At 44.2% G+C, this 57,671-nt stretch carries 55 protein-coding genes (1 of these 55 running past the window's edge); 37 read left to right on the forward strand and 18 right to left on the reverse strand.

Translation table 11 applies throughout. The features are described 5' to 3' along the window. Nucleotides 1-170 precede the first annotated feature (170 nt). The 5 genes from MD536_RS16430 to MD536_RS16445 all read right to left on the reverse strand — a co-directional run bounded on the left by MD536_RS16430 (nt 171) and on the right by MD536_RS16445 (nt 4,239). Nucleotides 171-608, reverse strand: a complete 438-nt coding sequence (locus tag MD536_RS16430; RefSeq protein WP_234868775.1) for a hypothetical protein — start codon at nt 606-608, stop codon at nt 171-173. A gap of 239 nt (nt 609-847) precedes the next feature. After that, the gene (locus MD536_RS16435) at nt 848-1,387 is read right to left on the reverse strand and encodes a hypothetical protein (RefSeq protein ID WP_239602135.1); all 540 of its coding nucleotides are present in this window, start codon (nt 1,385-1,387) and stop codon (nt 848-850) included. Nucleotides 1,388-1,607: 220 nt separating this feature from the next. Then, the gene (locus MD536_RS22185) at nt 1,608-2,078 is read right to left on the reverse strand and encodes a cbb3-type cytochrome c oxidase subunit I (RefSeq protein ID WP_369075810.1); all 471 of its coding nucleotides are present in this window, start codon (nt 2,076-2,078) and stop codon (nt 1,608-1,610) included. Between the two features lie 232 nt (nt 2,079-2,310). Continuing rightward, the gene (locus tag MD536_RS16440) at nt 2,311-2,850 is read right to left on the reverse strand and encodes a hypothetical protein (RefSeq protein ID WP_239602137.1); all 540 of its coding nucleotides are present in this window, start codon (nt 2,848-2,850) and stop codon (nt 2,311-2,313) included. A 924-nt stretch (nt 2,851-3,774) separates the two neighbouring features. Beyond that, complete coding sequence (locus MD536_RS16445) at nt 3,775-4,239, reverse strand: hypothetical protein (protein ID WP_239602138.1); 465 nt, start codon at nt 4,237-4,239, stop codon at nt 3,775-3,777. A 1,321-nt stretch (nt 4,240-5,560) separates the two neighbouring features. Between MD536_RS16445 and MD536_RS16450 the strand changes: the two genes are divergently transcribed. The 21 genes from MD536_RS16450 (at nt 5,561) to MD536_RS16550 (ending at nt 24,886) form a co-directional block, all read left to right on the forward strand. Continuing rightward, complete coding sequence (locus MD536_RS16450) at nt 5,561-6,043, forward strand: hypothetical protein (protein WP_239602140.1); 483 nt, start codon at nt 5,561-5,563, stop codon at nt 6,041-6,043. A gap of 56 nt (nt 6,044-6,099) precedes the next feature. Then, nucleotides 6,100-6,972: an FAD binding domain-containing protein gene (locus MD536_RS16455; RefSeq protein WP_239602142.1), complete on the forward strand. Its 873-nt coding sequence runs from the start codon at nt 6,100-6,102 to the stop codon at nt 6,970-6,972. Nucleotides 6,973-6,993: 21 nt separating this feature from the next. Then, on the forward strand, nt 6,994-7,497 hold the full coding sequence (locus MD536_RS16460; protein ID WP_239602144.1) for a (2Fe-2S)-binding protein: 504 nt from the start codon (nt 6,994-6,996) through the stop codon (nt 7,495-7,497). 29 nt (nt 7,498-7,526) lie between these two features. After that, complete coding sequence (locus MD536_RS16465) at nt 7,527-9,893, forward strand: aerobic carbon-monoxide dehydrogenase large subunit (protein WP_234867698.1); 2,367 nt, start codon at nt 7,527-7,529, stop codon at nt 9,891-9,893. 48 nt (nt 9,894-9,941) lie between these two features. Then, nucleotides 9,942-10,469, forward strand: coding sequence for an SRPBCC family protein (locus tag MD536_RS16470; RefSeq protein ID WP_239602146.1), 528 nt, complete (start codon nt 9,942-9,944; stop codon nt 10,467-10,469). Between the two features lie 4 nt (nt 10,470-10,473). Next, nucleotides 10,474-11,337 (forward strand): AAA family ATPase, encoded by an 864-nt coding sequence (locus tag MD536_RS16475; protein WP_239602148.1) that lies wholly within the window; start codon nt 10,474-10,476, stop codon nt 11,335-11,337. Continuing rightward, nucleotides 11,334-12,473 (forward strand): vWA domain-containing protein, encoded by a 1,140-nt coding sequence (locus MD536_RS16480; protein WP_239602150.1) that lies wholly within the window; start codon nt 11,334-11,336, stop codon nt 12,471-12,473. Before MD536_RS16475 ends, MD536_RS16480 begins: the two co-directional genes overlap by 4 nt. Continuing rightward, on the forward strand, nt 12,466-13,449 hold the full coding sequence (locus MD536_RS16485; protein WP_239602152.1) for an XdhC family protein: 984 nt from the start codon (nt 12,466-12,468) through the stop codon (nt 13,447-13,449). The genes MD536_RS16480 and MD536_RS16485 overlap by 8 nt, the downstream gene beginning before the upstream one ends. Then, nucleotides 13,446-14,603, forward strand: a complete 1,158-nt coding sequence (locus MD536_RS16490; protein ID WP_239602154.1) for an XdhC family protein — start codon at nt 13,446-13,448, stop codon at nt 14,601-14,603. The genes MD536_RS16485 and MD536_RS16490 overlap by 4 nt, the downstream gene beginning before the upstream one ends. Then, nucleotides 14,600-15,214 (forward strand): nucleotidyltransferase family protein, encoded by a 615-nt coding sequence (locus MD536_RS16495; protein WP_239602156.1) that lies wholly within the window; start codon nt 14,600-14,602, stop codon nt 15,212-15,214. Before MD536_RS16490 ends, MD536_RS16495 begins: the two co-directional genes overlap by 4 nt. Further along, nucleotides 15,215-16,204 (forward strand): GTP 3',8-cyclase MoaA, encoded by a 990-nt coding sequence (gene moaA / locus MD536_RS16500; protein WP_239602157.1) that lies wholly within the window; start codon nt 15,215-15,217, stop codon nt 16,202-16,204. It abuts the gene before it with no gap. Continuing rightward, nucleotides 16,201-18,774: a TonB-dependent receptor gene (locus MD536_RS16505; protein WP_239602159.1), complete on the forward strand. Its 2,574-nt coding sequence runs from the start codon at nt 16,201-16,203 to the stop codon at nt 18,772-18,774. Before moaA ends, MD536_RS16505 begins: the two co-directional genes overlap by 4 nt. 5 nt (nt 18,775-18,779) lie before the next feature. Then, complete coding sequence (locus MD536_RS16510) at nt 18,780-19,964, forward strand: molybdopterin molybdotransferase MoeA (RefSeq protein ID WP_239602161.1); 1,185 nt, start codon at nt 18,780-18,782, stop codon at nt 19,962-19,964. A gap of 8 nt (nt 19,965-19,972) precedes the next feature. Further along, complete coding sequence (locus tag MD536_RS16515) at nt 19,973-20,710, forward strand: sulfite exporter TauE/SafE family protein (protein WP_239602164.1); 738 nt, start codon at nt 19,973-19,975, stop codon at nt 20,708-20,710. Nucleotides 20,711-20,714: 4 nt separating this feature from the next. Continuing rightward, nucleotides 20,715-20,948 carry a MoaD/ThiS family protein gene (locus tag MD536_RS16520; RefSeq protein ID WP_239602166.1) on the forward strand — a complete coding sequence of 78 codons (234 nt, stop codon included), beginning with the start codon at nt 20,715-20,717 and terminating at the stop codon, nt 20,946-20,948. A 2-nt stretch (nt 20,949-20,950) separates the two neighbouring features. Continuing rightward, complete coding sequence (moeB, locus tag MD536_RS16525; RefSeq protein WP_239602167.1) at nt 20,951-22,057, forward strand: HesA/MoeB/ThiF family protein; 1,107 nt, start codon at nt 20,951-20,953, stop codon at nt 22,055-22,057. 2 nt (nt 22,058-22,059) lie between these two features. After that, entirely contained in the window at nt 22,060-22,503 is a 444-nt protein-coding gene (locus tag MD536_RS16530) for a molybdenum cofactor biosynthesis protein MoaE (RefSeq protein ID WP_234867724.1), read from the forward strand. A gap of 9 nt (nt 22,504-22,512) precedes the next feature. Further along, on the forward strand, nt 22,513-23,424 hold the full coding sequence (gene moaCB / locus MD536_RS16535) for a bifunctional molybdenum cofactor biosynthesis protein MoaC/MoaB (protein ID WP_239602169.1): 912 nt from the start codon (nt 22,513-22,515) through the stop codon (nt 23,422-23,424). 115 nt (nt 23,425-23,539) lie between these two features. After that, nucleotides 23,540-23,998, forward strand: coding sequence for a mobile mystery protein A (locus MD536_RS16540; RefSeq protein WP_239602171.1), 459 nt, complete (start codon nt 23,540-23,542; stop codon nt 23,996-23,998). Then, complete coding sequence (locus MD536_RS16545; RefSeq protein ID WP_239602173.1) at nt 23,989-24,585, forward strand: mobile mystery protein B; 597 nt, start codon at nt 23,989-23,991, stop codon at nt 24,583-24,585. The genes MD536_RS16540 and MD536_RS16545 overlap by 10 nt, the downstream gene beginning before the upstream one ends. Nucleotides 24,586-24,619: 34 nt before the next feature. Then, nucleotides 24,620-24,886 (forward strand): CBU_0592 family membrane protein, encoded by a 267-nt coding sequence (locus MD536_RS16550; protein ID WP_239602175.1) that lies wholly within the window; start codon nt 24,620-24,622, stop codon nt 24,884-24,886. Here MD536_RS16550 and MD536_RS16555 read toward each other — a convergent pair. Continuing rightward, nucleotides 24,852-25,469: a TetR/AcrR family transcriptional regulator C-terminal domain-containing protein gene (locus tag MD536_RS16555; protein WP_239602176.1), complete on the reverse strand. Its 618-nt coding sequence runs from the start codon at nt 25,467-25,469 to the stop codon at nt 24,852-24,854. The genes MD536_RS16550 and MD536_RS16555 overlap by 35 nt on opposite strands. 222 nt (nt 25,470-25,691) lie before the next feature. On the opposite strand from MD536_RS16555, the gene MD536_RS16560 reads away from it, so the two are divergent. From MD536_RS16560 to MD536_RS16580, 5 genes are read left to right on the forward strand one after another with little or no spacing between them, the layout of a single operon-like run. After that, complete coding sequence (locus MD536_RS16560) at nt 25,692-28,793, forward strand: SusC/RagA family TonB-linked outer membrane protein (RefSeq protein ID WP_239602177.1); 3,102 nt, start codon at nt 25,692-25,694, stop codon at nt 28,791-28,793. A 29-nt stretch (nt 28,794-28,822) separates the two neighbouring features. Continuing rightward, nucleotides 28,823-30,304 carry a SusD/RagB family nutrient-binding outer membrane lipoprotein gene (locus MD536_RS16565; RefSeq protein WP_239602178.1) on the forward strand — a complete coding sequence of 494 codons (1,482 nt, stop codon included), beginning with the start codon at nt 28,823-28,825 and terminating at the stop codon, nt 30,302-30,304. 1 nt (nt 30,305) lies between these two features. Beyond that, entirely contained in the window at nt 30,306-31,541 is a 1,236-nt protein-coding gene (locus tag MD536_RS16570) for an alkaline phosphatase family protein (protein ID WP_239602179.1), read from the forward strand. Nucleotides 31,542-31,588: 47 nt separating this feature from the next. Next, nucleotides 31,589-33,130 (forward strand): M20/M25/M40 family metallo-hydrolase, encoded by a 1,542-nt coding sequence (locus tag MD536_RS16575; protein WP_239602180.1) that lies wholly within the window; start codon nt 31,589-31,591, stop codon nt 33,128-33,130. Between the two features lie 3 nt (nt 33,131-33,133). Beyond that, on the forward strand, nt 33,134-33,649 hold the full coding sequence (locus MD536_RS16580) for a hypothetical protein (RefSeq protein WP_239602181.1): 516 nt from the start codon (nt 33,134-33,136) through the stop codon (nt 33,647-33,649). Between the two features lie 3 nt (nt 33,650-33,652). On the opposite strand, the gene hemL is transcribed toward MD536_RS16580, so the two are convergent. The 8 genes from hemL to hemA are packed head-to-tail and all read right to left on the reverse strand — an operon-like array spanning nt 33,653 to nt 41,107. Further along, the gene (gene hemL / locus MD536_RS16585) at nt 33,653-34,942 is read right to left on the reverse strand and encodes a glutamate-1-semialdehyde 2,1-aminomutase (protein WP_239602182.1); all 1,290 of its coding nucleotides are present in this window, start codon (nt 34,940-34,942) and stop codon (nt 33,653-33,655) included. Between the two features lie 12 nt (nt 34,943-34,954). Beyond that, nucleotides 34,955-35,248: a YciI family protein gene (locus MD536_RS16590; protein WP_239602183.1), complete on the reverse strand. Its 294-nt coding sequence runs from the start codon at nt 35,246-35,248 to the stop codon at nt 34,955-34,957. 30 nt (nt 35,249-35,278) lie between these two features. Further along, nucleotides 35,279-36,253 (reverse strand): porphobilinogen synthase, encoded by a 975-nt coding sequence (hemB, locus tag MD536_RS16595; RefSeq protein ID WP_239602185.1) that lies wholly within the window; start codon nt 36,251-36,253, stop codon nt 35,279-35,281. Nucleotides 36,254-36,269: 16 nt separating this feature from the next. Further along, the gene (gene hemF, locus MD536_RS16600; protein ID WP_239602187.1) at nt 36,270-37,178 is read right to left on the reverse strand and encodes an oxygen-dependent coproporphyrinogen oxidase; all 909 of its coding nucleotides are present in this window, start codon (nt 37,176-37,178) and stop codon (nt 36,270-36,272) included. Beyond that, entirely contained in the window at nt 37,171-38,205 is a 1,035-nt protein-coding gene (gene hemE, locus MD536_RS16605; protein ID WP_239602189.1) for a uroporphyrinogen decarboxylase, read from the reverse strand. Before hemE ends, hemF begins: the two co-directional genes overlap by 8 nt. A 17-nt stretch (nt 38,206-38,222) precedes the next feature. After that, on the reverse strand, nt 38,223-38,942 hold the full coding sequence (locus MD536_RS16610; protein WP_239602191.1) for a uroporphyrinogen-III synthase: 720 nt from the start codon (nt 38,940-38,942) through the stop codon (nt 38,223-38,225). Beyond that, on the reverse strand, nt 38,932-39,852 hold the full coding sequence (gene hemC / locus MD536_RS16615) for a hydroxymethylbilane synthase (protein WP_239602193.1): 921 nt from the start codon (nt 39,850-39,852) through the stop codon (nt 38,932-38,934). The genes MD536_RS16610 and hemC overlap by 11 nt, the downstream gene beginning before the upstream one ends. A 1-nt stretch (nt 39,853) precedes the next feature. Continuing rightward, nucleotides 39,854-41,107: a glutamyl-tRNA reductase gene (gene hemA / locus MD536_RS16620; protein WP_239602194.1), complete on the reverse strand. Its 1,254-nt coding sequence runs from the start codon at nt 41,105-41,107 to the stop codon at nt 39,854-39,856. A gap of 219 nt (nt 41,108-41,326) precedes the next feature. Here hemA and hemH point away from each other — a divergent pair, with 219 nt between their 5' ends. Next, nucleotides 41,327-42,346: a ferrochelatase gene (hemH, locus tag MD536_RS16625; RefSeq protein WP_239602196.1), complete on the forward strand. Its 1,020-nt coding sequence runs from the start codon at nt 41,327-41,329 to the stop codon at nt 42,344-42,346. A gap of 112 nt (nt 42,347-42,458) precedes the next feature. After that, entirely contained in the window at nt 42,459-43,010 is a 552-nt protein-coding gene (locus MD536_RS16630) for a CopD family protein (protein WP_239602197.1), read from the forward strand. Here MD536_RS16630 and hemN read toward each other — a convergent pair whose 3' ends face one another. Next, a complete protein-coding gene (gene hemN / locus MD536_RS16635) occupies nt 43,011-44,429 on the reverse strand; it encodes an oxygen-independent coproporphyrinogen III oxidase (protein WP_239602199.1) in 1,419 nt (472 codons plus the stop codon). It abuts the gene before it with no gap. Nucleotides 44,430-44,625: 196 nt separating this feature from the next. On the opposite strand from hemN, the gene MD536_RS16640 reads away from it, so the two are divergent. From MD536_RS16640 to MD536_RS16660, 5 genes are all read left to right on the forward strand, one after another. Further along, complete coding sequence (locus MD536_RS16640; RefSeq protein ID WP_239602200.1) at nt 44,626-46,815, forward strand: TonB-dependent receptor family protein; 2,190 nt, start codon at nt 44,626-44,628, stop codon at nt 46,813-46,815. A gap of 91 nt (nt 46,816-46,906) precedes the next feature. Next, the gene (locus tag MD536_RS16645; protein WP_239602201.1) at nt 46,907-47,281 is read left to right on the forward strand and encodes a DoxX-like family protein; all 375 of its coding nucleotides are present in this window, start codon (nt 46,907-46,909) and stop codon (nt 47,279-47,281) included. A 1-nt stretch (nt 47,282) separates the two neighbouring features. Then, a complete protein-coding gene (locus MD536_RS16650; protein ID WP_239602202.1) occupies nt 47,283-48,020 on the forward strand; it encodes a DUF2071 domain-containing protein in 738 nt (245 codons plus the stop codon). Continuing rightward, nucleotides 48,011-48,763, forward strand: a complete 753-nt coding sequence (locus MD536_RS16655; protein ID WP_239602203.1) for a class I SAM-dependent methyltransferase — start codon at nt 48,011-48,013, stop codon at nt 48,761-48,763. The genes MD536_RS16650 and MD536_RS16655 overlap by 10 nt, the downstream gene beginning before the upstream one ends. After that, nucleotides 48,760-49,155, forward strand: coding sequence for a hypothetical protein (locus tag MD536_RS16660; RefSeq protein ID WP_239602204.1), 396 nt, complete (start codon nt 48,760-48,762; stop codon nt 49,153-49,155). Before MD536_RS16655 ends, MD536_RS16660 begins: the two co-directional genes overlap by 4 nt. Nucleotides 49,156-49,164: 9 nt before the next feature. On the opposite strand, the gene MD536_RS16665 is transcribed toward MD536_RS16660, so the two are convergent. Then, entirely contained in the window at nt 49,165-49,863 is a 699-nt protein-coding gene (locus MD536_RS16665; RefSeq protein WP_239602206.1) for a LytR/AlgR family response regulator transcription factor, read from the reverse strand. Beyond that, a complete protein-coding gene (locus tag MD536_RS16670) occupies nt 49,856-50,791 on the reverse strand; it encodes a sensor histidine kinase (protein WP_239602208.1) in 936 nt (311 codons plus the stop codon). The genes MD536_RS16665 and MD536_RS16670 overlap by 8 nt, the downstream gene beginning before the upstream one ends. Nucleotides 50,792-51,081: 290 nt before the next feature. On the opposite strand from MD536_RS16670, the gene MD536_RS16675 reads away from it, so the two are divergent. Both MD536_RS16675 and MD536_RS16680 read left to right on the forward strand, forming a co-directional pair. Then, nucleotides 51,082-52,392 carry a phosphatase PAP2 family protein gene (locus tag MD536_RS16675; RefSeq protein WP_239602211.1) on the forward strand — a complete coding sequence of 437 codons (1,311 nt, stop codon included), beginning with the start codon at nt 51,082-51,084 and terminating at the stop codon, nt 52,390-52,392. 711 nt (nt 52,393-53,103) lie between these two features. Further along, nucleotides 53,104-53,709 carry an FMN-binding negative transcriptional regulator gene (locus MD536_RS16680; protein WP_239602213.1) on the forward strand — a complete coding sequence of 202 codons (606 nt, stop codon included), beginning with the start codon at nt 53,104-53,106 and terminating at the stop codon, nt 53,707-53,709. On the opposite strand, the gene MD536_RS16685 is transcribed toward MD536_RS16680, so the two are convergent. Then, entirely contained in the window at nt 53,706-55,700 is a 1,995-nt protein-coding gene (locus tag MD536_RS16685) for a tetratricopeptide repeat protein (protein WP_239602216.1), read from the reverse strand. The genes MD536_RS16680 and MD536_RS16685 overlap by 4 nt on opposite strands. Before the next feature lie 202 nt (nt 55,701-55,902). Between MD536_RS16685 and MD536_RS16690 the strand changes: the two genes are divergently transcribed. Further along, nucleotides 55,903-57,180 carry an OmpA family protein gene (locus tag MD536_RS16690; RefSeq protein WP_239602218.1) on the forward strand — a complete coding sequence of 426 codons (1,278 nt, stop codon included), beginning with the start codon at nt 55,903-55,905 and terminating at the stop codon, nt 57,178-57,180. Nucleotides 57,181-57,220: 40 nt separating this feature from the next. Then, nucleotides 57,221-57,671 carry the 5' portion of a hypothetical protein gene (locus MD536_RS16695; RefSeq protein ID WP_239602220.1) on the forward strand. The gene runs 368 nt beyond the window's last position, so 451 of the gene's 819 nt are visible here — the first part of the coding sequence; its start codon is at nt 57,221-57,223; the stop codon falls past the right edge of the window.

A 57,671-nucleotide genomic window follows, 5' to 3' on the forward strand; every position in this document is an offset into this window, starting at 1 on the left:
GTAGTAAGGAAAAAAACACACTTCTGAAGGCGAAGGGTGGTTGGAATTTCCCTTCTGGCTATCCTTTGCTTTCAAAAGAAAAAAGTTGATATTTTTTCACTCCCTCTAAAGGCCTATATACATAGGAACCGACTGTTGCATGCAGTTTCTAGAATCCTTACGGATAGGGCTTACCAAAATTTCCACCATGATTTTTTGTCTATTCGATTTGTCGCGTCAGATGTAAACTTGTTAGACCTATTCAGGAAGTAATTTATGTCGTAAAATTCATCATCGTCGCCTTGGACTTTGGCATTTAATTTTTCTGCTATTGCTATCATTTTCTTGATAGTTTCGTCATCTGGGTATTTAGTACTTATCATTCCGTTTCCATAGTCGAACCAAGGGATGTTATCTGTTGCTTTCGTTGTATGTCCTGTCCAGTTACAAAAGCCAGGCACGTTTTGGAATGAATTCTCTGTTCCAGGAATTTTGACTTCATAGCCATTAGTTAAATCTAGTTCATCGTCAGAGCGAACATAAGTCAACCATTCCTCAAGCGATATGTTACTTTCTTCTTCAAAGTCGTCCCAGTCATTACGTCTTACAATATGTAGGTTATATCCCATGTCTGATTGAAAATTTGGGTGTCAAATATAATTGCATGCAACGATTACGGCTTGGCGATAAGGCGGTTGTTGAAATTCTACAGCCGAAACCGCTGCTAAAGTTATAAATAAAAGATTTTTACATTTTTTTGACCGGCTTTTTTCATTGGCTTGAACTGATGCTCCATAACAACTCAAATGTTGAATTTAAGTGCGTCCCGCCGCCATTATTGCCAAACCGACTGTTGGCTGCTGTACTGTCAAAATAATTTAAGTCCAACACCTAAACTTACTGAACCGAAGTCCTCTTTTGTTGTCTTTTCGCGATCAAAAATATTGATGTACGAAATTTTACCTGTCCACTTTTGTGATTTTGAAAAGTAGAAACCAAATGATGGTTTTATCCCTAGCATTGTCTGTCCACTTATAAAACTTGGCCCAGCTATAAACGACAAGTAAACACTTTGTGTCGGGTTAAAAGATGTCCCTATAAAAAGATTTACCATTCCACGAACATCGTTGTAATTCGTTGGTGTCGACCCGTCAGGATTTAGTCTTAAAACCTTATCGTCTTCCAAGTAAATGTCACCTGTTAGTTCAATTGTTGGTTTAAATTTTGATTTGCTGTTAAGAATACTTTGAAGTCCAAAACCCACTCCCCAAGGATTGTTACCAATTGTCCTGTCATAAAGAGTTTTGTTGTATTGTGTCAACAAATAAGTTGATAACATTTTTTGGTGTTGTGCAAAAGTTTGTGTCACAATGAAGAAAAGTATAAATGTCGTAATCACCTTTTGCATAGTTAGGTCGTTGTGTATAGCAGCCAACGGGCAGGTATTGCTGCAGGTGGGATATTTTATAACGTCCAGCCCGGAACCGCCGCCCAATTGAAATATAAAATTGAAGTTAACAACAAAAAGCCAAATTGATATTCGTCTGCCCGAACCAAAGTACAGCGATGCAAACAGCCGAAGTTTCAACGTCCAGCCCCACTTGCAGCAATACCAATGTTGGCTGCTGTTAAGTCTTACGTTTGGTCAGTCTTTTGAACAGTCCCGCAATTAAGTTTATAACAAAAATAAATTGTCCCAACAGCAATACAAATATTGTTATACCAATAGCTTTTGTAAATGTCGTGTAATTATCAAATGAATTCCAAATGCTATAATCATAATACCGTCGTGGTGTTGGGTTCATAAAACTGTCACCGAAAAAAAGTGTCAATGCAAAAAGTAGAAGTGTCAAGATTGTTACAATAACATGTGTCCACGTAAGAGCTTTTGAATACAATATTCTATTTGTCAATAAATAAAGTGTCCATACAAATAAAGCTAACATTGCTAACAACCAAAAAACATGAGTATGAGCAATTACAAAATAAGTGTCGTGAAGATGTATGTCAACTGAATTGTTTTGTTTCAAAATAAAAAATGAGGTCAAAATCAAAATAAGTCCTGTCCACAAAAGTAAATTATAAGGTTTCTGTTTCATGTGCAGGGTGTGTCCAAATTTAATAGCAGCCAACGTTTACGGCTTGGCGATATGGCGGTAGTTGAAATTCTAAAGCCGAAACCGCTGCTAAATTTATAATAAAAAGCTTTTATTTATTCTATTGCCCGGCCTTTTTCATTGGCATGAACTGATGATCGATAGCGAATCAAATGTTGAATTTATAAGCGTCCCGCCGGCATTATTGCCAAACCGACTGTTGGCTGCTGTACTGTCAAAATAATTTAAGTCCAACCCCTAAACTTACTGAACCGAAGTCCTCCTTTGTTGTCTTTTCGCGATCAAAAATATTAATGTACGAAATTTTACCTGTCCACTTTTGTGATTTTGAAAAGTAGAAACCAAATGATGGTTTTATCCCTAGCATTGTCTGCCCACTTATAAAACTTGGTCCAGCTACAAACGACAAGTAAACACTTTGTATCGGGTTAAAAGATGTCCCTATAAAAAGATTTACCATTCCAAGAACATCGTTGTAATTCGTTGGTGTCGACCCGTCAGTATTTAGTCTTAAAACCTTATCGTCTTCCAAGTAAATGTCACCTGTCAGTTCAATTGTTGGTTTAAATTTTGATTTGCTGTTAATAATGCTTTGAAGTCCAAAACCCACTCCCCAAGGATTGTTTCCAATTGTCCTGTCATAAAGTGTTTTGTTGTATTGTGTCAACAAATAAGTTGATAACATTTTTTGGTGTTGTGCAAAAGTTTGTGTCACAATGAATATAAGTATAAATGTCGTAATCACCTTTTGCATAGTGAGGTCGTTTTGTATAGCAGCCAACGGCCGGGTATTGCTGAAGTGCGGCCCCGCAGCATGCCCAATTATTTAGTTTGTTAAAAGGTGTTTTGGTCTTTCAAGTTTTATGGTCGTCCCGCCCGCATTTACAGCAATACCATTGTTGCACGCCGCGTACTAATCCTGATGCAATGATTTTCGTTGTACTTTTCCTCCGGATGTTACGATTACGATTAGTTTAAATATCCGGTTGTCGTGTCGCGATTACTGCACAGCTTTTGCTTTGCATTTTATTTGCACCCTACTTACCGCTTCATTATGAGTCTTGATAATAGGGCTGTGGTATTCGTAATCACTGGATCCTGCACCTAGTCAAGCACCCCGCGTTCCCAACTTTGAACCCTTCAAATTATTGGGGTGTGGTGTTACACTGATAGCGGAATTCCACAGTCGCGGCTGGTGGTGTTGCTATTCTACAGAAAATGTCGCGTCGCAACCTGCCCACCTTACTATTTTGTTTGCTACCATGAACCTGGGGTACCTTGCCCACAGGAAATGATTCAAAGCAATAATGAAATGCACAATTCAGATACCACACTTGGCTATTCATTGTCACGATTACTTTCTGATATGCTTGAGTCCTCGGTATGTTAATCAAAAGTCGCCCCGAAACTTAAGCCGCCCGAATTTTTGTCCGGGTAGCTGCACTTTAGGGCCAGGATAAGTGGCGTGCAACGAACAGGTATTGCTGCAGGTGGGATATTTGGAAATCGTCCCGCCCGGAACTGCTGCCCGGTTTTATTTTGAATTTGAAGATAAGAACTAAAAGCCTGGCTTTATTCGTCCAGCCGATAACTGCTGCCGAGTAGCGAACCAAAGTCGATTGCTCCAACGTCGAGCCCCACTTGCAGCAATACCCTTGTTGGCTGCAGGGCTTCCTAATTATTGAGCAGTATATTCCCGTTGAATTAATAAATTTATTGTTCCGCCACTATAACCAACGTTTTCGTTTCTCTGGACGACAAGCTTTGTTGAATTCAAACTAACGATGATATAAGTAAAGGAGGCAAAAGGACTTCCACTTATATTTATTTCTTTATTTCCGTTTGCTAAGGTCCACTTGCTGTTGTAAACACCGGAACTTCCTGAGGGAACACAAGTAGGTGCATCTTTGATTACTAAATCTCCGTTTGGTTGATACGTCCAAAGCATTTCTGAGTAACACCCACATGGTGAATACCAATTCGGCGATTGTCCTGCAAGAGGCGTCCCTTGTAGAGGCGTAATTACATCCCATGCTGTCATTTTCCAACTTTTCGTAAGAAGCTCAGGTGTTCTGTCAACAACTTCGTCTTTCCTACAACTAAAGCATGTCAACATTGTCAGCAGTATGAATAATTGTTTCATGTTTACGATTTTAATATTTGTCAAAATGAAAAGTACAAAAGGTTTATAAATTAATGTTGTCAAGCAGTGGCGGTCGGTCGCCTTGCAGCCAACGCGTTTATTTACGCAATTAGACGAAGGACGTTTAAAATTAAATTATTCATTTTCAATTGCCTCCTTCGCGGTGAGGCAGATTGTGGTTGCGCCAATACAATTTGGGGGTGGGGGTGCGTTGAAGTGTATTGTTGCCTCACCATAATTGATTCACCTTTTTCCTTCCTCCCTCTTCAATTCCTGCAATGCTTCGCCACCTGAGTCCCATTGGGGATCAAAGGAAAGGTGCTTAAACTTATACTTTTCCGGGGATCTGTGCAAGGACTGCCGGACTTTTTATCAATACTTTTTTAGGAGAAGGGGAGTCGGGGGTTTCGCCGGGTTATTGGGCGCTGGATGAGCAGTCTTAATTCGACTAACCATTGCTGTTGGATGCAATCCGGTTTTTTTGTTGGAGACCCCAAAAGAACTGAATAAAATCGGGTTGCATGATGTTGAAGGGCGCTGAATTGGGTTGCTTACGGAGGAAGTTGTATAGCTATTTAGGTTTTACAAACTTTAGGTGTATAGGTATAACAGTATTAATAATCCAAACTGTATAGTTATTTTAGGATCCGACATTATAAGGCTGATCGGTTGAAGAACGGTTGCTGAACGGTTCACTGACGGTTGGAGAACGATGCCGGAACGGTGATAGAACGATGCCAGAACGGTCAAACATTAGTGCCGGAACGGTCAACTGCTGCCGAATGGTCGAACAAAGTAGGCCGAATGGTAGGTGCTAATCCAACTATTGAAAATGATTGCGTTCAGCAAAACTGAAGCCAGACCATTTCACTACAGTAAACTAGTATTTTTTTTGATTTTCGCCAAAGTTTAGTTGTATCCAATCGGTCCTCCTTTTGATTGATTGAGTGGAAACCCAGCTACCCTGGATGCTACCGATTGCCTGGCCTCGCCCCCTCCAATCTTGCGCCTGATCAATAAATGTTTAAAATACCGGAATTATTTTTTTTGTTGTTCAAAACATTCCTATATTAGACATTGTTGAAACATTGATTCAACGGCACCATCCCAGGGTACTCATTTCTGGCTCCTCGCCCGAAGGTTGGTTAGGCTCAAATTACCCTCATAACAGCAACAACAGGACAGTTTCAATCAAACTGTAACAACCAGATTGGCTTTGGTCTTTCGGACAGGCTTTGGCATGTGATTAATATCACATTTTTTCAGACAGGAATAGTGTAACTTATACAATTATTACTAACGATTGCAAAAACTTTAGCAGATGACCTGTCGTCCTAAAGTAAAGGGTTGTAGTCCCTGCCATCAAGTTTCGGTGCCTCCCCCGGGTAAAAAGAAAGACTTCGGTCTGCTCTCCGGCATTCTGCTGGCAGTGCTTCCCAAATGCCCCTTTTGCTTCGTTGCCTTTTCCAGCACCCTTGTCCTCTGTGGGAAAGGAGAAACGATTAGCCAGTCTAATTCTCACTCCTCCACCCCAACTATTCTCTTTGCTGCTGTCTTTTGCTCACTCGCAATTTTGAGTATCGCCCTCAGCTACAAAGATTCCCGTACCCGCTATGCGTTGTTGGTGGCTTTCGGTGGTACTGCCTGCATCCTTACCAGTGTGCTGCTCGCAGGTGGTGAACCACTATATTATTTCGGTGTGCTCCTGATTATGGGTGCAGTGGCTATCAACATGCGCAGGTTTCGCTTATTGGAGAAAATGAACCATTGGTTTCGCGGTAGAATGATGAAAAAAGTTGCCTGATCCGTCAGGCTAAACATAGATTTTGAATCAACATCTAAACAGCTAAACTAAAAGCTATGATCCCGCAGTCATTCCAGTACGAATCACCAGGCTCCCTGGCTGAAGCTATCTCCATGCTTCAGCAATATGGAGAGGATGCAAAAATCCTGTCGGGGGGACACAGCCTGATCCCCATGATGAAACTCCGGTTCGCCACACCCGAGTACCTGATTGATATTAATAACATACCCGGACTTTCCTACATCCGGGAAGAAAACGGTGTGCTGAAAATTGGTGGCCTCACCCGGGAAGCAGAACTCGAACATTCCGATCTGCTCAAACAACATTTCCCCATCTTCGCAGATGTTACCAAACTCATTGCCGACCCCCAAGTACGCAACATGGGTACCATCGGCGGTAACCTGGCCCACGGTGATGCAGCCAATGACCATCCCGCTGTTATGATGGCCCTCCATGCTACTGTTGTGGCTACCGGCCCAGAAGGCGAAAGAGAAATCCCCATCGATGAATTCTTCTACGGGTTCTACATGACTGCGCTGCAACACGGTGATATCCTCACCGAAATCAGAATCCCCATGCCTCCCCCCGGAACCGGTAGCGCCTACCACAAAATGGAAAGAAAAGTGGGCGATTATGCTACCGCCGGTGTGGCTGTTCAAATCACAATTGGAGATAATGGGGTGGTTACTGCTGCAGGTATCGGGCTCACCAATGTAAACCCTGTTCCGCTGCGTGCTGCACGTTCTGAACAGGCCCTGATCGGTAAGCCTTTAACCGAAGAAACCATCAATGAAGCAGCTCTGTATGCATCAGAAGATTGTAACCCTTCTTCCGACCTGCGGGGTAGTGAAGAATACAAACGCTCCATCGTGGCCACCCTCGTCAAGCGGATGATTCACCAGGCTGTCAACCGCGCCAATAATTCATGAACCTTCAAAACCTAGTATAGTATGCTTAAAGAAATAACGATTACTGTTAACGGTCAGCAACATACGCTGGAAGTGGAACCGCGACTCCTGCTCGTCCACATGATCCGCGAAGTACTGAACCTAACGGGCACGCATATTGGCTGCGATACCTCCAGCTGTGGCGCCTGTACCATTTTACTCGATGGCAAATCCATCAAATCCTGCACCGTACTCGCTGTTCAGGCCAATGGTAAATCTATTACCACTATTGAAGGCGTGGCACAGGATAACCAGTTATCTCCCCTGCAGGAAGGCTTCAAAGAGAACCATGGTTTGCATTGCGGCTTCTGTACACCGGGCATGATTCTGCGCGCTACTGAACTGCTTGCTCAGAATCCCAATCCTACCGAGGATGAGATTCGCTGGGGTATTGCGGGTAACCTTTGCCGTTGCACCGGCTATAACAATATCGTGAAAGCCATTCAATACGCGGGCGCCAAAATCCGCGGAGAGGAATTGCCTTCTACCGAACCAGAATTTGTATAATATTCAAAACCGATTCAATTAGTTGCTTTATGATACAATGCAAAACTTCCAAAGAAATCGGCGGTATGGGCCATTCCCTCAAGAGGAAAGAGGATGCCCGCTTCATCCAGGGTAAGGGTCGATACGTGGATGATGTCAAACTGCCAGGTATGCTGTATATGGATATCGTTAGAAGTCCATATGCCTATGCCAAAATCAAAAATATCAATATTGACGAAGCCATGAAAGTACCCGGCGTAGTAGCTGTGGTTACCGGCAGAGATCTCGAAAAATACAATCTGCACTGGATGCCTACCCTGATGTCAGACACCCAGATGGTACTACCTACCGACACGGTCATGTACCAGGCACAGGAAGTAGCTGCCGTAATCGCTACCAGCAAATATGCCGCGCGTGATGGCCGCGAAGCCGTAAGGGTGGAATATGAACCCATGAAACCGGTAATCGATCCCTACAAATCACTGGACCCCGATGCTCCTGTTTTACGCACCGATAAAGAAGGAAAAAAAGACAACCATATCTGGAACTGGAAAGTGGGCGATAAGCAAAAGACAGATGATGTCTTCGCCAAAGCAGAAGTGGTGGTGAAAGAACAGATGCATATCCCGCGTATCCATGTGGCTTCTATTGAAACCTGTGGTTGTGTGGCCGATTACGATAAGGTGAACAATCACCTCACCATGTACATGACTACCCAGGCTCCCCATGCAATCAGAACAGTAATTGCCCTGGTAGCCGGACATGTAGGTCTCACCGAAGAAAAGATTCGTGTGATCTCTCCCGATATCGGTGGTGGTTTTGGTGGTAAGGTTCCTGTGTATCCGGGTTATGTGATCGCCATTGCAGTTTCTTTCCTGGTTGGCAAACCGGTGAAGTGGATTGAAGACCGGAGTGAAAACCTGCAGGCGGATTCTTTTGCACGCGATTATCATATCACGGCAGAAATGGCCGGTACCAAAGATGGTAAGATCCTGGCCACGCGCTTCAAAGTCCTCGCCGATCATGGCTATACAGATGCGTCTGCCAACCCCTCTAAATTCCCGACGGGTATGTTCTCCATCGCAACCGGCTCTTATGATTATGATGCCACTTATATGGAATGTGATGCCGTTTATACCAACAAGCCGCCAGGGGGTGTTGCCTATCGTTGCTCCTTCCGCGTTACCGAAGCTGTGCATGCGATTGAACGTATCACCGATCGCTTTGCTTTGGAAATTGGAAAGGATCCTGCTGAACTACGTTTGCAGAACTTCATCAAAAAAGAAGACTTCCCCTGGAAATCTCCCACCGGATGGATTTATGATAGTGGCGATTATCACAAGGGCCTGCTGAAAGCCATGGATACTGTGGATTATCACCAGCTCCGTGCAGAACAGGCAGAGAAAAGAAAGCGCGGTGAATTGATGGGTATTGGTCTCTCTACTTTTACCGAAGTAGTAGGAGCCGGTCCATCTAAAGACTTTGATATCCTCGGTATCAAAATGTTCGACAGTGCAGAGATTCGGGTACACCCAACCGGTAAAGCGATTGCACGTTTTGGTACCAAATCACAGGGCCAGGGGCACGAAACCACCTATGCACAGATCATTGCTGAAGAACTCGGCATCCCTGCTGAAAATATCCAGATCGAAGAAGGTGATACTGATACCGCTCCTTACGGATTGGGTACCTATGCTTCCCGAAGCACGCCAACTGCTGGTGCTGCTGCGGCTGTGGCTTCCCGTAAGTTACGCGATAAGGCCAGGAAGATTGCAGCTTACCTGCTCGAAGTGAGTGAGGATGACCTGGAATGGGAGCCCGGTAAGTTCTTTGTAAAGGGTGCGCCTGAGAAGTCGAAAACCATCCAGGAGATCGTGTTCGCTTCCTATACCAACCATCCTCCCGGCATGGAAGCAGGTTTTGAAGCAACCCATTACTACGATCCGCCAAATCTTACCTTCCCTTCCGGTGCTTATATCTGCGTTGTGGATATTGATAAGGAAACCGGTGCGATTCATGTAAGGCGTTTTGTGGCCATCGACGATTGCGGTAATATCATCAACCCGATGATTGTACAGGGACAAGTTCACGGTGGTTTAACACAGGGCATTGCGCCTGCGATGTATGAGGAACTGATCTATGATGAAGCGGGCAATATCCTGAATGGAACCTTTATGGATTACCTGGTGCCAACAGCAGTTGAATCTCCCAAGTGGGAAACCGGTCATACGGTTACTCCTTCTCCACACCATCCGATTGGAGCAAAAGGTGTGGGCGAATCACCCACCGTTGGTGCACCTCCTGCTATTGCCAATGCGATTGTGGATGCATTGAGTCCCTATGGTATTACCCACCTCGATATTCCAATCACACCATTCAAAGTGTGGAAGGCATTGAAGGAAAAGGGAGCTATTTAAGCTGGGCCCAGGCCCAGCTTTCTTTCTAACAGATTTAAACATAGTACAATGACAACAACGATAACCAAATCATTCCATGTAGATCATCCGGTGGATGCTGTATGGAATAACCTGACCAATCCCACGCAGGTAGTTACCTGTGTACCGGGGGCCTCGTTGACAGAGCAAATCGACAACGACAATTACAAGGGGGAAGTGGAGCTGAAATTTGGTCCGGTTAAGGCCAAGTACGACGGACTCATCACTTTCCTGGAAAGAGATGCAGCCACCAAAAAAATGTCGCTCAAAGGTACCGGTACCGACAGCAAAGGGAAAGGTGGCGCGGATATGAAAATGGATGGCCAGCTTTCTGAAAAGGATGGTGGTACTGATGTGAATGTTACCATGGAAGTGAATGTAACCGGTATGATGGCACAGTTCGGTTCAAGGCTGATCAATGATGTATCCAACCAGGTATTCGACCAGTTTGTCAACAACTTCAAAAAGCAGTTGGCTGGCGAGCAGGTGGACAATACACTAAGTGCGGGTTCCATGGTGGGCGGTATGATCAAGGGATTCTTTGGAGGTAAAAAATAACAATGTGCATACGATCCAATCCCAACAGGAAATCATAAACGCGCTCGACAGGATGAACTATGTGGCAGCTGATGCATTTGCCACTTCGCTTTTCCTGATGCTGAAACTGCAGAAGCCATTGCTGCTGGAAGGTCCGCCTGGTGTGGGCAAAACAGAAGTAGCCCATGCCCTGGCTAAGATCCTTGACACCAAACTCATCCGGTTGCAATGTTATGAAGGGCTTGATATCAATGCGGCGGTATATGAATGGAACTACCAGAAACAGTTACTCGGAATCAAACTCCAGGAAGGCACTGCGCTTTCCATCGAGGAAAAAGAGAAACATATCTTCAGTCATGAATACCTGTTAAAAAGACCCTTACTGGAATCCATAACCGAATTGTATCAATCGCCGGTATTGCTGATTGATGAACTGGACAGATCGGATGAAGAGTTTGAAGCCTTTCTGCTGGAATTGTTATCCGCTTTTCAGATCAGTATTCCGGAAATGGGAACGATTAAGGCAAAACATAAACCCTATGTGATATTAACGTCTAACCGTACCCGTGAGTTAAGTGATGCGCTGAAAAGAAGATGCCTCTATCACTGGATTGATTACCCCGATCTGGCATTGGAAATGCAGATCGTACAAAAGCACCTGCCGGGTATTGAGGCCAGCCTGCTGGAGCAGGTGGTGAAAACAGTGCAGGCCTTCCGTCAGCAAAAACTGGCGAAAATACCGGGGGTATCAGAAACCATCGACTGGGCGCAATCCCTGATGACACTGGGTTACCGGGAATTGAATCAACAGTCTTTTGATCAAACCCTGGGTGCCATCCTGAAATCGACCGATGATATCAACCAGGTAAAAGCGGAAGGATTGGTATGAAACAACAGGCCTATCAAACAACCAGCCTAACTGAAGGCATTGTGGCATTTGTGCATTTTGCCCGAAGCCATGGATTGAATATAGGCCTGCCGGAAACAAAGGATGCCTTGCTGGCTGCGGACCTCGGATTATTAATCAATCGGGAGCTATTCAAGGATGCACTGAAAACGATCTTTTGTAAATCGCCTGAAGAAGAGAAGGTCTTTGAAAAAATCTTCCTGTTGTATTGGGATACCAATCCCATTGATCTGCAGGAAAGAAAGGGCAAGGCTACCGTACAGGGACTCGTAGAAAAAAAGGCCAATGCCACCCTCGTGATGTTGGGGAGAGGAGATAAGCAGGAACAGGAAACCGATGCGAAAAATGTGAGTGGGGCCAATGAAAAAGAACGCCTGAAGAAAACAGACCTGGCGCAGGTGAAAGAAACAGATGCAGCGCAACTGGAAGCAATAGCCAGAAAATTATTTCGGGAAATGGCGGTGCGAATGAGAAGACGCATGAAAAGCTCCACGAAAAAAGGGAGGATCAACCTGCGGAGAACCATCCGGCACAGCATCAGCTATGGAGGAGAGCCGATAGAACTGTACAGGAAATCGCAAAAGCCAAAAAAACAGCGATTGATTGTGCTGCTGGATGTAAGCGGCTCGATGGATAAATACAGTTTCTACCTGCTGCGTTTCATTTGCGCACTGAAAGAACAGTTCAGGCAACTGGAAGCCTTCCTGTTCAGTACTCAATTGCTACGGGTGACAAAGGCATTGCAATTGAACCGGATTGACCAGATCCTGCAAACCGTATCCGACCAGGCCGAACATTGGTCGGGTGGTACAAGAATCGGGACTTGCCTGGGCAAGTTCAATGAACGTTATGGCAAGTTGCTGCTGAATGGTTCACCCATCGTGCTGATCCTAAGTGATGGACTGGATACTGGCACTCCAGAAGAACTGCAAAAGGAATTGAAATACATTAAGGGGAAGGCCAGAAAACTGATCTGGCTGAATCCATTGAAAGGAATGAAAGGATATGCACCGATCGCAAAAGGCATGAGCGCCGCGCTGCCTGCTATTGATGCATTCAGATCGGCGCATAACCTGGAAAGTTTGCTGGAACTCGAAACTATTTTACAAGATGCTTGAGGTTTTTTTAGAAAAAGGACAGGAACTGAGGAAAAAGAATGAGCCCTTCGCCATCGCAATGGTGGTGAGGAGGGAAGCACCCAGCAGTGGCAAAGCAGGTGATAAGGCCATAATCAATAAATTTGGTGAGATCATAGGTTGGGTAGGAGGAGGTTGTGTGCGCGCCATCATCATCAAGGAAGCAGAAGATGCGATGAAAACAGGCAGGGCCCGGCTCGTGCGAATTGGAAAAGCTCTCAACCAATCTCAACAGGAAGGCGTTATGGAATATAAAATGACTTGTCAGAGTGAAGGACTGGTGGAAGTTTTCATCGAACCCGTACTGCCGCCACCCCACCTGGTCGTGATGGGAAAAACAGCCATCGCCAAGGCATTGGTAAAGCTGGCCAAGGCAAGCGGATTCCGGGTTACGGCAGTAGCGCCTGATGTCAAGCCGGATACCTTTGACAAAGTGGATGAGCTGATCACGCAATACAGCCTGAAGCAGGTGAATACCACGCCTGCAACAAGTATTGTGGTAGCCACCCAGGGAGATAATGATGAGATCGCTTTGCAGGAAGCAGCTGCAAAAGCATCCTGTTATCTTGGCTTTGTGTCGAGCAGGAAAAAAGGTGATAAGCTGATGGACTACCTAAAAGATGCCGGTGTGGATCCTTCCCGTGTTGCGACTATCAAATCGCCAGCAGGAATTGATATCAATGCCAAGAGCCCGGAAGAAGTGGCCATCAGTATTCTGGCAGAGATCATCCAGGTGAAGAGCCAGGTAGGGGCCGGGGCTGCCTTCACGATGTTTGATGCCACAAGAGAAGAAGCAGGCAAACCCAAGTTTTATATCAATCCTGTTTGCGGCGTTCCGGTGGATGTGAATAGTCCCAAACACGTGGTTGACTACAAAGGAGAAAAAGTGTATTTCTGCTGTGATGGATGCAAAGTGAAGTTTGAGCAGAACCCTGAAAAATATATGGAGAAGGCATGAAGGAAATAAAAGCGATCATACAGGCATACGAGCAGGCTGAACAGGAAGGCAAGAAATCTGCCCTGGTGACCGTGGTACACCTGGAGGGATCCTCTTACAGAAGACCAGGCGCAAGAATGTTGGTGACGGATGAAGGAGAGATGACGGGCGCAATCAGTGGTGGTTGCCTGGAAGGTGATGCATTACGGAAAGCCTTGTCGGTATTGAATCAACAGCAATCCAGATTGGTCACCTATGATACCAGTGATGAAGAAGATGCTTCCATTGGTGTGCAGTTGGGATGCGCGGGGGTGATCCAGGTACTGATGGAACCAATTGATCATGCAAGGGCCAATCATCCGGTTGAATTGTTGAAAAAACTAGTTGGTAAACGCCAGCCCTATGTACTGGTGACCTTGTTCTCCCTGGAAGATAAAAAAGGCGCACAGCCAGGTACCTGTTTATTGGTAGAAGCGGATGGCACGGTCAGTGGTGATATGACAGTCGCGGCATTGAAGCAGGTAGTGTTGGAAGATGTTACTACCTGTTTCGATCAAAAGCAATCCGCTTTTCGAAATTACCGGTCGGCAGATTTTGCGATAACAGCTTTCATTGAATACATCGAACCTGCCCTGGCACTCATGATCATTGGTGCCGGCAATGATGTGATTCCCCTGGTAGAAATGGCCAATACACTAGGCTGGGAACCTTCTGTCATAGATGGAAGGCCTACACACGCAAAGCGGGAACGATTTGCAAGTGCCTGCCAGATCCTGGTCAGCAAACCGGAAAAAGTATTGGAGCAATTGGTGATTGATGAGCAGACCGTGTTTGTGCTGATGACCCATAATTACAATTACGACCTGGCAATGCTGAAGGCATTGGTGCATACGTCGGTGCCGTATATCGGGCTATTGGGACCAAAGAAAAAACTCGACCGCATGTTGGGTGAGTTGAAGGCAGAATGCATCACGCTGACTGAGGAACAACTATCAAGAATCTATGGACCGGTTGGATTGGAAATTGGTGCTGAAACTGCAGAAGAAATTGCTCTTTCCATTTTGGCGGAGATCCGGGCAGTTAAAACAGGCACCGGAGGCAAATCCCTTCGTACCAAGGAAGATACCATCCATTCCAGGGAAGCTACCCGGATCAGTGAAAAACATATCCAGTGAAGCCGCACAACCACCATATCCTTCACTGCGCGATTGTTATCCTTGCCGCTGGTCAATCTAGCAGACTCGGGGAAGCCAAGCAATTGTTACCTTACAAAGGGAAATCCCTATTGGTGCAGGCAGTGGATACTGCAGTAGCCACTGGACTTCGGCCGGTTGTGGTGGTGCTGGGCGCCAGGAATGAAATGATGAAGCAGGAGTTAACAGATAAAGAAGTGGTGATCGTGCTGAATGAGCAATGGGAAGAAGGCATGGGCTCTTCTCTGCGTTGCGGCTTACAAAAAGCACAGCAGGTGGCTCCTGAAACGGAGGGTGTGATCTTCATGGTATGTGATCAACCCCATGTGTCTCCTGATTTGTTGTTGCAGTTGTTCAAAACAAGCGAAGCAACTTTGAAACCTATTGTGGCAAGTACTTATGGAGAACAGTCTGGTACGCCTGCTTTTTTCAGCAGCAGGATATTCCCGGCATTGCTGGAAATAAAAGGCGATACCGGTGCCAGGAAACTGATCAAACAATATGCGGAGGAAGTAGCTACGATACCCTTCCCCGAAGGGAGCATTGATATCGATACCCCATCCGATTACCAAACCTTACTGAAACAAGCTTAAATGGAAGGCCAACTGATAGATACTTATAACCGCGTTCACAACTACCTGAGGATATCGTTGACGGACAACTGCAATTTCAGGTGCTTCTACTGCATGCCGGAAGAAGACTATGATTTTGCGCCGGCCAGTAAACTGATGCAGGCGGATGAGATTTATAAGATCGCGAAACTCTTTGTTGAGCAGGGCGTGAATAAAATCAGGCTGACTGGTGGTGAGCCCCTGGTAAGAAAAGATGCGGCAAAGATTATTCAACTGCTGGCGCAATTACCGGTGAACCTTACCATCACTACCAATGGTAGCAGGATTCATGAATTCATGGATCTGCTGAAAGAGAACAGGATTCGTTCACTTAATATCAGCCTGGATACCCTGGACCGGGATAAATTCCTCCTGATGACCCGAAGGGATCAGTTTCAGCGGGTCTATGATAATATTCACTTATTGCTGCGGGAAGGCTTTCATGTGAAAGTAAACATGGTGGTGATGAAGGGAATGAATGAAGCAGAGATTCTTGATTTTATTGAGTGGACGAAATTGGATCCGGTGCATGTACGTTTTATAGAATTCATGCCATTCAGTGGCAACAGGTGGACCAGCAACAAAGTAGTTACCTGGCAGGAAATGCTGGAACTCGCGGGCGCTAAATATGATATCCTGCCCCTGGCAGCGGAACCTAATGATACAGCTAAAAAATACCAGGTGCCGGGGCATAAAGGCACTTTTGCGGTGATCAGCACCATGAGTAATAATTTCTGTGGCACCTGCAATCGCATCCGGCTGACGGCTGATGGCAAGATGAAGAACTGTTTGTTTTCTGCGTCAGAAACTGACCTGTTGCAACCATTGCGGATGGGAGAAGATATCCTGCCGCTGATTCAGCAAACCATTAGGGCTAAACACAAAGAGTTAGGCGGACAATTCACTACCGATTTTGAAAACATTGAAGCAACGAGCATCCATAACCGAAGTATGATCACCATTGGAGGATGAAGTTGTATCTAACCATTCTGCTTCTTGCATATTCTTTTCTTTCCATTGCGCAAGAAAGGGATACTACAGTTCTTTCCGGTAAGGATAGCATTCGGGAATCGGTATTGGGTGAAGTGATTGTTACGGCTTCGCGCATTCCCGAAAAATTGTTGCTATCGCCGGTGACGGTGGAGAAAGTAAGCCGCTCTTTTTTCTTGACCAATTCATCCCCCTCTTTTTTTGATGCGCTGGACCAGGTGAAAGGCGTTCAGACCATTACGCCTAGCATGGGATTCAAAATCATCAACACACGTGGATTTGCCAATACCACCAATGTGCGATTTGCTCAACTGGTAGATGGAATGGATATTCAATCACCGCATATTGGAAGTCCGATTGGAAATGTATTAGGTCCGGGTGACCTGGATATAGAACGTGTAGAAATCATACCCGGCGTTGCCTCCGCGATGTATGGCATGAACAGCATTAACGGTCTGGCTAATTTTTACAGTAGAGATCCTTTTCTCTCAGAAGGACTCAGTATTCGCCAGCATACTGCCCTCACGCATTTGAACAATACATCCAGTGCGCCACGAATCTTTTCTGAAACCCAGCTTCGTTGGGTGAAAAAACTGAATGAACAATGGGCGGTGAAATTCAACCTGGGGTATATGCATGGCTATGATTGGGTGGCTGATAACTATAATGATTTAAGTCCGCAAGCCAATGCCAGTACCGGATTGACAGGTGACAACAACCCTGCACTCAACCCCGTGAACAGTTATGGCAATGAAGCAACGAACCGACGTACACTTAACCTGGGCGGAAGAGCTTACCAGGTGGCGAGAACCGGTTATCGGGAAATTGATGTAACGGATTATACCCTGCAGAATATCAAAGGAGATGCGGGAATATTTTATAAAACCAAAAAAGGGCATCGGTTTTCTTATAATTTCCGATATGCCTTCCTGAACAATATTTACCAGCGTGCGAATCGCTTCCGCTTGGAGGATTATGCCTTATACCAGCATGGGATCAATTATCAATCGCCCTCCATACAGGCAAAGCTGTATTACAATGGAGAAAATACCGGTGATTCGTATAACCTTCGCTCGATGGCAGAAAATATGGATCGGGCGGGACTAAGCGATAATGAATGGTTTGCACTCTATAACCAGGGTTATACAACTGCCTTGCAGAGTGGGCAGTCGGTTGAAGCGGCGCATCAACAAGCACGGCAGTTGGCAGACCGGGATCGGTTGCAACCAGGAACAGCAGGGTTTAATGAAACAATTTCACGCCTGCAACAAATCAACAACTGGGATAGCGGTGCTGCATTAAAGGTGCGGGCAGGATTCATACATGGAGAAGTGCAGTTCAACCTGACTGAGCAATGGTTGAAAAAATGGAAAGAAAAAGCGGGACTGGAGTTGCTTGCTGGGTTGGATCATCGTACCTACCTGGTACAGCCGGATGGCAATTATTTTATCAATCCGGAAGCAGGCAAAGCAGGTCGCACTATCCGCTATGGCAGAACCGGTGCCTTTGTATCTGTGTACAAACAATTGTTGCAGGATAAACTACGGTTAGGGGTAGCTGTGAGAGCCGACAAGAATGATTATTTCAACGTGAAATGGAATCCCCGCGTAACGGCTGTATATAGTATCAACAGCAACCAGAGCCTGCGACTTTCTTTCACCAGCAGTTATCGCTTCCCCATTGTATTTGAAGCCTATTCCAATGTGAACAGTGGAGGCGTGAAAAGAGTGGGAGGGTTACCTGTGATGTCGAATGGGATCTTTGAGAATGCCTGGTTACAGACCTCCATCGCCAGTTACCAGGCAGCTATACTGAGAGATGTAAACCAGGGCGGACTCAGCAGGCAGGATGCCATCGAAAAGAATAAAGGGTTGCTGCAGAAAAATCCCTATACCTATCTCGAGCCGGAGCAGGTAAGATCAGTAGAAATTGGTTACCGGGGCGTGTTTTTAAGTGGCAGGTTGTACGTGGATGGTGGTGCCTATTTCAATCGCTACAATTCTTTCATCGCACAGGCGAATATGAATATTCCAAGAACCAAGAATCCGGATTCCTTGGCCTTTTACCTGGCCGATAACCGGTTGCAGGAGCAGTACCGGATGTGGACCAATTCCTCCACTACGATTGACAATATTGGCTTTCATGCAGGAGGCAGTTTTCGACTAGTAAAGGATTATGTGATTAATGCAAATACGAGCTTCCAGCAGTTGTTGAAAACCAGTAACGAGGATGGACTGGAAGATGGATTTAATACACCGGAGTGGATGGTGAATGCGGGAATCGCCAATAAGGATATTCATCAGGGAATAGGGGCGGGTATTAACCTGCGCTGGCAGAGCCGGTACTATTGGGAATCCTTCCTGGTGAATGGCGATGTTCCATCCATAACTACTTTGGACGCAAATATTAGTTATCAGTTTACAAAAATGCCACTTCAGCTTAAATTAGGAGGTAATAACCTGTTCAATCGATATTATTATTCTATTCTTGGCGGTCCCTCTATTGGAGGTTATTATTACCTGACAGTGACCTGGGGGCTACCCAAAAAATAAAGACTATGATCAGCGCTTCAGCAGCAAAAGCAATAATAAAAGAACAATGTGAAACATTGCCACCGGTGGTGGTTCCCATCAAGCAGGCAATGGGCACTGTGCTGGCGGAAGATATCTATGCTCCTGTGGATATTCCCTGTTATCCCCAATCGAGCATGGATGGTTATGCATTTTCCTATGCAGGATGGAAGCCCGGAGAACCCCTGGATTTGTATGGCGAGATGGCTGCGGGTAGTAATCAAACGATTGAACTAATCCCCGGCAAGGCTGTCCGCATTTTTACAGGAGCAGCCGTACCACCGGGAGCAGATACGGTGGTGATACAGGAGAAGATCCGCCTCGAAGGAGATGAATTGCATATTGAAGATCCTGAACTGAAAGCAGGCGATAATGTACGTCCTATAGGATCTGAGATCAGCAAGAATGCGTTGGCATTGGAAAAAGGCACCCTGCTAACAGCACCGGGCATTGGATTCCTGGCAGGGATTGGCCTGGCGGAAGTGAAAGTATATCCGAAACCTCGGGTAGCCATCATCGTTACCGGCAACGAATTGCAGGAACCGGGAAAGCCTTTGGAATACGGGCAGGTGTATGAATCGAATTCAGCTTCTCTGACAGCCGCGCTGGAAGCACTGTTGATCAGGGATATTCAACTCTATCGGGTGGCGGACAATTTGAACTCATTAAGTGCTACCCTGGCAACTGCGCTGGAGAATGCCGACCTGGTATTGCTGACAGGAGGAATCAGTGTAGGGGATTATGATTTCACGCTGAAAGCAACACTGGAATGTGGCATCGAGACCATCTTTCATAAGATCAAACAGAAACCGGGCAAGCCCATCCTGTTTGGCAAGCAGGGACAAAAACCTGTTTTTGGATTACCGGGCAATCCGGCTTCGGTGATGACCTGCTTTTATGAATATGTCTTGGTTGCGATTGGCGAAATGCAACATCGTAACCTGGCCCTGCGCAAGCGCAATGCCATCCTGGCCAATACAGTGAAAAAGCCTGCCGGTCCCACGCATTACCTCAAAGGGTATGCAGATGGCGAAAAAGTAATGTCATTGGAAGGACAGGAATCCTATAAACTGAATTCCTTTGCGCGGGCCAATTGCCTAATTATGTTACCGGAAGAATGCACGCAGGCGGGTCCGGGTGATGAAGTAGAAATCCATATCTTACCCTTTTAATCGCGCGCATGGATGCTACGCTGATCTTTTATATCATCTTGTTTGTCGTTGCCTTTTTGTATGCATCGGTAGGGCATGGTGGTGCCAGTGGGTACCTGGCCCTGATGGCTCTGTATGGATTTGCACCCGAAGTGATGAAGCCCACGGCGCTGCTGTTAAACCTCTTTGTATCCCTGACTTCCTATATCCAGTTTTATCGCGGCGGACATTTCAAATGGAAGATCTTTTTACCATTGGCACTGGTCTCCATACCCATGGCATTTATAGGCGGACTGCTAACTATCGATGCAACGATTTACAAGAAGATATTAGGGGCGCTGTTATTGTTGCCGATCCTGCGCTTCTTTTTATTAAAAGACAACAAACAGGCGGGGACTGTTGAGTCGCAGGTTTGGGTCTCGGTTTTCATTGGTGCCGGCATAGGATTTTTATCCGGACTCATAGGAATTGGAGGAGGCATCATCCTTTCGCCGATTTTGTTGTTATTAAACTGGACGAATCAAAAGCAAACGGCGGCCATCAGTGCCTTGTTTATATTCGTGAATTCCTTAAGTGGCTTATTCGGGCAATTGACCAAGGGCATACATTTCAGTACAGACATGTTGTGGATGGTGGTAATCGCTTTTGGTGGAGGATTGTTGGGGGCCTGGTTCGGGTCCTTGAAATTCAGGCAGGAAGTGCTGAAATTTACACTGGCAACTGTGCTCACCCTGGCGGCTTTTAAATTATTGTTTACCTCAGCGTAAGAAAATGGAACTACAGATCACGATATTCGGGCAACTGACAGATATAACAGGAACTAATCTCATTCGGGTACCTGCTGTGAGCACCACCGATGAATTATTGGCAGCCCTGAAACAACAGTATCCGGCATTGGGAACCGCCAAATTTGTGGTGGCGGTGGATAAAAAAATCATCCAGGGGAATACAGAATTAGCAGCAAACAGCAGCATTGCTTTATTACCACCCTTTTCCGGAGGATAATCATGCAGCAAAGGGGAACCATACAGGAACGTTATCACCGGCAAGTACTCTTGAAAGAGTTCGGTGAGCAGGGGCAGCAACGATTGGCCGAAGCAAAGGTATTGGTGCTGGGTGCAGGAGGACTGGGTTGTCCGGCTTTGTTGTACCTGGCGGCAGCGGGAGTTGGCACCCTTGGTATTGTAGATTTCGATACCGTATCAATGAGCAACCTTCACCGGCAGGTATTGTTTGGAACAGAAGATATCGGTCAGTTAAAAGTGCTGGTGGCAGAGCAAAAATTGAAAGCCATCAATGCGGATATCAACATACTAACCTATCCGGCTAAATTAGATACTGCACTTTGTCTCGAATTGTTTGATTCCTATGATATCATCCTTGATGGCACAGATAACTTCGCGACGCGCTATATGGTGAACGATGCCTGTGTATTGTTACAGAAGCCGTTGGTCTATGGGGCGGTATCCCGATTCGAGGGACAGGTAGCCGTGTTTGCAGCAGATAGAAATGCTGTTAACTATCGGGATCTCTTTCCGCAACCGCCTGTGGAAGGCGAAGTGTTGAATTGTGCGGAAGCGGGTGTATTGGGTGTGTTGCCTGGCATTATTGGCAGCATGCAGGCGAATGAAGTCATCAAGTGGATCACGGGAATGGGAGAGTTGTTGAAGAATCAGTTGTATACCTACCATGCCTTGTATAACCAACATATGACGGTGGAGTTATCAGTGGTGGAGGAAAACAGGAAATGGATGCCGAAGAATGAGCAGGAATTTCTTAGTACGAATTATGAGTGGTTATGTGGTATCGGGGTGGATGCAAAGGAGATTGACAGCAAACAATTGGAAGCGCTCATAGCGCAGGAAAAACTCCTGGTGATTGATGTAAGAGAGGAAGGACAGCTACCTGAGATTAGTTTCGTGGAGCATGTAAAAATGCCTTTATCCGGATTAAAAGAACAATTACATACAATAGATGCAGACACCGTGGTATTCATTTGTCAGTCGGGCAAGAGAAGCCTGCAAGCAGCGAACTGGCTGGCGGAAATCAATACACGGATCAACATATACAGTTTAAAAGGGGGAGTCCTTAATTGGAAAACCTACAAGCAGTAGATATGAAAGAACGTAAACCCAAACAGATCTTTGTACAGGGCGCGATTTCGCCGGCCTTTATAGCTGACAGCATACAAAAGCATAGTACGCGTCACGATATTGGAGGACACAGTATATTCCTTGGACAGGTGCGGGCCGATACCATAGAGGAGAAGCCCGTAGCAGCCATTGAGTATACTACTTATGAGGAGATGGCCCTGGAGAAAATGCTGGAGATCCGGGAAGCAATCTTTAGTAAGTACGATCTGACCTGTATGCATGTGTATCACAGTCTGGGTAAGGTAGCGGCAGGCGAGATCTGTCTCTTTGTATTCACTTCTTCCAAACATCGCAGAATGGCAATCGACGCCTGTACGGAATTGGTAGAAAAGATCAAGTTTGAGTTACCGGTATGGGGCAAGGAACTATTTGAAGATGAATCTTATCAATGGAAGGAAAATAAATAAAGTGGAAGCATGGTTAACATAACGCATAAATCAAGTTCACTGCGCCAGGCAATTGCTACGGCGATTTTGAGGGTATCGGGTCAGGCTACCATTGATGCCATCTTGCAGAAGAAAGTGCCCAAGGGTGATGTATTTGAGTTCTCGCGGGCTGCTGGCTTGCTGGCCATCAAAAAAACCAGTGATGTGATCCCTGATTGTCATCCATTGCCCATTGAATATGCGGCTATCACACATCGGATAGAAGGATTGGATATTATAATTTCAGTGGAGGCGAGGACGATTTACAAAACCGGTGTGGAAGTGGAAGCCATGCATGGGGCGTCGGTGGTGGCGTTGACTATGTACGATATGCTGAAGCCAATTGACAAATCCATTGAAATAAGCACCATCAAACTGGAAGAGAAAAAAGGCGGCAAGACAGATTTCCGGTATGAGATGCCGGATACGGTGAAGACTGCCATCGTAACCTGTTCCGATGGTGTGGCAAGTGGTACATATCCCGACAGGACAGGAGATCTGATTGAAACTAAGTTATCACACTACAATATTCAGGGCGTCTTACGGGCAGCTATATACGATGATCTGGATTCCATCCAGGCCAAGGTGAAAGAACTGAAGGATGCGGGTGTACGCCTGGCCATCTTCACAGGAGGAACAGGTTTATCCCCCCGCGATGTTACTCCGGATGCCATTGCTCCCCTGCTGGACCGCGAGATCCCGGGCATTATGGAAGCAGCCCGGAATTATGGGCAGCAGCGCATGCCTTATGCCATGCTTTCCAGGGGAGTGGCAGGCTTTATCGGGGATATGCTGGTGCTCACCTTCCCCGGCTCACCCAGAGGTAGTGAAGAGAGTATAGATGCCTTGTTTCCGGCTATTCTGCATGTGTTTAAGGTAACGGAAGGGGTGCGGCATTCGTGAGGGGGTGAATTAGCGTAATTTCAATCTGGTAAAGTTAAAACTTGACAAAAAGTTGGTAAAAGTAAATATAAAGCTTTACTTTTAGGTTAAATTAGTCAAGTTATTACTTTACAATATGAGTAAGTTATCTCTTCAATTGCAACACTTAAATAGCAAAATGCAGTCCTTTGCTTTTTTAAAACAGGTTGCTATTCCGCAGTATGGTTGGGTAAAAGCAATTCGAACTTCTTTGGGCATGTCCATGCAGCAATTAGGTAACAAATTGGGCATTTCCAAACAGGGTGTATTAGATATTGAAAGGAGGGAAAAAGATGGATCCATAACAATTAAATCCCTCAAGGAAGTGGCAAGAGCAATGGATATGCAATTGGTGTATGGATTTATCCCAAATGATGGTTCATTGGATTCCTTAATTGAGAAACGTGCGATTGAACTGGCAACCAAAATTGTAATGCGCACCGCAACTACAATGGAGTTGGAGGATCAGGCTAATTCAAAGGAAAGAATTGAAAAGGCCATTCAGGAGCGTGCCAATGAGATTAAGAAAGAAATACCTAAAATTTTATGGGATTAGCTTTTGATAGTACGGATGGGCAAACTCCATTAGATGAAGAGGAAAGTGAGGGGTTGTTAATTCCTACTATTAGCACACGGGGAGAACTGGATGAGTTTGAACAACAGAATATTGAACGGGCATTGCAATGGACACTCGGAAGATATTTTAAACCAGCGACTGTTTTCACAGAACATTTTATCAGGATGATCCATGAGCGCATGTTTGGTGATGTATGGTCCTGGGCTGGAGATTTTAGAAAATCAAACCGGAACATTGGTGTGGACAAATGGCAAATTCCTACTGCGTTAAAATCACTATTGGACGATGCATTATATTGGCATGAAAATAATATTTATAATCCTGATGAAATTGCAATTCGGTTCAAGCATCGGATTGTAAGTATTCATTGTTTCCCGAATGGAAATGGAAGGCATAGTCGATTAATGGCTGATATAATTGTTGCTAATATCTATAAACAACCTGTATTTACCTGGGGATCAAATAATTTCTCTGGTAAAAAAGATGCGAGGACTGTATATCTGAAATCTCTTAAAGAGGCTGATAGAGGTGCATATGAATCGTTACTTGGTTTTGCGCGATCCTGAATTATCTGCGTACTATCTTTAAAAAAAATAAGTATTGAATCTATTATCAATCAATCCACTCGTATACCAAACCATTGGATGGATCGGCACCATTGCTTATCTATTAGGGTATTTCCTGCTTACTACCAATAAACTGAAAGCCAATCAGATCCGGTACCATGTACTGAATATAATTGGCTCTATCGGGCTTACTGCCAATGCTGTATATTACACCGATCTTCCCAATGTAGTGGTGAATGTGGTTTGGGGTATCATTGCAGCCGGGGCTATTTATGTGCTGCTGCGGAAGCGGAAAGGTTAAGTTGAATCAATGCCTGGCTTTTATAATAATCCAGCCTTTTTCGGTATTCCTCCTTTTTTACTACTAATGTCAGATAATAATAAGCCCCATCCACAATTACGAAAATCATATCTGCTGCCCTTGCAGGGTCTTTCACTTTTAATTCCCCAGCCTGGTTGCAGGCAAGTATCATCTTCTCCAGGTTCTCCCTCAACTGATCCAGTACCATTTTAAACTTAGCTTTGAGTTTCTTGTCGCGGAATACCATTGAATAACAACTATACGCTACGCTGTCGTCAAATAATATATTCCATTTCTGAGAGAATAAACGATCTATTACGGTCAACAATCTTTTCTGCGGATCTTCTTCCAACGCAGCAGGGGTTTTGAATATTTGCAGGTAACGCTCAAGGATAAACTCTATCAAAGCAGTAACCAATTGTTCTCTTGTCTGGAAATAATGTATAATCAGACTCGGATTAATATCCATGGAAGCAGCAGTTTTTGCAATGGATGCATTTTCCAGTCCTTCTTTTTTTGCCAGCTTATAAAAGGCGCTGACGATCTCCGCCTGCCGGGATTCCTTTAAACTCTTTCTTCCCATGTAGTATGCTTAGGGTTCCAGACAAATATAATGTACGCTGTTCATTTTTCTTGTAGAATCATTCCTACGCAATCGTTTGTCTGAATTTAACCAGATTATCTTTTTGTAAAACTATTATTATTTAATTTTAAATAAATTGAATGAACGTTCAATTTATATTGTTTCAAAAGAAAAACTAATCATCTTTGAAACATCATTTATTAGCCACTAATACAGCTTATTATGAAAAGAATTGCGCTTAACTGTTTATTCCTGCTGCTGGCCTGTTGGAGCTTCGCACAGGATAACCCGGTAACCGGTACAGTCCGGTCTGCAGAGGGTACTCCACTGGCTGGAGTTACTATTCTGGATAAGTCTACCGGCAAGGGAACGAATACAAATGCAGAAGGAAAGTTTTCCATTCAGGTGGGTTCCAATGCCATTTTGGAGTTTTCATTTATTGGCTACACTAAACAATTAATACCATTAAATGGTCGTCGGGAGCTTTCTGTTCAACTAACCCTGAGCGATGGTACTGAACTGGGTGAAGTAGTTGTTACTACCGCGCTGGGTATTAAAAAACAACAGAAAACTTTGGGCTATGCGGTGCAGGAAGTTAGTGGTGAAACAATGGCCAAGACAAAAGCACCCACTCCTTTAGCTGCGCTTACAGGGAAAGTGGCCGGGTTGAATATTACCAATACAACCGACCTGTTCCGGAATCCGGGAATTTCTTTAAGAGGTCGCACTCCTTTGATTGTGATCGATGGCATACCTGATCCGGATGCAGATCCCTATAAAATAAATGCGGATGATATTGAAAGTATATCAGTATTAAAAGGTCCGGCTGCAGGTGCGCTGTATGGGGCACTTGGGGTAAATGGTGCCATTATGTATACGACTAAAAAAGGTAAGAAAGGAAAACTAACCGTAGAGTTTAATTCTTCTACCATGTTTCAAACTAGTTATACAGTGGTGCCGGAAGTGCAAACCGTTTATGGAAATGGTGACCAGGGACGTTATGCCTATTCCAATGGTTCCGGTGGTGGAGCCGAAGGTGGTGGCTGGATTTGGGGCCCCAAACTGGATCAGCGCGATCCGTCTACACCAAGTGGCTTTTATGAAACAACACAATATGATAGTCCGATTGATCCGGTAACTGGTCAACGAATTCCGACACCCTGGATATCAAGAGGAAAAAATAATATCAAAAACTTTTTCCGTACAGGTATGCTCTCTACTAACAGCATCTCTGCTTCAGTAGGTACGGAGAAAGGTTCGTTCCGAATTGCAGCAAACCATATGTACCAGCAGGGGGTAGTTCCGAACACGGGATTGAATAACAGTTCCTTTTCTATTGGTGGTACCTATCAACTGGCTCCCAAGCTCAGTATGGATGCTAAGCTTACCTATAACAGGGAATATTCTGATAACTATCCAACTGTGGGTTACGGTCCGCCCAATTATCTGTATAATCTTATTCTTTGGATCGGTCCGGATATTGATATCCGTGATCTCGAAAATTACTGGATGCCTGGCAGAGAAGGTTTGCAACAGCGTAATTACAATCTTTCCTGGTACAATAATCCGCATTTTATCGCCAATGAATTATTGAACGGATATAAAAGAAACAACAGTTTTGGTCAGGCTACTTTTGATTACAAAATCACCAAGGATCTCTCCCTTAAGTTCAGAAATGGATTTAACCAATACTCAAGTGTAGCAGACACAAGGGAGCCTTACAGTTATATCGCCTATAGCTATATTTCAAGAGGAAATTTTTCTTCCCAGCAATCTAATTATTTTGATATCAATTCAGATTTAATTCTGAATTACAAGCATGATTTTGGAAATAATTTCGGCATCAATCTAACAGCAGGTGCAGCTAATGCCTATCGTCGATTTGAGTCGGTATATACCAGTACCGATGGCTTAACCATACCAGAGTTTTATTCCCTTACGAATTCCATCAATCCTTTGAAAGGTTCCAGTACCCTGAATGAAAGAAGAACGGGAAGTTTATATGGTATGATAGATGCGGAAGCGTTGGGATTTCTCTATCTCAATCTGACAGGACGCTATGATAAAACATCTACCCTGCCCATCAGGAACAATGGTTATTTTTATCCCTCAGCAGGCTTATCAGCAGTTTTATCTGATAAACTGAACTTACCGGAAGCAATTTCTTTCCTGAAACTCAGAACATCCTGGGCTAAGGTAAATACCGGCTTTATTGATGCTAATAATCCTTATGCACATTTAACTACGTATCAGATTGGTCCTAAATGGAATAATGTTCCATCCCTGGTTTGGCCAACCACATTTATTTCTCCTGATTTAGTACCCGCAACTGTTGAGTCGGCTGAATTTGGGGGTGTAATTGGTTTATTGAATAATAGAATCAACCTGGATGTAACCTATTTCACGAATCGCGATTACAACAACTTCATCAATGTTACCCAATCACAGGCAAGTGGTAATACCAGTGTACTCAAAAATGCCAATGTGTTTCAACGCCGGGGTTGGGAATTTGTATTGAGTGGTTATCCGGTTAGGGGAAAAAATTTCAAATGGGAAACGACCTTTAACTTTTCAAAAGTGCATCGCTGGTTAAAAGACGCTACAGATAATCCGGATGGTTATATCGGTCAGATCAAAGAAGGACAACGGATGGACAGGATTTATATAACCGAGGCCCGTACTCCAGATGGCCAGGCAATTTATAATTCTAATGGTATGCAGGCCTATACACCATTCGGACAATATTTTGGGGATCGTGATCCGGATTGGATTTATGGCTGGCAGAACAACTTTAGTTTTAAGAATTGGAATCTCTCCTTTTCGGTGGATGGAAGAATTGGCGGATTGATTTATTCCACTACCAATCAGAAAATGTGGTGGGGTGGAACAGCCAAAGGGACTGTTACTCCTTTCAGAGATGACGCGAATGCCGGGAATAGTACGTATGTAGGACCAGGAGTAGTTGTAACCTCCGGGAATGTTGAATACGACAGTTATGGAAATATCATTTCTGATACGAGAAAATTTGCTCCCAATACTACGCCGGTTAACTACATCAGTTTCATGCAAACAACCAGTGGAGCCATGCTGAATAATTATTTCTACTACAGCGGAACCTATCTGAAAATGCGTGAACTGGTACTGACTTATCAATTGCCAGCTAAAATTATGAAAGGCGTATTTACCGGGGCTTCTGTTTCTTTTATTGCCAACAATCTATTCATCCTGGCAAAGATTCCAAATGTGGATCCAGATGCAGAACGGGATGAATTGCAAACTCCTTCAATGAGAAGCATGGGTGTGAATTTTAATATTCGATTCTGATCAGTTTCTGAACCGTAAAAATTACAACGATGAACAAGACAATACTTTATTCAACTATAGTTGGTATGCTGGTATTTGCTTCCTGTAAAAAGTACGAAGCATTCCAGGATAACCCAAACAATCCCACACAGGCAGATCCTTCCTTATTGCTACCATCCATTGAGCGGACGGCCTTTTCTACCATTTCTGCTGATGCAGCCTTGGCGAGTCGTTACCTGGTTTATACACAGGGGGCCAGCAATACGCAGTATTATGGCTGGCAGCGCAGTAGCATGGCTTATAATAATATTTCCCAGGTTATCAGAATGGAGCAGGAAGCAGCCAGGACAAATAAGCCGAACTATCGCTATATCGGTAAATTTCTTAAGTCTCATTTTATTCTGAATATGACTCAGACATTTGGTGATATTCCTTATAGCCAAATGATGCAGTCTATATTGAATGGGAATTTTTCTGATTCGAGTGCGATTCGTCCGGCTTACGATAAGCAGGAGGATATTTACCTGGGTGTACTGAATGATCTTAAAATAGCTGCTGATTCACTGGATGCAAATGGTATTGCTATTGGTGGAGATCTGATTTATAACGGCAATATAGAAAAATGGAAACGGCTTATCAATTCTTATACTTTACGTATACTGATGAGTTTGTCGAAAAAAGAAAATAATACTGCACTGAATATTAAGTCGCGGTTTAATGAAATTATTTCCAATCCGGCCAAGTATCCACTAATGACATCTAATGCTGATAATGGCCGATTACCGTATTACGATATTACCGGCAATCAGTATCCGTATTTCAATAACAACTCCATGAAAACGGATTACTACCTGGATGTTTCTTTTATTACGATGCTGCAGGACTTAAAGGATCCGAGGCTGTTTGTATTTGGGAAGCCAACTCCATCCAGCAACGGTGCAGTAATGGATTTTGATTCCTATGATGGTCTTTCCGGAAGTGCACCCCTGGCAGAAAATACAGCCAAGCGTGGTGCGGGCAATGCATCACAGATCAACGATCGATATGCGTATACAGCTATTAATGAACCCAGTTTGCTGTTTAGTTATGCAGAACTGCAATTTATCCTGGCTGAGGCGGTGGTAAGAGGTTGGATAAGCGGTGATGCATCCACCTATTATACAAATGGAATCAAGGCTTCTATGGAATTCTCTAACTACAACAACACCTATTCGGAGCAACTCATGAATACGTATATTGCGAGTAGTGAAGTGGCATTGGAAGCAGGTAGGGAAATTGAACAGATCATCACACAGAAATACATCAGTATGTTCATGAATACAGGATGGCAACCTTTTTATGAGCAACGAAGAACCGGGTTTCCACAATTTGATGTATCAGGTGCGGGAATCTTAAATGATGGACGTATTCCCAAAAGATGGATGTACCCTAATGATGAATTTGTAAACAATCGGGTTAATGTAGAGAATGCGATAAAAAATCAGTTTCCTGAGGGCGATGATATTAATGGAACCATGTGGATAGTACAATAATATGAGAAAGATAATTCTAACGACCCTTGCCTTGCTGGTGCTGACAGTGCTGCAGGCTCAAAAAGCGCGTAAAGTTGTTTTTGTAATTGTGGATGGTATAGCGGCAGATGTCATTGAGTCGCAGCCTACTCCCAACCTGGATAAAATTGCCAAACAAGGTGGGTATGCACGTGCCTATGTGGGTGGCGAGAAGGGTGGGTATTCGCAAACACCTACCATTTCGGCAGTAGGTTATAATAGTTTGCTGACTGGTACCTGGGTAAATAAACACAATGTGTGGGACAATGATATTACGGTACCCAATTACAATTACTGGACGATTTTTCGTTTTTTCAAAACACAGTACCCGGAAAAGAAAACAGCTATATTTTCCAGTTGGCTGGATAACCGAACCAAACTGGCAGGCGATGGATTACCTGAAACCGGCAGTTTGAAGATCGATTATAAAGTAGATGGCTTGGAGCTGGATACGGTTCGTTTTCCGCATGACAAGCAAAGAGACTATATGCACCGGATAGATGAAGAAGTAGTGGCAGGTGCGAGTACCGCTATCCGGGAGCAAGCGCCGGATTTATCCTGGGTGTACCTGGAGTATACAGATGACATGGGACATATGTACGGAGATAGTGAGCAATTTTACAAAGCGGTTGGTTATATGGATCAGCAGATGGGAAAGTTGTGGGAAGCTATTCAATACCGGCAGCAACAATTCAAGGAAGAATGGGTCATCTATATTACTACAGATCATGGAAGAGATGCAAAAACCGGGAAACATCATGGTGGGCAATCCGATCGCGAAAGAAGTACCTGGATTGTGACCAGTGCGCCGGGCCTCAATAATTATTTCAAGTCAGGGAAAGCAGGTGTGGTGGACATCATGCCATCCATGGCACGCTTCCTTAACATTACCATTCCACGGGAGCAGGCAATGGAAATAGATGGAATTTCTATAACGGGCCCTCTATCTGCGAAAAATTTGACTGCAAAAGAAGTCGGTGGTCAGATACATATTAGCTGGGAACCGGTAACCCGAAAAGGGAAAGCCAAGATATGGATCAGTTTTACCAATGATTTCAAGACGGGTGGTAGAGATAACTATGCACTTGTAAAAGAGGTAGCGCTTGCTGATGGAAAAGCGATTATTGACCTGCCGGCTGAGCGTTCAACAATTTATAAGATCGTACTGGAAACACCTCATCATTTTCTGAACAGGTGGGTGATTGCAAACGAGCGCTGAATTAATTTAATTTAAAACATATGCCTATTTTTATGCAAATGTTTTAAATGAAAAAGCTGGGCATTGTTGTTGGACTGATAGTACTTGTATTAGTAGCTATCGTTGTGGGTAAAACACTTACGCATCCTTTTGCAAAATTATCCGCGGAGCAGCCGGAGCCTTTAAAAGTTCCTGTTTCAGAACAAAGTGTAAAGCGGTTTGCAACCGGACTTCAATACAATACGGTGAGTTATATCGACAGTGCTGAAAATCCGTTTCCAGTCTATGATTCTTTCCGGTTGTATGTAAGGGAAGCCTATCCGAGAGTGTTTAGTAAGTTGAAAGATACCCTGATCAATGGTCATCAGGTACTATTGGTTTGGAAAGGCAGCAATCCTTCTTTGAAGCCGCTGCTTTTTATGAGTCATTATGATGTGGTGGCACCAGGTGACCATGAGCACGATGATGATGCTATCGGGCAGAATATGTTTGATATGTCGGAGGATCCTGCACCACTACCAACAGAAGAATTCAGCAAATGGAACTATCCTCCTTTTTCTGGTGCTGTTACGCAGGGCCGGATTCATGGCAGGGGTGCCATCGATATGAAAGGTGTCGTCTTTGCTTTGCTTGAATCCGTTGATACCTTACTGGCGCAGCAATTTGTACCACAACGGGATATTTATATCGCCCTGGACCCGGATGAAGAAGTGGGTGGCTTACGAGGTGCTGCCCACCTGGCTGCCTACTTAAAAAATAAAGGCATCCGGTTTGAGACCATTTATGATGAAGGAGGGATTGTTGCGAGTCCGGGTACTGCAGAAGGCATCAATCAAAACATTGCGTTTGTAGGAATTGCGGAGAAAGGGGTGGTGGGCTATCGGATTAAAGTGAAAGGAACAGGGGGACATTCGTCCATGCCTCCTTTGCAAACAGCTGCAGGGCGGGCTGCCATTATAATGCAGCGACTCGAAAACAATCAGTTGCCACAGCGTATGATTAAACCTACCCGTGATTTTATGAATGTTGCGGGATCGGGTATGGGCTTTGCTGGCCGTATGGCGATCGCCAACCAATGGTTGTTCCAGGGAATGTTATTCAAACAGATGGCTAAAACGCCACAGGCGAATGCCCTTACCAGAACTACCACGGCGATCACGCAGTTGAAAGGAAGTGATGGCAATAATGTGCTGGCACCGGTGGTGGAAGTGGTGATCAACTTTAGGATCTTACCCGGAGAAACTTCCCAGGATGTATTAGCGCATATCAAAAAAGCATGTGAAGGATTTGAGGTGGAAATTGATGCACCAAGAATACCGGTTGAGCCATCGAACGTATCACCTACAGACGGAAGAGGGTATGATATAATCCAGGAGGCTGTGGGACAGTTATATCCCGGAACACTTGTGACACCTTATCTCACCATTGGAGCAACGGATTGTAAACACATGGGCGAGCTGAGCGATCGCATCTATCGGTTTATGCCGGTGCTGTTAAATCCGTTTGAACAACGCAGCATTCACAATTTCAATGAGTACATGAGCATTGATAATTATGGCCGCATGATATCTTATTACAGTTATTTAATGCAGCAGTTTGATAAGAAATGAAACATGGCCAGATCAAAAAAGATAACAGAAGGAAGTTGTTTTAAGTTTCAATGTATAACGTCTCAACGAATTTATGTAGCGCGTGAAATGAAGTTTGCGGTTACCAGTTTTTATTATTTCCCGCAACTGAAAGACGATACTGAGCTAGATGCTTTAATTCCTGTTGCAACACCCATCTATTCTAATTTTGTTCACAAAGATGTATACAAGGAGATGGAGTTTTTGAAAGTGATTCAGCTTTCAAAAGATGAAGCATCCTTTACTCCGAAATTTTTCAGACAGGATTTTACCAATATTCAAAAATGCTATTTGATCATTACAGGACAGTTGGAGCCAATTCCATGCAAGCCGGAGGATTGTATTGGATTGGAAAGAGCAACTATTCACGAATCAATAGACAGCATTTGTGAAAAACTTGAATTCTTTGTCACGGGGAAAAAGCAAAAATTACACGAACTCTACAGACTTAGAATTCCAGGTATAGATGAACCATTTGATTTTTCGAAAAAGCTACTCTAATCCTTAAAGTTCTGCCAGGCATTCTCCTGTCGCCTGAATTGTTTTATCCAGATCTTCCTTAGTCAGCGAATTGTTCAGGAACCAACTTTCAAATGCAGAGGGTGGCAGGTAAATGCCGCGGTTCAGCATGGCATGAAAGTATTTCGCGAAGCGCGCATTGTTGGCTGCACCGGCACTGGCGAAATCGGTTATTGCATGTTCGCTGAAATGGATGCTGATCATACTGCCCAACTGGTTGATCACATAAGGCTGTCCCCAGGCGGCCAGTACTTCATTCAGCCCTTTCTTCAGGTACAACGTTTTTTCTTCCAGTTCTTTATAAATGCCGGGATTCGATTTCAATTCTGATAAGAGGGTATACCCTGCAATCATTGCGATGGGATTGCCACTCAGGGTGCCTGCCTGGTAAACAGAACCCAGTGGTGCCACTACCTGCATGATTTCTTTTTTACCTCCGAATGCTCCTACCGGCATACCAGCACCGATTACTTTACCATAGGTTACGAGGTCGGCATCCACCTTCAGCAATTCCTGTGCACCACCAGGCGCCAGTCGAAATCCGGTCATCACTTCATCAAAGATCAAGAGGATTCCATCCTGGTCACAGATGGAACGCAGTCCTTCCAGGAAGCCCGGAGCAGGCAGGATACAGCCCATATTACCGGCTACCGGCTCTACAATAATTGCTGCAATCTCACCTTTATGGTTAGCTGCTAATTGATGAACTGCCTCCAGGTCATTGTATGCACAGGTTAATGTATCGGCGCTTACTCCCGCTGTTACCCCTGGTACAGATTGGATATTGAAAGTTGCCACGCCACTTCCTGCTTTTACCAGGAAAGAATCGGCATGACCATGATAACAGCCTTCAAATTTGATGATCTTATTACGGCTGGTATAGCCACGCGCCACGCGAATGGCACTCATACAGGCTTCGGTTCCACTACTCACCATGCGGATCAGGTCTACATTGGGCGCCATGGATTTGATCAGCTCTGCCATTTTGATCTCCAGCTCTGTCGGTGCACCATAGGAAGTCGAATAGGCTGCGTATTCCTGGATGGCTTTCACTACCGGCTCATAGGCATGGCCTAAGATCATTGGTCCCCAGGAAGCGATATAATCGATGTACTGATTCCCGTCCACATCATATAGATATGCGCCTTTTGCTTTCTGCATGAAGATGGGCGTACCTCCTACGCTTTTGAATGCACGCACGGGAGAGTTGACACCGCCGGGAATGGATTCCTGGGCCTTTGAAAAAAGTGCTTTGCTGACAGATATGTTGTTCATGTTACTGAAATATTATTCGTCACCCGCGAAATTATCGTAGGTCTTGATTTTTTTGGTTGCTTTGAATTCGATGATGCGATAGGTCGCCAATCCTTTCCTGTTGAAGGGATCTTCTGCAATGATCTTTTCTACTTCCAGCTTACTTGCTGCCTTTACAAAGATCAGTCCGCCATCCCTGGGCTCCTTTCTGCCGGATGCCAGGAAATGACCGGAACGATAGTGTTTGTCGAGGTACTCAATATGATCCGCCATGTTGGCGTCAATTTCGCTTACAGGTACCAGGTAGTTGAGTTCGATGATAAACATAGGATCTTATTCTAAAGTTTACTAATCGGTTTAACCAATCAATCTCACTGCGTCTTTTGCAAAATAAGTGGCAATCAGATCCGCACCTGCCCGTTTGATGGAGGTCAGGGTTTCCAGGATTGCTTTGTCTTCATTGATCCAGCCCATTTTTGCCGCCGCTTTGATCATGGCATACTCTCCACTGATATTGTATGCACTAACAGGTACGGATACACTGTTTTTTACTTCACGGATGATATCCAGGTAAGCCAGTGCCGGTTTTACCATCACGATATCGGCGCCTTCTTCCACATCCATCAGGGTTTCCTTCACCGCTTCAATTCGGTTGGCATAATCCATCTGGTAGGTTTTTTTATCGCCAAATCCAGGCGCACTGTCCAGCGCATCTCTGAAAGGACCATAAAAACAACTGGCATACTTAGCACTGTAACTCATGATGCCGGTATTGATAAATCCTTCTGCTTCCAGTCCTTTTCGGATGGCACCAATCCGGCCATCCATCATATCAGAAGGAGCCACAAAATCTGCACCGGCCTTTGCATGCGAGATGCTCATTTTTACCAGGGCTTCTACGGTTGGATCATTTACAATCTGTCCATTTTCTACAATGCCATCATGCCCGAAGGAGGAATAAGGATCCAGCGCCACATCGGTCATCACCAGCATTTCCGGAACCGCGTCTTTAATAGCTTTTACGGCGCGCTGCATTAGTCCGTCCGGGTTCCAGGCTTCTTTCCCTGTATTATCCTTCCACTCGTCTTTACACTTGATGAAGAGCAATACCGATTTTAATCCCATCTGCCACAATTCCTTTACTTCTGCTACTGTCAGGTCCAGTGTATTTCTGTAATAGCCCGGCATGGAAGGAATTTCAATGCGGGTATTTTCTCCTTCATCGATGAAGAGAGGAACTATAAAATCATCGGGACTCAATCTTGTTTCTGCCACCATAGAACGGATGGCTGCCGACTGACGGAGTATGCGGTTTCTTCTTTGCAGGATCATCGTATCTACTTTAGTGTTACACCCAGTCTACCGGATGCAAACAGGCTTGTAATAATTTGTCTTCTTCCGAGCCGGGTACAGGCTGGTAATTGTATTCGAAGCGTACGGTTGGAGGCAGGCTCATCAGGATACTTTCAATCCGCCCATTGGTTTTTAATCCGAAGAGTGTACCGCGGTCGTGGACCAGGTTGAATTCGGTATACCGGCCTCTGCGGATTTCCTGCCAGTGTTTCTGCTCCGGTGTAAAGTTCGTGTTCTTTCTTTTCTCCACCAGCGGAATATACGCTTCCATGAAGGCATCGCCACAGGATTGCGCAAAGGCCAGCCACCAGTCGGCATCTCTTTCTGCTGTGGGTCGCTGGTAATCGTAAAAGATACCACCAATGCCTCTTCTTTCCTTATTACGATGCCAGTTTACAAAGTACTCATCGCATGTTTTTTTAAAGGCAGGATAAAAGCTTTCATCAAATTTGTCGCAGGCATTTTTATAGGTCTGGTGAAAATGCCGGGCATCTTCTTCAAACAAATAATAAGGCGTTAAATCAGTGCCGCCACCAAACCAGCGATCCATTACTTCACCTGCTTCATTGTACAATTCGAACATCCGGTAATTGCAGTGCACGGTTGGTACAAAAGGATTGTAAGGATGAATCACCAGGCTTAATCCACAGGCAAACCAACTGTGCCCATTGATCTTGAGTTGGGTGCGCATCGCATCTGTTACTTCGCCAAATACTACAGAGGTATTCACGCCTCCTTTTTCAATCACATTGCCATTGGCGATCACCCTGGTTTTACCTCCACCACCTTCCGGTCTTTCCCACTGGTCTTCAATAAACCTGGCTTTGCCATCTGCGGCTTCGAGTGCTGCACAGATCCGGTTTTGCAAATCGTGGATATAGGCTATGAATTGATCCTTAAACATGATGACGAAACTCTTTTACCGTATCTACAAAGGCACGCGCATGATCTACCGGAACATTGGGCAGGATACCATGACCGAGATTCGCGATATGTCTGCCCGGACCAAAATCTGTCAGCATCTTTTTCACTGCTTTCTGGATGTCGGGTATGGGTCCCAGTAATTTAGCCGGATCAAAATTGCCCTGCAGGGTTACGTTGTTTCCTGCAAACTGTCGCGCCATTGCAGGTTTGATACACCAGTCGATTCCTAATCCATGTGCTCCTGTTGCTGCCATTTCTTCCAGCGCAAACCAGGCACCCTTTGCAAAAATGATGGTAGGTACTTCGTCTTTTAAGGCAGCTACAATCTGGCGGATGTATTGTAAGGAGAAAATTTCAAAATCATCCGGACTCAACAATCCTCCCCAGCTATCGAAGATCTGTACCAGGTCTGCACCGGCTTTTACCTGTCCTTTCAGATAGGCGATGGTAGTATCGGTAATCATCTGCAATAACTGATGCGCAGTTTCCGGTTGTGCATAACAGAAAGCCTTGGCTTCGTCGAAGGTTTTGCTGCCTTTACCCTGTACCATATAACAAAGCAGGGTCCAGGGAGCGCCTGCAAATCCAATCAGGGGCACACGGTCATTCAATTCTTTTTTGATCAGTTTGATCGCATCAAAAACATAGTGCAGGCGATCATTTACATCGGGCACACCTACCCGCTTTAAGTCAGCAATATTTTTGATCGGGTCTGGCAGGAAGGGACCTTTGCTTTCAATCAACTGTACTTCCAATCCCATTGCCTGGGGAACTACCAGGATATCAGAGAAGAGAATGGCGGCATCCACCCCAACAATATCAATTGGTTGCAGGGTGATTTCGCAGGCCAGCTCAGGAGTCTGGCAACGTTCGAAAAAGCCATACTTCTCACGCAGTACCATGTATTCAGGGAGGTAGCGACCAGCCTGGCGCATCATCCACACGGGGGTTCTTTCTGTTTTTTCTCCACTCAGGGTACGCAGGATGAGATCGTTTTGTAACGGCATATAGTGTTCTTCTTTTATTAATTCAGTGCGAGGATATCAATGGCTTTTTTTGCCAGTCCCTCTTTTCCCGGTTTATCTGCCAGGATGATTTTATTGGAACAGAATTTTCGGATAGTCGTGGCTGTTGTATCACCAATTGCAAATACCAGGGTGCGAGGTTCGAGTTTGTTGTTAACGAAAAAACTCTCTACAGCAGACGGACTATAAAATAACACCCCTGCAAAAGATTCGTTCAGTTTGTGATGAACCGGGATGGTTTCATATACTACGATCTCTGTAACCAGGATGCCCGCTGCAAACAGCATATCCGGTAATTCCGGGCGGCGCTGATCACCACAGAAAAAAATCACTTCATCCGACAGTTCATCTTCAATGATACGGTCGGCCAATGCCACGGCATTGTCAGCAGTTCCAATGATGCTGTCTGCTCCAAAGTATTTTTCAATCAGGGTTTTGGTAGTTTGACCGATGCAATAGATCTGCCAATCGGGTTGCTGATCCTGCATGATCTCTACTACCGATTCCACTGCATTCATGCTGGTGAAAACAACGGTGGTACTCATGAGCAGGGCTGCCTGAATTTCTTCAATGATTTCAGCAGTATGAATCGGCGCGGTATCAATGAAAGAGAGGGTGCTGATCTCAACACCTCTTTTTTTTGCTTCCAGGATGGTTGCATCCGCCAGCGGCCTGGTTGTTAATAAGCAGGGTGATATGGTGTGGGTATCAATTCCCATTTCTTATAGTTGCAACAATTTTATCGGCACCTTGTTCAAGTAATTCATTGGCCGCTATGGTACCAAGTTCTCGGGCATCCTCAACCGCAACGGTTTTTTCAATAGCAAGATGAGCTGCGCCATCCAGTGAAAAAATGTTTCCGCGAAAGCGCAGCATTTTATTTTCTATTTCAGCCAGCGCGCTGATCGGCGTAGAACAGCCACCCATCAGGGTTTTCAGGAAATCGCGTTCAATAGTGGCACAGAGTTCCGTATCCGGATCATTCAATAAAGCGCAGGCTTCAAACGTAGTGGTATCAGTTTCCCGGCAAACTACAAGGATCGCTCCTTGTGCAGGTGCAGGTAACATCCAGTCGAGTTCAATAGCAGTTTCAGGACGCAGGTTGATACGTTCCAGTCCGGCTGCTGCGAAAATGGCACCATCCCAATTTTCTTCTGATAATTTACGCAAGCGGGTATTGACATTGCCGCGCAGGTTGGTGATGCGATGATGCGGATATCTGTTCAGCCATTGTGCTTTTCTGCGAATGCTGCTGGTAGCAATCAAACCGGAGTAGGCGGTATCAGAAAGAAATTCTGTTCCATTTTTGGGAACCAGTAAATCCTTGTGACTGGCTCTTGGTAAAACGGCTGCAGCAACAATGCCCTGTGCCATTTGGGTAGGCACATCTTTCATGGAATGCACAGCAATATCAAAGCGATCACTCAATAAAGCGCTGTCCAGTGTTTTGGTAAACACACCCTGTACGCCCATGGCATAGAGGGGGGTAACAAGATCGATATCACCATCCGATTTCAGGGGAACCAATTCGGTTTGAAATCCTTTGGCTTTGAGCAGCGACTGTACCAATGTAGCCTGCCAGACAGCCAACTGACTGTCTCTCGTTCCGATTCTTATAATCTTGTTCATGTTAATTGGCACCGAAGGCCATGAAATCGTTAATTGCTTCCAGGTAATGACAACCACGCTGGTTTTTTACCCGCATTTTGGCTGCCATCGTGTTGAGCACTTTCTGAATCCGGGTGGCGGCTTCTTCGGTGTTGGCAAAGGTAGTAGTATAAACCCATTGAGGATGCTGTGGATCAGTGCTCATGGTGTTTACGTGAATTTCTTCGAGTTTGAGTTTTACCTGTCCCAGTACGGCCAATTGCTTGCGCATTTTGCACCAGTCGTAAAACTCACCGCTTTGTTCAGCAATCAGGGCAAGTGCTTTGGGCACTTCAGCCTGGCGCTTCAGCAGGGTTTCATCTTTCATGCGCGAAAGCTGGTCAACATTGAGCAGTTCCTTGCCTTCCACTTCACTCACTTCAGGTGCTACGTTATTGGGTATGGACAGGTCAATGATCCATTGTTGCGTACCGGGTTTCAGATGCTCGGGGCGAATAATTGCTTCCGCGGCATTGGAGGCAACAATGATGATATCGGTTTCAGCAACTGCTTGTGCCAGGAAACTGGAGGGCAGTGCTGACAATTCCAATTCTTTCGCCAGTTGCTCTGCTTTTTCGTGGGTGCGGTTCATCAGTGTGATGTTGGTGCAACCCAGGTAATCGATCAGGTTTTTGCAGGTATTGCGACCGATTTTACCGGTACCAATCAGCAGGACAGATTTATTGGCCACACCTGGTACCTTGTCTTTCAGGTACTGAATCGCGGCAAAGGAAACAGAAACCGAGCCACTGCTCAGGGCTGTTTGATTTTTAATCAGTTTGGAAGTTGCCAGCACCTGGTTGAACAGCCGTTCGATAAAAGGACCGATTGCAGCTTTTTCCTTGGCGTATTTGATGGCGATCTTGATTTGTCCGACAATTTCATAATCGCCCAAAATTTGTGAATCGAGTCCGGCTGCCACCTGGAACAGGTGTTGAACCGCAGTTTCAGCGCGATACAGGTAAGCAAATTGGTTGAATTCTTCTTCTGATTGCCCAGTTGCTTCACAGATCAGGGAGATCAGGGTCTCCATATCAGGGGCGAGGGCATAGAGTTCGGTGCGATTACAGGTAGATAAAACGAATAGTTCAGCAATACCGCGGGCATTGACCTGTTCCAGAATCCAATCGTATTGTTCCTGGCTGATGGCGAAACGACTTCTTACGGCAGAATCAGATTTTTTATAACTGAGCCCAACCACAAAAAAATGCTGCAAATCTTTCGGATAATCTCCCATAGTATTCTCACAAATTCCAGTGCAAAAATAACCTGCGGCGATTGATTTCCCGAGCGCTTACTGTCAGTGAATTGTCATATTCCATGATAAATGCCTGATTTGTTGAATCATTTGTTCCTAATAACGAATGAATTGTGTTTTTTATGCATGTGATCGGGGCAGGTTTTTTTCTGCAACTTTGTGTCCTGAAACTTGTTATTTGCATCAAATTTCCCTTCAATGAAGAAACGTGGCATTTTGTTGATGAACCTGGGCTCTCCCGATTCCACTTCGGTTAAGGATGTTCGGAAGTACCTGAATGAGTTTTTGATGGATGAACGGGTGATTGATATCCCTTATTTGCTGCGTGTTTTACTGGTTAAGGGGATCATTGTAACCTTTCGGGCGCCAAAATCTGCCAAGGCCTATGCTTCTATCTGGACGGAAGAGGGATCTCCGCTGATTGTGCTGACCAAACAATTACAGGCTGCCTTGCAGGAGCAGGTGGAAGATCCGGTGGAGATTTGTATGCGATATGGCACACCATCGCCCAAAGCGGCATATGATAAGATGATGAAAGAACATCCTGGATTGGAAGAAGTAATCCTGGCGCCGATGTATCCGCATTATGCGATGAGCAGTTATGAAACCGCGGTTGAGTATGCGAAATTGCAGCATGCCGAAGGGAACTATCCGTTTAAGCTGGATATCGTTCCGCCTTATTATGAAGAACCTAATTATCTGAATGCATTGGCGGAGAGTATTCGGCCGCATTTGGAGCAGGATTTTGATCATATTTTGTTTAGTTATCACGGGGTTCCTGAGCGACATATTTTCAAGGGAGATTGTACCGGAACGCATTGTTTGAAAGTGGCGAATTGTTGTGAAGTGGCATCACCTGCGCATGCGAAATGTTACCGGCATCAGTGTTGGGTTACGACCAAAAAAGTAACGGAACTATTGGGATTACCGGAAGGTAAGTGGAGCATGAGTTTTCAATCGAGATTGGGGCGGGATGAGTGGCTGAAACCATATACGGCCAAGCGGTTTGAAGAAATGCCCGGAGAAGGAATAAAGAAATTATTGGTTGCTTGTCCGGCTTTCATCAGTGATTGCCTGGAAACCCTGGAAGAAATTGCGGAAGAGGGCAAGGAAGAGTTTATGCACGCGGGTGGCCAGGAGTTTGAGATGATACCCTGTTTGAATGTGCATCCGGCGTGGGTACGGACCTTGAAAACATATGTGAAAAGTGAAAAGTGAAAGGTGAAAGAAGGTGAGACGTGAGAGGTGAAATGTGAAAAGGTCTTTTAATGTTGTGTAGCCTCCCGCCTCCTATCTCCTTTGTCTCCCGTTTCCATGCTAATTTACTCCTATGTACTTCTATATTAAGGCCCTCCATATCATCTTCGTAGTTACCTGGTTTGCGGGGTTGTTTTACATGCCCCGACTTTTCATTTATGCTACGGAAGCAGGGGAGAAGGAGCCGTTGGAGAGAGATATTTTGAGGAAGCAGTTTTCCATCATGATGAAACGACTCTGGTATGGGATAACCTGGCCATCGGCGATATTAACCTTAATCTTCGGAGTAACGGTGATGCTTATGGGTGATTGGGATAAAATCCTCTTCAAGCCAGAGGGAAGGTGGTTCCTGATGAAATGGATTTTTATATTGGGTCTATTTGCCTATCATTTTAGCTTACATCGTTTGTTCAAAGAGGAAATGGCAGGGGTGTTCCGATTCAGTTCCACGCAATTGCGAATCTGGAATGAAGTAGCTACCATTTTTCTCTTTGCGATTGTTTTTTTGGTTGCGGTCAAACAGAGCATGAGCCTGGTTTGGGGTATAGGGGGCTTGATCTGCCTGGTGGTCATCCTGATGCTGGCGATCCGGATTTATAAAAAAATCCGTCAAGGCAATTCCTGATCAGATCGCTTTTGAATACCGAATCGATTCAACTCCCTGTTGTTTTTTACGTTGAATGAATAAATCAAATGCGCTACACACAATCCGGATAAAATGATGCCCCTTGGCAGAAAGCGAAAGTCCTTCCTCATTCCATGTTATCAGGCCATCTGCAGCCAGTTCTTCTAATACCGGAAAACTGAATTCTTCAAGTTTGGATAAATCCTCTTTTTTGAAGCTTGTTTTACCCTTGCAACTGATATCGAGGATATACTGTTTGAAGGATAAATCCTCTTCATCCAAAAAGTATCCTTTAGTGATAGCGAGTTTGCCCTGGTTGATTGCCTCATAATACTCGCGGATAGTTTTATTATTCTGCGCATAGGCGTTACCGGTATCACTGATACTGGACACACCCAAACCAATCAGCAATTTGGATGATTGAGTCGTATACCCCATGAAGTTCCGGTGCAACGTTGCCTCTCCCTTCTTCCATTCCTCCTTCTTCCATTCCTCCATCTTCCCTGCTTCCCTCCACCTGGCGAGATACAACTCATCTGTTGGCAACGCAAAATGATCCATGCCAATATCGTAGTACCCATGCATGGCAAACTGGAATTTTCCAAGCCTGTATAATTCCATTTTCAGTTCTGCAGAAGGTAGGTCGTTTTCATCAAAGAGGCGCTGACCGCGGCTGGTCCAGGGCACATGAGCATAGCTGTAAAAAGCGACCCGGTCTGGTTTTAATTTTAACACCTGTTTCAGAGTCCGCTCCATGGACTCGGTCGTTTGTCTTGGTAAGCCATAGATAAGGTCATAATTCACAGAAGTATAACCAATTTCGCGTGCGATCTCAGTTACTTCCTGCACTTTGTAAAAAGGCTGAATCCGGTTGATGATTTTCTGCACATCCGGATCATTGTCCTGCACTCCAAAACTTACCCGACGAAAACCCAGCTCATACAAGGTTTTCAGGTGATCGTAGGTAGTATTATTAGGGTGGCCTTCAAAACTAAAAGCATGATCATCGGCAATAGTACAGGACCTGAGAATGGGTAACAAGAGTTTTTCCAGGTTTTCAGGTGAGAAAAATGTAGGTGTACCACCACCGAGGTGGAGTTCGCGAAGGATCGGTTTTTCCTTCATGAGTCGTAAGTAAAGGGTCCATTCTTTCAGGACAGCTTCTATGTATTCGCCTTCTACTTTATGGTTGGTGGTAATCTTTTTATTACAGCCGCAGTAGGTACAGAGGCTCTCACAGAAAGGAAGGTGAATATACAGTGCGATCCCGTTTTGGGAATTCTCAATGGAAAACTGCTCACTGAAATTGGTCTCCCATTTTTCCACTGAAATTTCCGGCTCCCATTGAGGTACAGTAGGATAACTGGTGTAACGTGGAACCGGTCGGTCGTATTTCTTAAGTAAGCTGGCGGTAATCATGCCGCAAAGAAAGAGCCGCAAAGGGGGTTATGCACTGACTGGGGTCGTATTGGGGCCTGATCTTCATCAGTTTACGCTGTTTTTCTGTCACGGAATTGTCATTTGCTGATTTTTCCGCATTTCGTAAATGCTTTTTCCGCTTTGCGTAAACCAAAAATTTTGCGGTATTTGATCTTTGCGGCCGAAAGAAACTGATATGATAAAGAATGGATTCTTAAGTGGAATAGCGATGCTGGTTGCAGTAGCGGGAATGACCCAGGAAGCAGCAGACACAGCCAGGAAAGAACAGGAAATGCCCCAGGTGCTGGTGGTTGGGTACAAGGATAAATTGTTATCAAAGGTACCGGGATCGGTATCCATCATTCGGTTTAAGGAGATTCAGCAATTAGCTCCCATCAGCGGAAATGATGTCATGCGCCGGGTACCAGGATTGAATATTGTGGACGAGGAAGGAGCTGGATTACGTATTAATATAGGGGTACGTGGACTGGATCCGGATCGCAGCCGTAATTTATTGATATTGGAAGATGGTGTACCGGTTGCCCTGAATCCATATGGTGAGCCGGAAATGTATTTTACACCAGTAATTGACAAAGTACGATCCATAGAAGTATTAAAGGGAAGTGGCCAGGTGCAGTTTGGGCCGCAAACCATTGGAGGGGTGGTTAATCTTATTACAGCCGATCCTCCTGCAGAAGAAAGAACAGAATTGAGAGTGAAAGGCGGTCAGGGTGGGTTTTTCTCCACCTATGCGAGTTATGGCAACACTGTTGGCAATATGGGCTTTAATGTTAGTTATCTGCGTAAGCAAGCAGATAATATTGGTCCAACCTGGTTTAGAATTAACGACCTCAGTGCCAAGCTGCGGTTTCAGCTGAGTGAAAAATCATCTATCGGGATGAAACTCGGTGTGTATGATGAACTCTCTAATTCAACTTATATAGGTATAACGCAATCGATGTATGATGCTGGCGGTTCTGATTATGTAAGGCTGGCACCGGATGATCGGTTACCCGTGCGCAGGTATAATCTCAGCGTTACGCATTCCCTGCAAATCAATCCACGCGTTAATTTACAGACCACTGCATTTGCGTATACCACTACCCGAAACTGGCAGCGACAGGACTTTAGTTATTCTTCCACTGCAGCCAATCAAACCGGTGTGATTTGGGGAGATCGGTCGGTAACTGGAGGAGCAATTTATATGCTGAACAGCAATGGGCATCGCAACCGGCAATTTGAAGTAATGGGAGTGGAGCCCCGGCTTACGGTAAAAGGAAAGATTGGTGATAAAGAAAACAAACTCAATGCAGGAGTTCGCTACCTCTATGAAAAAGCGAGAGAGCAATTTGTATTGGGAAAAAAAGCAGATGCAACGGCCGGGGATATGCGCGATAATGAAATACGGAGCGGGCATGCCTTGAGTGGATTTATTCAGGATGAGCTGGGTATTACCAAACGTTTTACTGTGAATGCAGGCGTTCGACTGGAAAGCTTCAATTATAATCGTCGTATTTTAAGAGGACGTTTTCCGGTGAATGGTGCCACCGTAGTAGCTGATACAAATGTATTGGCAAAGCAAAATGTGCTTGCAGTTATCCCTGGTGGTGGATTTAATTATGTGGTGAATGGAAGTTTGAATCTGTTCGGTGGAGTACATCGTGGATTTGCTCCTCCGAGAACCAAGGATGCCATCACTTCTACTGGAATGGCAATAGATTTGGATGCAGAGAAAAGCTGGAATTTTGAATTGGGATTACGTTTCAATCATGCTAACTGGATTGAGGGCGAGCTGACCTTCTTCAAAATGGACTTTGACAACCAGATCATTCCGATTTCGCAGTCGAGCGGCAGTACCAATGCAACCGGACTCGCAAATGGTGGTAAAACTGCCCACACTGGAGTTGAAGCTGCTGTGCAACTGGATTTTGGTAAGGCTTTCAACTGGAAACACAGTCTGCAAGTGGGTTCCAATTTCACCTATGTAAATAGCGTGTATTCGGCTGATCGTTTTATCACCAGTGGAACAGAAAAGATCAACATCCGCGATAACAAATTGCCCTATGCTCCTTCCTTTATCTGGAATGGTACAGTAGGATTTGAGTCTAAAGGCGGACTGGGAATTCGTTTCTTTGCCAATTATGTAGGTGAGCAGTTTGCAGATGAGTTGAATACCGTGGCGCCATCTGCCAATGGACGTATTGGTCGTATTGACAGCAGAATGGTATTTGATGGTACTGCCTATTATCAATTGAATAAAAAAGTGAACTTCAATATCAGTGCGAAGAACCTGGGTGATAAGCGTTATATCGCGAGTCGCAGGCCGGAAGGAATCAGAGTTGGTATGCCGGCTTTTGTTACGGTGGGTGTGGAGCTCACTTTGTGAGCGGTGAAAGGTGAAAAGTGAAAGGTGAAAGAATTACAAGACCTGTGTGTAACACAGGTCTTTTGTATTATATTGGGGGTAAGGAAATTCTATGAAAAGAATATTGGAGGTAGTAATTGCGTTGGTGTGGTTGGTAAATGGCTTGTATTGTAAGGTGATGAACGGTGTCCCTAGGCATGAAGCGATTGTAGCAAAGGTGTTGCAATTGCAGGAAGCAAGGGTACTAACCCTGTTAATTGGATTGGCTGAAATTGGAATTGCGATATGGATTTTTAGCCGCTTTAAATCCAGGCTGGCAGCAATCGTTCAAATGTTGTTGGTCGCCACTATGAATTTACTGGAATACCTATTGGCCAGGGATCTTCTGCTATGGGGCAGCTGGAACAGTGTATTCGCATTACTCTTTATCGCACTCATTTATTTTACAGAATTTGCGATCGCTAAATCAGTATCAACCAATTCCTAGTATGATGCAATTCCTCAAATCCCACCCATTTGCAGTAGAAGCCTATTTTGATTCTTCGGTAGTACTCAGTTTTGCTGTTCCGAAAGAACAACTGATTCACCTGATACCTCCCTGCCTGGAGCTCGATCTGCTAAACGAACAATATGGATTCATTGCAGTAGCGATGGTACAAACCAGGAAATTGCGTCCCAAAGGATTCCCGGCTTTTATGGGAAATGATTTTTTTCTTATCGGATACCGGATTTTTGTTCGTTATAAAACAAGTGAAGGAAAACGTTTGCGAGGCTTGTACATTCTGAGGTCTGAAACAGATAAAAAAAAGATGGAGTGGCTGGGTTCGCTGTTCACTCAATACAAGTATCAGACCATTGATATCAAGCAACAACGGGAAAAGGACATTCAACTTATACAGTCTGATTCATCCGGATTGCAGGTAAAGTTCAGACGGGCCGAACAGGAAATACCATTGCCCAAACAGTCGCCATTTACGGATTGGAAAGAGGCAAGGAGGTTCGCCGGACCATTACCCTTTACCTTCAGTTACCTGGAAAGAGAAAAAAAAGTATTGATAGTTGAGGGAGTAAGAAGCAACTGGACTCCCAAACCTGTTCAGGTATTGGAATATAAGATACCTTACCTGGAAAATATTGGTGTAGAAAGTCCGGTATTGGCGAATGCATTTGAGATAACAGAAATTCCTTATTACTGGAAAAAAGGAAAAAAAGATTCATGGAGATAATCAGGAAACCTTACCAGGGAGTTTGGAATATTGTTCGCTTTAACTGGCCCTTCTATGTAGTAGCCGGTTTTGTAATCCTGTTGGTGATTGGAATTGCTGGTTATTTTTCCGGATTGATTTATTATTTCCTGCTGGCCGCTGCTTTTGCTGCATTTTTTGGAATGGCTGTTTCCCTGCTCGTATCTCACTATATTTATGATCGTTCGGGGTTATATGATTTTGACTGGCTGGATGGATTGGCTTTTCAAAAAGCCGGATCTGCACTCACTGTAAATGCTGGTTTTGATGAAACCACGGAGATATTACAACATAAATTTCCATCCCTCCGATTTTCGATGGCAGATTTCTATGATCCCCTTTTACATACCGAACCATCTATCGAAAGAGCAAGAAAAATCTATCCTCCTAAACTGGAAGTTCAACCGGTAAATACTGCTGATTTACCTTATGGTGATCAGCAATTTGATATAATATTTGTACTTCTTTCCGCCCATGAAATAATAAATCCAAAAGAACGTGTTTTGTTCTTTTCAGAGTTGAAACGGGTGCTTTGTGAAGGCGGAAAAATAATTGTTATGGAGCACCTGCGGGATCTGCCAAACTTCCTGGCCTACACCATTGGATTCTTTCATTTCCATTCTCACGCTGCCTGGACAAAATGTTTTGAACTGGCCGAACTGAAACTGGAGCGGGAGGAAAAACAAACAGCTTTCATCAGCCTATTCATACTGACAAAAAAATGATTCAGCAAATTCAAATCGTAGGAATCGCGCTTATACTACTGGCGCTTTTACACCTGATTTTTCCAAGGTATTTCAATTGGAAAAAAGAGCTGGCAGGCTTAAGTGTCATTAATCGTGAAATGATGATTGTACATACTTTTTTTATTGCACTAACCGTGCTGTTGATGGGAATCCTATGTATAACAAGTGCGAATGAACTTTCTGAAACAACTTTAGGAAAAAGACTGGCTGCTGGTATCGGTTTGTTTTGGTTTATCCGATGGATCGTCCAGTTTACAGGATATTCTTCGGTGAACTGGAAGGGAAAAAATTTTGAAACAGCAGTACATGTTTTTTTTAGCCTGTTCTGGACGTATGTAACTGGCTTGTTTTGGTGGGTCGCCTTTTCCTGATGAATTCGTTCAGGATAATAGTTGGGATAGATTGTCCCGGTAACTTCTGCCGATAGGGATGGTGTGACCATTGATTTCTGCTTCTTCAGCAGTAAAGGAATCAATTTTGGAGATGGAAACAATGAAGGATCGATGCACCCGGAGAAACTGGGAAGGAGGGAGGCGGCTTTCAATTTCAATAGTACTCATTTTGGTCAGGTATTCGGTATTGATTGTCACGAACCGGATGTATTCCCGCTGGCTTTCAATAAATAGAATTTCAGAAAGCAGGATTTTTATTTTTTTCTTTTGAACAGAAATGAAAAGAAAATCTTTTTCAGGCGCTGGCGTACCGCCAGGGGTATTCTTATCATTGTTTTGTCTCACCTTATTAACAGCAGCGATAAAGCGATCGAACTCTATGGGTTTTAATAAATAGTCAACTACATTTAATTCGAATCCTTCTACTGCATATTGGTGATAAGCCGTGGTGATGATAACCTGGGGTCGCTTTTGTAAGGTTCGCAGAAAATTCATCCCTTTTAACCTGGGCAGGTGGATATCCAGGAAGATAAGATCTATGGATTCTTTCTGTAAGAACTCGGTTGCCAGCAAGGCATTTTTGAAATGCCCTTTATATTTCAGGGAAGGCAATTGATCAATATAATCAATCAGGATCTTAGCTGCCAGTGGCTCATCTTCTATAACGATACAGGAAATACTAGACATGCGATTTGGTATTTATGTACAGGTGAGCAGTGAATACAGTCCCTACTTTTTGATAAGCAAGTTTGTAATCTGTATATAACAATTCCAGTTGCCTCCGGATATTCGATAAGCCAATGTTTTCTTTTATTGGTTCGTCTGGTGAATCATCTCCTGTAGAATTTCGAACAATAAAATTGACCTGGTCATTATAAACTGTTAAGCTGATTCGTACAAAAGGAGCTTCAATTGTTTCCGCACTCCCATGTTTAAATGCGTTTTCAACCAGGGGAATTAATAAAAGTGGCGGAATGCGGGTCGATTGTTCTTGTATATCAATATCAAATCGGATGGAGAGTTGTTCATCGTAGCGTAGTTTTTCCAATGAAATATAATCCTGTATAATTTGTACTTCCTTCTCAACTGGAATGAGCGGGGTATTGGTTTCATATAACATGAACCGAAGGATTTTGGATAGTTGCATAACGGAACTCGCGGTCCTGTCCGACTTCTGTAAGGCTAGTGCGTAAATATTATTAAGGGTATTAAATAAAAAGTGCGGGTTGGTTTGTGATTTAAGGTAATTCAGTTCGGCGGCCTGTTTGGCTAGTTGCAATTGTTTGGTCGTTGACTTCAATTTCGTGTACCGATAGAAATGCCGGATGATACTAATGTATAAAAATCCTCCGAGGCTATTGGCCATATGATCACCTAATGACATGGCATTTTCCGGACTACCAAGTGGTGTATGAATACCAATCCCGATTCCAAGATATCGCCACAGACTGGCACCAACAGTAAAAAGAAAAATGGTTAAAAAGATAGCCGGTATCGCCTGTAGAATTCCTTTTCTTATATAGGGAAACAGGTATTCAAAAAACAGAATTGTGACTGCTGTTATGAAACATAACCACCAGACCTGGTTCCAGAAAATGGCGGAAGCATTTTCCATGTCTTGTGGAATATAAACAAGCCACCTCAGGCAAATGAGCGACAAGGATATCCAGCCATACAGTTTCCAATTAATTTTTGAAGGCAAACCAGTTCAGTTAATGCTTTAAAGTAAAGATAAATTTCTTCCCTTTCAATAATTGCGTCTTGAACCTGCCTCCTTGTCTATGAATAACAGATTAAAGGCTACCAATTGTTCCAAGCGGGTTGGTAGCCTCCAATCCGTTGTCTATTGACGCAGTAAAATTTGAGCAGAAGCAAACTGTAGGTTCGATGAAAATTAACCTTCACATGAAATCATTTTATCTTGGCTGGCTCGTTGTATTACTGTTACCACTTCCAGCTATATGTCAGTCTGAAAACCCAGTTGCCAGTTGGCCAACCTTCTTTATCAAATCGAACCAATCTGCCTTACCTGCGCCTCCTGCTGTTAAAACAGAGCTGAATGCTGTGTTTAGCAAGCAGTCCGCCATGTCTCCGGAGTTACTGGCAGATATAAAGTATTGGAGTGCCGGTGCCCCGGGTTACAGATGGGTTAACTGGATCGAAGAACTCTGGCTGTCTTCGAATGCCGGTGAAACAGGTCCGGTATCGGCACTGGTTATGCAGGTTGCCATTTATGATGCAACCATTGTCGCCTGGAAAGAAAAATACAAGTATCGTCGTGCTCGTCCTGCTGAATTGGATAAGCGGGTAAAGCGATTTGGACCTGCATTGGAATCTCCTTCCTATCCCTGTGAAAATTCAGTAGCGGCAGGGGTGGCAGTTACGGTGCTCCGTAAATATTATCCTCAGTTGGCAGATTCTGCTATGAAATTGGCAGAACGTGTAATGGAGTCGAGAGTGGCAGCGGGACAGGCTTTTCCAAGTGATACAAAAGCAGGATTTGAATTGGGGGTAAACATAGCTAAACAGGAGCTCGAGTACGTAAAAGATTTTCCACCGGCAGTTCAATGGGATGGTAAAAGACCCGAAGGAAAACAGATCTGGCAGGGTACTCCGATGTTTGCCAATGCAGGGTTATCAAAAACAGTGATGCTAAAATCTGCTGATCAATTTCGTCCGGGTCCACCTCCTGATTTTACCAAAGACATGCAAGAACTGAAAGCATTTAAACCTGGATTTGGTTCAACTGCCAATGCCTTTTATTTTGCTACTGAATCCTTCTGGTCTGATATTTTGGAGAAGAAAGTTTTTGAACACAACCTACATCTGAATCCGCCTAAAGCAGCCTTGATTTATGCCACCGCTGCCATGGGTATGTACGATGGATTTATTTCCTGCTGGGATGCAAAATATACCTATTGGGGTACACGTCCGGATCAGTATGATACCAGCTTTAAACCGGTATTGTTTTTCTCTCCGCCGTTTCCAGGTTATCCATCCGGACATGCCATGGTTGGAAGTGTGATGGCGGAAATCTTATCACATTTTTTTCCTGCAGATGCTGCCTATTTCCGCAAGCGTGCAATTGATGGTGCTGAGTCCAGGTTCCAGGGTGGCATTCATTTTCGAACGGATAATGAAGTCGGACTGGAAATGGGAAAGAAAGTGGGGGCGTGGATTTTGGAGGAACTAAGGAAGAGGGGGGCGGGAAGATAGAGTAAAGGAAGAAAGGCAATTGGAAGACCTGTGGGTAACACAGGTCTTTTGTTATAAACTGAAGTACCATTTGGGTTCTTGTGTAAAAGGAGTTTTATTTTTTATATGTAAAAGGCCAATGAGTTTGTTACTTTATTCCTGGCTGAAATAGATTTTCTTTATTGCCATTCCCATGCCTCCATGAAATCTTAAAACGAAATAGTCTGGAATCTCTATCAGATGCTCAATTGCCTCCAATTGGATCCTTGATTCTCCGAATTTGTCCTGAATGAAAATTGATGAACCATCTAAAGTAATGGATGTAGGCTGACCAATAAATTTTGAGAGTTCTTTATGGATATGTCTTTTATAATGCCTTTTATATAACCATCTTGTATAGTGGGAATAAAAAACAAATGTGCATATACTCAGCATAAGAAAAAAAATAAAGAAACTGCCATTGGCTGCATCAATCATCAGTAATCCAGTAATAAAAAATGCTACTGGCGTGAATATTCGCCTGAGTAATACTTTCTGTTGAATTAATTTATTCTTGGATGTGGTGTACAAATAATATTGTAAGTATTCATCCTCTGACACAATATAATTAATTGTCACTTTTTTGATGTCAAACTACTCAAATAATCATGAACATCAAAATACCGTGAAATTTTAAATGGATTGCTTGTTTAATCCATAAAGATTGCATTTTGCAGTGTAAAAGGAATCGATATGTATGTACCTGCTGCTTTCCGCTTTGAAGATGTGACCGACATGATAAGTTTTATGAAGCAATACAGCTTTGCGACCATCATTACAGTGAAGGAGGGGCTGCCTATTGCCACCCATTTGCCATTTCAGATTCAGGAGCAGAAAGGAGGATTGGTGCTCAGATCGCATTTTGCAGCTAACAATGAACAGGCTGGAATCATTGAGTCAACAAACTCATTGGTAATCTTTACTGAACCGCATGCATATATCTCACCCGCGCAATACGACAAACTGGAGTCTGTACCTACCTGGAATTATTTGGCTGTTCATGCCTATGGAAAGGCAAACATTGTACGGGATGAAAAGCTGGTACAATCCATGTTGGAAGAAATGATACAGGAATTCGAACCCGCTTATTTGGAACAGTGGAACGGACTCACAGATAAATTCCGGAAAGGTATGATGAAGGGCCTGGTAGCTTTTGAAATACCCGTTACTGATTTGCAGGGTAAGAAAAAGTTGAGCCAGAATAAAACAGCAGCAGAGCGCGATCGGATAATAAGCAGGCTGGAATCCGAAGGCGATGCAGCAGCTAAACAACTGGCTCAACATATGCGAATGGGTTAATCAAATAAGGCGGCTACCACACCCTTCCTGCTTACTTTATAATCATCTGATCCTGTAAGCAAACTTTTATTGTTGACCGATTCGATTCCTCCATAGTTGGAGCCAACTTTAATTCCTCCAATTGGTAGCGGGTTGATGTTGAGTCCGAGTTTATAAGTATTTCGAATACCGAAATCACTGAATTGTTTATTGTCATCAAAGCTGAGATAAAACTGCGACTTAGCTTCGATCTTTAAAATACGGGCAATTTTATCCTTGATGCCTACGCCGACCAGCAAGGTAGATTTCCCGGTTTTAAATTCATGTTCAAATCCTGCCATCAAAGCACCGCCTGCTTCGATGGCATATTTGTTACAATCCGCCTTTACAGATACACCGCCAAGATCCACTTCAATATTTAACCAGGACGGGCAGCCCATTTTCCATTCCCGATCCGCCTGCACCAGGCTATCCAGATCAGAAGGCTTATAATCCGGAATACATTCGCCAAGCAGGTTACTTACCTCCCCTCCGGTGTACATGAGCATGGCCAGACTTAGAAAATTAAAATAACCGGCTACCGCATTGTATACCATGGCCTGGTTGGCAGGTGAGGGATCCAGTTGAACGATGGCAACCAGTTGGTTGATATAAGATTTCCATCGTTGTGCACCCAAATCAAAAATGGGTTTTACCTGGCTTCCTACTTCTCCCAGCAGTTTGTCTGCCAATGGTCTTTTCTGGTTCTCGCAACAGGCAATGGCAAATTCCTGTTGAACCGTGATACTACTACCAGCAGGCGCTTCGGGGCATTTAACGCGGGTGATTGCCATGCTATTCCGGGTGATGATTTCTTTTAATAATTCGGATTCACTATCTCCATACGGAATAAGATATTCTGGTGTGAATTCATTGCCCAGTTCTTCCAGCATAGCTTCCACCAGATCGAAGTATAAACCCGGATATGCATCCGCATCCTGGCTGGCAGCCATATTGACCTGCAAGGCATTGTTCATCCAGAACAACATTTCTGCCTGGATACTTGCTGCATAGGTCTGCAGTTCGTTTTTTCTTGCTGCCAGTTCTTTGGTAGAAGAAGGATAATCTGGCAAGGAAAACTTGCCAAGTGTGATTTCTTCAAAATAATCTTTTTCACCCGCGCCTTTGTATTTGTTACGGTTTCGGGCAATCGCTCCCACATTGAACTTCTTCCCCATTTTGTAAGCCATTGCCAGCGTTGATCTTCTTAAGGAAACACTCAGTTCCTTTTCAAAGTATAACATCGCTTTTTCGTACTCCTTCTTGTAGTAATGAATCATTCCCATACTATGATTGGCTTCGGGATTCAAGTCATCAATTGCAAGGCACTCATTAAAATAATTCATGGCAATTTGCATATCACCAAGTCCCATATAGGCCTGTCCGATGTTATTTAAAAGTGTGCTGCTGTTAGGTACTTTTTCCAGTCCATACATCAATAGGGGAATTGCTTTCTGTTCCACCCTGCACATAGTTAATATAGAAGCAAGATTATTCAGACTGTTGATTTCATCCGGATCTCTTTTAGTGACTTCCATTAATAGTAGCAATCCTTCTTCGGGATTATCCTGGTAGAAAGAGGCAATCGCTTTATCATCGATTTGCTCAACTGTAAGTGATTCTACCTGCTTATTGATTTCTTCAATTTTAGGAGCAGGAATTCCCTTTTTTATCTGCTGTATGGATTGCTGCAGACTGGTGCTGATCTCCTGCCTGGTTGGCGGACGGGAAGGAATCAGGGAGAGTCTTTTTAAATCCTTGGCTGGAGGTTTTAATTCCATTTCGGGAAACGCAACTGGTGCCAATTGAGAAGCCTGGCTAATCAGTTTTTGTTTATAGGCTTCCCTTTCTGCAGGACTCATTTTCAAGAGTTGGTTCACATCAACAGCTGTTGGAGCTGGTGTGGATTTATTTGTTTGTCCGTAGCTGTAAATTGAAATTAACAGCACCAGGATCATTCCTGACAATTTCATTTTATAAGGTTTAGGGTAGCAAATATCTTTTCATGTTACATGTTGTATAGTCCTGGTTTACATGAAACGTTGTTTTTTATGTATGAACTGAAAGGGAAAAAATCACATTCCGTTTCATTCACGGAAAAATACAGTTCATAACTATTCTACTTGCTATAGCGATGGTATCAAGTCAAATTTGTCCTTCAAAATTGAAAGCAATATGAAGCGGATCGTTATATTCTCTATATGTTTCGGAATAACAATTGGTGGCTATTCGCAAACCAGGATACTGAATAAGGTGAAATCTAAAACAACTGCCAAGGTTAACCAGCGTGTAGACCGCCATATTGATAATGCTATCGATAAAACCCTCGATGAAATCGAATCAGGTGGTAAAGAGGCCGTGCAAACTGCTGATACAACCAAAGAACAAAAGCAGGTGGCTAGCAAGGGAATCAATACACAGTCCAGGTTTGATTTTATTCCGGGTGAGCAATTGGTTTATTTCAATGATTTCAGTTCTGATCCGGTGGGTGAACTACCGATCAACTGGAATACCAATGGTACTGCAGAAGTAGTGACAATTGAAGGGCTGGAAGGAAAATGGGTACAGCTTTTTCAGAATGCTACTTATCTGACTGACAATACCGATTCCCTATCGGAGAATTTTACAGTTGAGTTTGATTTGATCATGAAGCAAACCAATCCCAAAGCACCCTTTCCGGTACTTGCCTTTGGCGTATTGGCATCCGGTAACTACCCGGCCTCAGCGAACGAACTCTTAAAGGGATATACTGAAACATTTGCTACTGAATTGAATATCCAGCCACTTGGAAATAATGACTCACAATTGCATTTGTACACATTTCAGAATCGATCGAAATACCTGAATACGGATTTGAAGCGCTATGGAAAGTTGCAGGAATATTTCAACCGGGTATTACATGTATCAATGCAAGTGCAGAAAGAACGGTTACGAATATGGCTCGATGGCATCAAGCTCTATGATCTGCCAAAAGCAATAGCACCCAATACAATCATTAATCAATTCTATTTGGTAGTAAGACGATATGGTGGTGAAGAAGCTGAAGTAGGATATGCCGTCGGTAATATCAGGATGGCGAAAGGGCTGCCTGATACCCGCCATAAACTGCTGAACGAAGGCAGGTTTTCCACTACCGGAATTTTGTTTGAAAAGGGGTCCGCACGCATTGAAGAGCAAAGCAATGGTGTACTGAAGCAGCTTGCTGAGGTATTAAAAGGCGAATCTGTTCGAGTAAAAATTATTGGTCATACTGATAGTGACGGAAATGATTCCGGCAACCTGGAATTGTCAAGAAAAAGAGCCGCCGCTGTAAAAACAACCCTGGTGGAAAACTTTGGCATTGACGCATCGCGGATCGATACTGACGGTAAAGGAGAATCCGAACCAGTTGGTGATAATCAATCAAAAGCTGGTCGCGCACAAAACAGGCGGGTTGAATTCATCCGGCTTTAATTACTGCATTAACTATAATAACAATAAACCTTTCCTAATCATGAAAAAAGTAAATCTATTCATCGCCGTATGCGTGGCGATTCTTTTATCCGGCTTATTTGCCTTTCAATCCGCCAACCGTTTTGCTGATGATTTTTTAAAACAACTGGGTATCAGCAAGACAGATGCGGATCAAAAAATTGCAGGCAGTTTTCTCTGGGGTTCTCTTGACCAGCAGGGCGTTCGCAATGCCCGCAATATTGCAGTAGGCAATCGCGCCGCCGTTGCCAGCAGCCTGCTTGCATACGTAAAGAAATATGTTGCGAGTCCGGCTTTTATTAAAGAGTACAACGAAATGCGGGAGAAGGCCAAACCGGAACTCTTCGTGCCTCAAACTCCCGATGATATGCAGAAAGATATGATAACACAGGGTAAAAAGGGAATTGCAGACATGGAAGAAAGTGTAAAAAAAGCAGATCCTTCCATGAAACCGATGTTTGAAAAAATGCTGG

Origin of the sequence: Flavihumibacter cheonanensis (genome assembly GCF_022352215.1) — a bacterium.
GTDB lineage: Bacteria > Bacteroidota > Bacteroidia > Chitinophagales > Chitinophagaceae > Flavihumibacter > Flavihumibacter cheonanensis.

Coding starts and splice junctions, on each gene's coding strand:
- MD536_RS16430 (WP_234868775.1), bottom strand. CDS start 608: ATGGGATATAACCTACATATTGTAAGACGTAATGACTGGGACGACTTT.
- MD536_RS16435 (WP_239602135.1), bottom strand. CDS start 1,387: ATGCAAAAGGTGATTACGACATTTATACTTTTCTTCATTGTGACACAA.
- MD536_RS22185 (WP_369075810.1), bottom strand. CDS start 2,078: ATGAAACAGAAACCTTATAATTTACTTTTGTGGACAGGACTTATTTTG.
- MD536_RS16440 (WP_239602137.1), bottom strand. CDS start 2,850: ATGCAAAAGGTGATTACGACATTTATACTTATATTCATTGTGACACAA.
- MD536_RS16445 (WP_239602138.1), bottom strand. CDS start 4,239: ATGAAACAATTATTCATACTGCTGACAATGTTGACATGCTTTAGTTGT.
- MD536_RS16450 (WP_239602140.1), top strand. CDS start 5,561: ATGACCTGTCGTCCTAAAGTAAAGGGTTGTAGTCCCTGCCATCAAGTT.
- MD536_RS16455 (WP_239602142.1), top strand. CDS start 6,100: ATGATCCCGCAGTCATTCCAGTACGAATCACCAGGCTCCCTGGCTGAA.
- MD536_RS16460 (WP_239602144.1), top strand. CDS start 6,994: ATGCTTAAAGAAATAACGATTACTGTTAACGGTCAGCAACATACGCTG.
- MD536_RS16465 (WP_234867698.1), top strand. CDS start 7,527: ATGATACAATGCAAAACTTCCAAAGAAATCGGCGGTATGGGCCATTCC.
- MD536_RS16470 (WP_239602146.1), top strand. CDS start 9,942: ATGACAACAACGATAACCAAATCATTCCATGTAGATCATCCGGTGGAT.
- MD536_RS16480 (WP_239602150.1), top strand. CDS start 11,334: ATGAAACAACAGGCCTATCAAACAACCAGCCTAACTGAAGGCATTGTG.
- MD536_RS16485 (WP_239602152.1), top strand. CDS start 12,466: ATGCTTGAGGTTTTTTTAGAAAAAGGACAGGAACTGAGGAAAAAGAAT.
- MD536_RS16490 (WP_239602154.1), top strand. CDS start 13,446: ATGAAGGAAATAAAAGCGATCATACAGGCATACGAGCAGGCTGAACAG.
- moaA (WP_239602157.1), top strand. CDS start 15,215: ATGGAAGGCCAACTGATAGATACTTATAACCGCGTTCACAACTACCTG.
- MD536_RS16505 (WP_239602159.1), top strand. CDS start 16,201: ATGAAGTTGTATCTAACCATTCTGCTTCTTGCATATTCTTTTCTTTCC.
- MD536_RS16510 (WP_239602161.1), top strand. CDS start 18,780: ATGATCAGCGCTTCAGCAGCAAAAGCAATAATAAAAGAACAATGTGAA.
- MD536_RS16515 (WP_239602164.1), top strand. CDS start 19,973: ATGGATGCTACGCTGATCTTTTATATCATCTTGTTTGTCGTTGCCTTT.
- MD536_RS16520 (WP_239602166.1), top strand. CDS start 20,715: ATGGAACTACAGATCACGATATTCGGGCAACTGACAGATATAACAGGA.
- moeB (WP_239602167.1), top strand. CDS start 20,951: ATGCAGCAAAGGGGAACCATACAGGAACGTTATCACCGGCAAGTACTC.
- MD536_RS16530 (WP_234867724.1), top strand. CDS start 22,060: ATGAAAGAACGTAAACCCAAACAGATCTTTGTACAGGGCGCGATTTCG.
- moaCB (WP_239602169.1), top strand. CDS start 22,513: ATGGTTAACATAACGCATAAATCAAGTTCACTGCGCCAGGCAATTGCT.
- MD536_RS16540 (WP_239602171.1), top strand. CDS start 23,540: ATGAGTAAGTTATCTCTTCAATTGCAACACTTAAATAGCAAAATGCAG.
- MD536_RS16545 (WP_239602173.1), top strand. CDS start 23,989: ATGGGATTAGCTTTTGATAGTACGGATGGGCAAACTCCATTAGATGAA.
- MD536_RS16555 (WP_239602176.1), bottom strand. CDS start 25,469: ATGGGAAGAAAGAGTTTAAAGGAATCCCGGCAGGCGGAGATCGTCAGC.
- MD536_RS16560 (WP_239602177.1), top strand. CDS start 25,692: ATGAAAAGAATTGCGCTTAACTGTTTATTCCTGCTGCTGGCCTGTTGG.
- MD536_RS16565 (WP_239602178.1), top strand. CDS start 28,823: ATGAACAAGACAATACTTTATTCAACTATAGTTGGTATGCTGGTATTT.
- MD536_RS16570 (WP_239602179.1), top strand. CDS start 30,306: ATGAGAAAGATAATTCTAACGACCCTTGCCTTGCTGGTGCTGACAGTG.
- MD536_RS16575 (WP_239602180.1), top strand. CDS start 31,589: ATGAAAAAGCTGGGCATTGTTGTTGGACTGATAGTACTTGTATTAGTA.
- MD536_RS16580 (WP_239602181.1), top strand. CDS start 33,134: ATGGCCAGATCAAAAAAGATAACAGAAGGAAGTTGTTTTAAGTTTCAA.
- hemL (WP_239602182.1), bottom strand. CDS start 34,942: ATGAACAACATATCTGTCAGCAAAGCACTTTTTTCAAAGGCCCAGGAA.
- MD536_RS16590 (WP_239602183.1), bottom strand. CDS start 35,248: ATGTTTATCATCGAACTCAACTACCTGGTACCTGTAAGCGAAATTGAC.
- hemB (WP_239602185.1), bottom strand. CDS start 36,253: ATGATCCTGCAAAGAAGAAACCGCATACTCCGTCAGTCGGCAGCCATC.
- hemF (WP_239602187.1), bottom strand. CDS start 37,178: ATGTTTAAGGATCAATTCATAGCCTATATCCACGATTTGCAAAACCGG.
- hemE (WP_239602189.1), bottom strand. CDS start 38,205: ATGCCGTTACAAAACGATCTCATCCTGCGTACCCTGAGTGGAGAAAAA.
- MD536_RS16610 (WP_239602191.1), bottom strand. CDS start 38,942: ATGGGAATTGATACCCACACCATATCACCCTGCTTATTAACAACCAGG.
- hemC (WP_239602193.1), bottom strand. CDS start 39,852: ATGAACAAGATTATAAGAATCGGAACGAGAGACAGTCAGTTGGCTGTC.
- hemA (WP_239602194.1), bottom strand. CDS start 41,107: ATGGGAGATTATCCGAAAGATTTGCAGCATTTTTTTGTGGTTGGGCTC.
- hemH (WP_239602196.1), top strand. CDS start 41,327: ATGAAGAAACGTGGCATTTTGTTGATGAACCTGGGCTCTCCCGATTCC.
- MD536_RS16630 (WP_239602197.1), top strand. CDS start 42,459: ATGTACTTCTATATTAAGGCCCTCCATATCATCTTCGTAGTTACCTGG.
- hemN (WP_239602199.1), bottom strand. CDS start 44,429: ATGATTACCGCCAGCTTACTTAAGAAATACGACCGACCGGTTCCACGT.
- MD536_RS16640 (WP_239602200.1), top strand. CDS start 44,626: ATGATAAAGAATGGATTCTTAAGTGGAATAGCGATGCTGGTTGCAGTA.
- MD536_RS16645 (WP_239602201.1), top strand. CDS start 46,907: ATGAAAAGAATATTGGAGGTAGTAATTGCGTTGGTGTGGTTGGTAAAT.
- MD536_RS16650 (WP_239602202.1), top strand. CDS start 47,283: ATGATGCAATTCCTCAAATCCCACCCATTTGCAGTAGAAGCCTATTTT.
- MD536_RS16655 (WP_239602203.1), top strand. CDS start 48,011: ATGGAGATAATCAGGAAACCTTACCAGGGAGTTTGGAATATTGTTCGC.
- MD536_RS16660 (WP_239602204.1), top strand. CDS start 48,760: ATGATTCAGCAAATTCAAATCGTAGGAATCGCGCTTATACTACTGGCG.
- MD536_RS16665 (WP_239602206.1), bottom strand. CDS start 49,863: ATGTCTAGTATTTCCTGTATCGTTATAGAAGATGAGCCACTGGCAGCT.
- MD536_RS16670 (WP_239602208.1), bottom strand. CDS start 50,791: ATGGAAAATGCTTCCGCCATTTTCTGGAACCAGGTCTGGTGGTTATGT.
- MD536_RS16675 (WP_239602211.1), top strand. CDS start 51,082: ATGAAATCATTTTATCTTGGCTGGCTCGTTGTATTACTGTTACCACTT.
- MD536_RS16680 (WP_239602213.1), top strand. CDS start 53,104: ATGTATGTACCTGCTGCTTTCCGCTTTGAAGATGTGACCGACATGATA.
- MD536_RS16685 (WP_239602216.1), bottom strand. CDS start 55,700: ATGAAATTGTCAGGAATGATCCTGGTGCTGTTAATTTCAATTTACAGC.
- MD536_RS16690 (WP_239602218.1), top strand. CDS start 55,903: ATGAAGCGGATCGTTATATTCTCTATATGTTTCGGAATAACAATTGGT.